Origin of the sequence: Thalassobaculum sp. (assembly GCF_040219615.1) — a bacterium.
In the GTDB taxonomy this organism is placed as follows: domain Bacteria; phylum Pseudomonadota; class Alphaproteobacteria; order Thalassobaculales; family Thalassobaculaceae; genus Thalassobaculum_A.
In genome coordinates, this window is sequence record NZ_JAVJSE010000047.1 from 1 (window position 1) to 43,985 (window position 43,985).

Here is a 43,985-nt window from a genome sequence, read left to right on the forward strand (position 1 = left end):
ATCTCGGTCGGCAACCTGTTCCTCGGCGCGATCCTGCCGGGCCTGCTGCTGTCGTGCCTGTACTTCGCCTACATCCTGGTGGTGTCGTCGCTGAAGCCGCACTGGGCGCCGTCGCTGTCCGACGACGTCGGCCCGGACTCCGCCGTCGGCCTGCTGCTCATGCTGCTGAAGGGCTTCCTGCCGCCGGTGTTCCTGATCATCATGGTGCTCGGCTCGATCTTCGCCGGCTGGGCGACCCCGACCGAGGCGGCGGGCGTCGGCGGCTTCGGCTCGATCGTCCTTGCCGTCATCAACCGCCGGCTCACCTGGGCGGTCATCAAGGACGTGTGCGAGCGCACCGCCCTGACCACCGGCATGATCTTCTTCATCTTCATGGGCGCGACGGCGTTCTCCTACGTGTTCCGGTCGCTCGGCGGCGAGGACATCATCATCGAGTTCATCGAGCACCTGGGCCTCGGTCCCTGGGGCCTGCTGATCGTCCTGATGACGGTGATCTTCTTCCTCGGGTTCTTCTTCGACTGGATCGAGATCACCCTGATCGTGCTGCCGGTGTTCACCCCGGTCGTCGAGCTGATGGACTTCGGCAGCCATGTGATGGGCCGCGACGTCATCTACTGGTTCGCGCTGCTGGTGGCGGTCAACCTGCAGACTTCGTTCCTCACACCGCCCTTCGGCTTCGCGCTGTTCTACCTGAAGGGGGTGTCGCCGAACTCGGTGAAGATCCAGAACATCTACCGGGGCATCGTACCGTTCGTTGTCCTGCAGGTGATGGGGCTGGTGGCCGTGATGATCTGGCCGCAGATCGCATTGTGGCTACCCAACCTGATCCTGGAATGAAGAGCGCAACCGCAGATGGGTGCGGCGCTTCCGACCGTTCCGGTCGGCGTCCTGGACGCCGATCGCCTGCGGTCTCACCCGGACGACCGGCGGTTCGATGCCGGATGCCTGGCGATCGGGCGGGACGAGGGTCGAACGATGCTTGATTCCGAGCGCTGGCGGATCTCGATTCGCCCGCTGCACGACGGTGTGCCGGCCTTCCCGGGATTCGAGTCGATCGTCGATCTCTGGAACCGCAAGCGTGGCGGCCGTCTGCTGCCGTCCAGGCGTGACTTCGAGCTGTGGGATCTCGGGCACTGGGCCGGCCACGTGAACTTTTCGATCCGGACCGACCGGGGGCCGCGCTTCTCCCTTTACGGTTCCGAGAACGCCAGGCTGTTCGGCAAGGACCTGACCGGCCAGTTCCTGTGCGACCACATTGTCGACGACTACCGGTCGGAGATCGTCTCGTTCTTCGAGGAACTGTCCCGACAGATCGCCGTCGGACACATCAGCGGGCAGTCGGTCATGCTCGACAGGCAGTGGCTGTCGGTCGAGACACTGGTGCTCCCGCTCGGCGACGACCACCTCATCGCCAACCGGTTCATGCATGTGATCAACGCGGCGATCGGGCCGTGGATGGGAACACCTCGGGGCTGGCTCGCCGACCCGCACTGAGCCGTCGCAGGCCTCGAGAGGCGGGTCGGCGCAAGGCCGCGTTCGGGGCCGGCGACACCGGTGTGTCGCAAGCCCTTTCGCGGTCGCACAAACCTCGTCATGCTGGCGCCGGCCGGGGAATCCGGCCCAGGGTCTTGCGGGGGATCGATGATTCGACGTTGTCTCGACGGCCTCTATCTGGGGGCCGGCATTCTGGCTGCGCTGTTCATGATGTCGATCGGCGTGCTGATCGTCAGCTCGGTGATCGCGCGGCTGATGGGGTCCTACGTGCCGGGTCTGAACCAGTATGCCGGCTATGCCATGGCGTCGTCGTCCTTCCTGGCGCTGGCCTACACCTTCCGGGCCGGCGGCCACATCCGGGTCAACATCCTGCTGACCCACCTGCAGGGCCGGAAGCGCTGGCTGGCCGAGCTGTGGTGCCTGGGCGTCGGTGCTTATCTCGCAGCCTATGTCGCCTGGTACTCGATCAGGATGGTGCGGGTCTCGCACATGCTCGGCGACGTCAGCGAGGGCGTGGACGCCACCCCGTTGTGGATCCCGCAGCTCGGCATGGCGATCGGCTCGACCCTGTTCGCGGTCTGCCTGGTCGACCGGCTGGTCGCGGTCGCCCGGGGGGCGGAAATCGAAAAGGCCGGCGGTGACGCCGCGGCCGTGGAGTAAGGGACGGCCATGGAAGACCTCCTGTTTACCGGGCTGTTCCTGGTCACCTTGTTCTTCCTGCTGGGCTCCGGCCTGTGGGTCGGGCTGTCGCTGGTCGGCGTGGCGCTGGTCGGCATGGAACTGTTCACCTCGCGGCCGGTCGGCGACGCCATGGCGACCACCATCTGGTCCGCCACCTCGTCCTGGACCCTGACCGCGCTGCCGCTGTTCATCTGGATGGGCGACATCCTGTTCCGCACCCGGCTGTCGGAGGACCTGTTCCGCGGCCTGGCGCCCTGGATGACCGCGCTGCCGGGCCGGCTGCTGCACACCAACATCGTCGGCTGCGCGGTGTTCGCCGCGGTGTCCGGCTCGTCGGCCGCGACCCTGGCGACGGTCGGCAAGATGTCGATCCCCGAGCTGCGCCGCCGCAAGTACCCCGAGAACATGATCATCGGCACGCTGGCCGGCGCCGGCACGCTGGGCCTGCTGATCCCGCCGTCGATCATCATGATCGTGTACGGCGTGACGGTGAACGAGAGCATCGCCCAGCTGTTCATGGCCGGCATCCTGCCGGGCATCATGCTGGCCGGGCTGTTCATGGGCTATATCGGCATCCGGGCCCTGCTGCAGCCCGACCTGATGCCGGACCAGGGCGACCCGATGAACTTCGTCGGCAAGATCAGGCGCTCGATCTACCTGCTGCCGGTGGTCGGGCTCGTCCTGACGGTCCTCGGCTCGATCTACTTCGGCATCGCGACCGCCACCGAGGCGGCGGTGCTGGGGGTGATCGGCGCGCTGCTGCTGTCGCTGCTGCAGGGCTCGCTGACCTGGGAGAACTTCAAGGAGAGCCTGCTGGGGGCAACCCGGACCTCCTGCATGATCGCGCTGATCCTGGCCGGCGCCCACTTCCTGACCCTGGCCATGGGCTTCACCGGGCTGCCGCGCCACCTCGCCGAGTTCATCGGCTCGCTCGGGCTGTCGCCGCTGATGCTGATCTTCGCGCTGACGATCTTCTACATCGTGCTCGGCTGCTTCCTAGACGGCATTTCCTCGGTGGTGCTGACCATGGCGGTGGTCGAGCCGATGATCCGGCAGGCCGGCATCGACATCGTGTGGTTCGGGATCTTCCTGGTGATCGTCGTCGAGATGGCCCAGATCACGCCGCCGGTCGGCTTCAACCTGTTCGTGCTGCAGGGCATGACCCATCACGACATGGGCTACATCGCGCGGGCCGCGATACCGATGTTCCTGGTCATGGTGGTGGCGGTCGGCCTGATCGTGGCGTTCCCGGAAATCGTCATGTACCTGCCGGAGACGATGCGCCAGGGGCCGGGGTGACCGGGCGGCGCCCGACCGTATAGCGGTATATCAGCAGCGGTCCGGCGTCGGCCTCCATCAGCGCCGCGTCGGGCACCCACCGGTCGAAGGCGAAGCTGTACGAGACCACCACGGTGCCGGGCCGTGCCTCGGCGTCGAGCTTCGGCGCCAGCCGTTGCATGATCGCGGGCATCAGGTAGCAGACGGCGGCGCCGGCATCGTTCAACGGGACTGCCATCAGGTCGGCCCGGCGGAACGACAGGTTCGGATACCGGAACACTGCCAGCATGACGCGCGAGAACAGCCATGGCAGCGGCGACAGTTCGATGCCGACCACGGGGTTCCCCGGATAGCGGCGGGCGGCTGCGAAGGCGAGCCCGCCCCACCCGGATCCGAGGTCGTAGATGGTGCCGTCGATCCGTTCCGGCAGCAGCCGGAGCATGGCGGCCCGCGTCCCTGGGCCGGTCGGCATCGGCGGAACGCCGGTCCGCAGGGCGTAGCCTACGATCAGCAGGCCACCGAGCAGCAGGGTGACCAGCGTGATGGCCTCGGCGCCGTCCAGGGCAAGATCGGACGGCGTCATCCGGGCGGCCGGCTCCGGCCCCGACACGGAGCGATCATGCTGTCCCGTCCTCGCCGCTGCTACCGTCGGCGGGACTATGCCACAGGCCGGCGGTCAGCGCTCGACGAAGGCCCGCTCGATCACGTAGCTGCCCGGCTTGCTGTTGCTGCCTTCGACGAAGCCGAGGTCCTCGAGGATGACCTTGAGGTCCTTCAGCATGGCCGGGCTGCCGCACAGCATGGCGCGGTCGTGCTCGGGGTCGAGCATCGGCAGGTCGAGGTCGTCGGTCAGCCGGTTCGACAGGATCAGGTCGGTGATCCGGCCGCGGTGGCGGAACGGCTCGCGGGTGACCGTCGGATAGTACAGCAGCTTCTCCCGGACGTACTCGCCGAGCAGTTCGTCCTGTGGGAACTCGTTGGCGATCCACTCGCCATAGGCCAGTTCGGCGACCTTGCGGCAGCCATGCACCAGAACGACCTTCTCGTATCGCTCGTAGCTCTCCGGGTCCTTGATCAGGCTGAGGAACGGCGCCAGCCCGGTGCCGGTGCCGATCAGAAACAGGTTGCGGCCGGGCAGCAGGTTGTCCTGGACCAGCGTGCCGGTCGGCTTGCGGCCGACCAGGATGCGGTCGCCTTCCTTCAGGTTCTGCAGGCGCGAGGTCAGCGGCCCGTCCGGCACCTTGATGCTGAAGAACTCCAGCCGGTCCTCATGGTTGGCGCTCGCCATCGAATAGGCGCGCAGCAGCGGACGGCCCTCGACCTCCAGCCCGATCATCGTGAACTGGCCGTTCTCGAACCGGAAGCCAGGGTCGCGGGTGGTCGTGAAGCTGAACAGCGTGTCGGTCCAGTGGTGGACGCTCAGCACGGTCTCGGTGTTCAGGTTGCTCATCTGCCGGCATCCCGTTGCGCAGTGGAGGTCAGATGGGTCGATCCTAGGAGTTGCAGGAATAATTGTTCGTATGCATATGAAGTTCAAGAGGCGAAATGTCGCTTCCGACGTCCGACGGACGAAGGCCTAGATACGCAGCCGATCCGCCTCTGCCAAGCGAATAATTCGATATAAAGAACCTTGTGCGGAAGATAGAACTGGCCGGATGACGCCATGGTCCGATGACACGTCCCAACCTTGGCTCCATACCCGTCGCAACTTCGCCCTTCAACACGGCGCCATTGTCGCCGATTGTGTAGCCGAAGGATTTGATCTGCATCAGGAACGACCGGCATGACCGCCCTCAGCGTCAATCTCAACAAGGTGGCGACCCTCCGGAACACGCGCCCGCATACCGAGCCGAGCGTGCTGCGGGCGGCGCGGACGGTGCTCGAGGCCGGCGCCGCCGGGGTGACCGTTCATCCGCGACCCGACGCCCGGCACATCCGCGAGCAGGACGTGCTGGATCTGGCCGAGCTGATGAGGGAGCCGGCCTGGGTCGGCCGCGAGTTCAACATCGAGGGCTATCCGGACGACCGGTTCCTGGCATTGATCGAGCGGGTCCGGCCGGATCAGGTGACCCTGGTACCGGACGCGCCGGAGCAGTCGACCTCCGATCACGGCTGGGACCTGCCGGGGGAGTCGGAATTCGTCGGCCCGATCGTCGCGCGACTGAGGGCGCTGGGCTGCCGGGTGTCGCTGTTCGCCGACCCGACGGCGGCGGTGATCGCCGGCGCCCGGGCGGTCGGGGCCGACCGGGTCGAGCTCTATACCGGGCCGTATCACGAGGCGTTCGGCTCATCGGGCCAGGCCGCGGTCCTCACCACCTTCGTGGCGGCGGCCGGGCAGGCCAGGCAACTCGGGCTCGGGCTCAATGCCGGCCACGACCTGACGCTCGACAACCTGCCGACCCTGTCGCGGGCGATCCCGTGGATCGACGAGGTCTCGATCGGGCATCACCTGATCGGCGACGCCCTGTTCATGGGGCTGGCGGCCGCCGTGAAGGCCTACAAGGGCTGCCTGTCGGGCGACTGAGCGTCGCCGCGGCTGGTCAGTCGGCGGGGCCCGGATACCAGGCCGGCGGGCGTTTCTCCAGGAAGCTGGCCAGCCCCTCGACCGCCTCGGCGGTCTGGCGCTTGGCGGAATGCTCGACGATCAGCGCCTCGAAGTGTTCGTCGCTCAGCATCAGGCCGGCCTCCAGCAGGGCCCGGCGCTTGGACTGGGCGGCGGCTTCCGGGGCCGACATCAGCAACGCGTCGACGACCGGCGCGACGGCAGCGTCCAGCCCGCCCTCCGGGCAGACCTGGTGCACCAGCCCCATGGCCTGGGCCTCGGCCGCGCCGAAGCGCTCGCAGGTGAGCGCGTAGCGCCGCACGTTGCGCACGCCCATGGCGGCGTTCAGCTGCGGCACGATGATCCCGGCCATGACGCCCCAGCGCGCCTCGGTGATCGAGAAGATCGCGTCCTCGCTGGCGATCACGATGTCGGCGGCGGCGACGATGCCGGTGCCGCCGCCGAAGCAGCCACCGTGGACCAGGGCCACGGTCGGCTTCGGGAACTCGGTCAGGCCGCGGATCGCCGAGGCGGTGCGCCGCGACACCACCACGTTCTCCTCCGGCGACAGCTTGCCGATCTCCTTCAGCCAGGAGAGGTCGGCGCCGGCCTGGAAATGCCGCCCGTTGCCGCGGATCAGCACGACGCGGACCCGGTCGTCGCCGCCGAGCCGCCCGAAGGCCTCGAGCAGGCCGCCGATGACCTCGCCGTTGTAGGCGTTGTTGCGCTCGGGGCGGTTCAGGGTGACGGTCGCCACCCCGCGGCGGTCGACCGCGCACAGCACGGTGCCGTCGCCGTAGGTCTCGCTCATGACGGCATCCCCCGCAGTGTCGCCGACAGCTTGGCGGCGAGGTCGTCGATCATTGCCTGGGCCTTCGGCAGCATCCGGGTCAGGGTCATGAAGCCGTGCACGACGCCCTCGTAGACCGTGAGGCTGCATGGAATGCCGGCATCGCGCAGGCGGGCGTCGAGGCGGATGGCGTCGTCGCGCAGCACGTCGAGGCCGGCGGCCGAGACGAAGGTCGGCGGCAGGCCGGTCAGATCGCCGCGCATCGGCACGACCCGGGGATCCCGGTAGTCCTCCGGTCCGCGGACGTAGTGCGCGAAGAACGCCTGCATCTCGGCCCTGGACAGTCCCCACTCGCCGCCGCCGAAGGCGCGGTACGAATCGGTCTCGAAATCGTTGTCGGTGACCGGATAGATCAGGCCCAGCGCGCCCACCGGCGACCGGCCGCGGCGCTGCAGTTCCAGTTCCGTGCCGAGCGCGATGTTGGCGCCGGCGCTGTCGCCGGCCAGCGCGATGCGGCGGGGGTCGACGCCCCAGCCGGCGCCGTTCGCGACGATGTGCTGGACCACCGCGACCGCCTCGTCCAGGGCGGCCGGGAACTTGTGCTCGGGGGCCAGCGCGTAGTCGACGGCGGCCACCACGCAGTTCGAAGCGTTGGCCAGGCAATGCATGCCGCGCGCATGGGTCTCGAGCGAGCCGACCACCCAGCCGCCGCCGTGCAGGTAGACGATCACCGGCAGGGCCGGATCGTCCGACGGGTACAGCAGGCGGACCGGAATCTCCCGGTCTGGCCCGGCCACCGTCACCTCCCGGATCCGGGCGAGCGGCGGCCGCTCCTGATTCCACCAGGCGCGGTCCATTTCCATGCGCTGACGCGCCTGGTCCGGCGTCAGCCCGGAGCGGTCGGCCGGCAGGTCGTACTCGCGCGCGATCTCGGCCATGCGCGCCAACGCGCGCTGCATGTCCGGATCGACCCAGATGTCGGGCTCGGTGGCCATGGGGTCCGTCCTGGTCCTCGTGGAGGCGTTCCGTCCGGGCGGACGGCCGCCCATGGTCGACGGATTCCCGTGTCACCGCAAGGCTCGGCCGGCGATCCGCAAGGCCGAGCCTTGCGGACGGTGGCGGTCAGTCGAACGAACTCGGGACGACCTGCAGCAGGTTGGTGCGGGTGGCGACCAGCAGGTGCGTGACCTCGTCGCGTTCGCCGGAGAGCGGCACGATGAACCGCCGGTAGACGAATTCCCGGCCCTGCCACAGCAACTCGATCTGGGCCAGGGTCACGGCGGCGTTCTTCTTGGCGTGCGCATAGTCGCGTTCGGCCATGTAGCGGACGATCGGCCACTCGGCGTCGCGCAACATCCGGCCGCTGTACTCCTTGCCGTCATGCACGCTGGTCTGCCGCGCGTATTGCAGGAAGCGGTAGTGCGACGGGTCCTCGTGGGTACAGTCGACCAGATGGGTCGTTCCGAGAATCCCGAGATCGATCAGCAGATTGGCGTCGATGTCGCGCACCTTCGGCGGGTGCGACCGGCCGCCCAGCCCGAGCGCGCTCGACAGCCGGATGAACGGGTTGTCGACGCCGACGATGAAGTCGTTCTGGAAGCCGAAGCGGGCGAGCGCCCGCCCGCCGGCATCCTGGGTCTCGACCTTGGCTGCGCCCCACATGATCCGTTACCAGCCGGCGACGCGCACGAGTTGCATCGTCCGGCCGTCGGCCTCGATCGGCAGGACGATGAACTGCAGGCCGCCGTCCATGTCCTCGAGCACGGAGAACCGCAGCGCCATCGGGCGGTCGACCTCGCCCAGGCTGGCGTGGATCTTCTTCGCGATCTCGATGTGGTAGTAGGCGTTCTCGAACGACTCGACCAGCGCCGCCTCGTTCAGCAGGTCGCCGGTCTCCTCGCAGAACAGGAAGCACCGGGCGCCGCAGATCGCCTCGTTCGACAGCAGGTCGGCGGATTCGTCCCTGGACAGCTCCAGCCACTCCAGCGTCGCGGTCTTCAGGGCGAGGTCCAGATCGAGGAAGGACACGTGCCGGATGATGAATCCCGGCGCGGGAACGATGTATGCGGCGCGTGCGATGCCCATAGCGTCTTCCCGATCTCTGCAATTACCAGACTACATCACCTGCCACCGGCGACCGTCAAGCGTGCGGCCGCATGGATCGGACGCAGTCTAGACCGGATCAGGTTTCCAAGAAGTTACCGGCGGGGCTCGCCACGACTGGCTGTGCCGGCAGCCTACCAGCCGGCGCGATTCGGTGCGACATGGGTCGGTCCGCCGGGCGTCACCAGGCTCCAGCCGGCCAGGGTGCGGTCGGCATGGGCCATCCGCCAGGACAGCATGCGGCCGGCGTAGTCGGCGCGGATCGCGGCATAGTCCGGATCGCCGGCGCGGTCCGTGAGCTCGCCCGGATCGCGGGCCAGGTCGAACAGCAGCGGCGGCAGGCCGGTGAAGTGCACGTATTTGAACGCCCGGTCGCGCAGCACCGCCAGCTGGGCGGTGTCGACGGTCAGGCCGAGCTGGTCCTCGACCGTTGTCGATCCGACTTCCCGGAAATCGTACTCCCAGTGGACCGCGTCCCGCCACACCGCCGGCGTTCCGCCCTCCAGGAACGCGGTCAGCGGGCGGCCGTCCATGGCCGGCGGGATCCCGGCGCCGATCGCGTCCAGGATGGTCGGGGCCAGGTCGACAGCCTCGGTGAAGGCCTCGACGATCCGGCCGGCCGCCGGCGTTCCACCGGCCGGCTTGACGATCAGCGGGACGTGGTAGGCGGCGTCGAAATAGCCGCACTTGCCGAGCAGGCGGTGGTCGCCCAGCATCTCGCCGTGGTCGCTGGTGACGACGATCAGGGTGTCGTCGTAGCGGCCGCTCTCCTTCAGGAAGGCGATGGTGCGGCCGAGCTGGGCGTCGACCTCGGCGATCATGCCGTAATAGGTCGCCCGCATGACGGCGACCGCCTCGTCGGTCAGGTCGGCGCCGAGCCCGGGCGCCTCGTAGACGTAGCCCGCCAGCCTGATGCGGTTCAGCTCCCAGGCGAGATAGCGGTGCTGGGCCGCCTCGGCGTCGCGGCTGGCGGCCCGCACCGGCGGCGGGGTCGACGCCGGGTCGATCAGGGTGTTGTACGGCTCCGGCACCACGAAGGGCGGGTGCGGGCGCAGCTGGCTGACATGCACGAAGCCCGGCCCGGTGTTGCGGCCGGCCGAGGACAGGTGCTCGATCAGCCGGCCGGTCAGGAACGCGGTCTCGGTCTGGTCGGCGTCGAACGCCGGCGGCTCGCGATGCGGGCCGGCCGGCGGCTTGCCGGTGCCGCGCGGCCGGAACACGTCGTGCACGCCGCTGCCGAGTTCGACGCCGCGCGCCGCCAGCCAGTCCCGCCAGACCGGGCTCGGCTCGGCCATGTCGGTATGCACGGCGAAACCCGGCGCGATGCCCTCGTAGGTGCGCAGCCGCGGGTCGCCGGCGGGCACGCCGCGCGGATCGATCGACTGGTCGGTGTAGCCCAGCAGCAGCGGGTCGTAGCCGGCGGCCCGGGCGACGGTGGCGACGGTGGCGTGGCGGGCGTCCAGCGGGGTGCCGTTGCGGCAAACCCGGTGGTTCATCTGGTACAGCCCGGTCAGCAGGCTGGCGCGCGCCGGCGAGCAGGGTGCGCAGGTGGCGAAGTGGTTGCGGAACAGCACGCCGTCGGCGGCCAGCGCGTCGATATGCGGGGTCCGCGCGCAGGGATGGCCGAGCGCCGACAGGCTGTCGCCGCGGAACTGGTCGAGCGTGATCAGCAGGACGTCGGGACGGCGGGGCATGGGGATCCGGGGGAAGCGGGCCGATACGCTGCGGGCCGGCCCGAAGGCCGGCCCGCAGGAGCCTAGCGTACCGGAGCGCCGGTTACATCTTCTTGAAGCGGGCGACGACCGCCTTGCCGGCATCGCCGGCCTTGGCCAGCCATTCCTCGGTCATGGTCGCGCCGATCGTCTTGAAGTCGGCGGCCAGCGGGGCGCTCGGCGGCTCGACGGTCATGCCGTTGGCCTTGAGCTGCTCCTTGTACCAGTTGGCCAGCTCCTCGGACTTCGCCCAGCCGGCCTTCTCGGCGTCGGCGGCGGCCTTCGTCACCACGTCCTGGGTCGCCTTGTCGAGGGCGTCCCAGGCGGCCTTGTTGACGATGATCATGTTCTTCGGCAGCCAGGCGTTGGTGTCGTACCAGTACTTGGTGAACTCCCAGAGCTTGCTGTCGTAGCCGGTCGAGCCGGACGAGATCATCGACTCGGCGACGCCGGTCGAGAACGCCTGGCTGATCTCGGCGGCCTCGATCTTGGTCGGGATCGCGCCCATCAGCTCGGCCAGGCGGGCGGTCGCCTGGTTGTAGGCCCGGAACTTCACGCCCTTCATGTCGGCGGCCGAGTTGATCGGCTTCTTGGTGTACAGGCCCTGCGGCGGCCAGGCGACGGCGTACAGCAGCTTCACGCCCTTCGACTCGAGCAGCGCGCCGAGTTCCGGCTTGCTGGCCTCGTACAGCTTCTTGGCCTCGTCGTAGGAGGTCGCCAGGAACGGCAGGCCGTCGAGCTCGAACAGCGCGTCCTCGTTGCCGAGCGCCGAGATCAGCCGCTCGCCGATCGGCGCCTGGCCGGTCCGCACTGCCCGGAAGATCTCGCCGCCCTTGAACAGGGAGCCGCCGGGGTGGGTGACGATCTCGAGCTTGCCGCCGGTCCCCTTCTTCACCGCCTCGGCGAACGCCGCCGCGGTCTCGGAATGGAAGTTGGTGGCGGGATAGGCCAGTGGCATGTCCCACTTCTCGGCGAGCGCCGAGGCCGCCCAGCCGAGGGCGAGGGCGCCGGCCGCCGCCGTCGTGATGATCCGCTTCATGAAGCTCCCCTTTCGCAGTCACGTCCGGAGCCGCCCGCGGCCCGGCGGCCGATAGCATGCGACGGAATCGGGGGATGGCAAGCGGCTTCGCGCGGGCGGTCGCAAGGGGTGACGGCGGCGCGTCCCGGCTCTAGGCTCGGCCGGAATCGTCAATGGAGGACCGACATGCCGAGCATCGATGCCGACCGCCTGATGGCCGACCTGAAGGAGTTGCGTTCGATCGGCGCGGTCGAGACCGGCGTGGTCCGCCCGGCGCTCAGCGACAAGGACATGGAGGCGCGGCGCTGGCTGGCGAGGAAGTTCGAGGCGGCCGGCCTGACCGCCAGCATCGACGGGGTCGGCAACGTCTACGGCCGCTCGCCGAAGCCGGGTCCGGCGCTGCTGATTGGCTCGCACTCCGACACCCAGCCGCGCGGCGGCTGGCTGGACGGCGCGCTGGGCGTGATCTACGGCCTGGAGATCGCCCGCGCCATGGCCGAGGACCCGGCGACGGCGGGCCTGGCGGTCGACGTGGTGTCCTGGCAGGACGAGGAGGGCACCTACATGTCCTGCTTCGGCAGCCGGTCCTGGTGCGGCACCCTCGACCCGGAGGCCGAGAAGGCGGCGCGCAACGGCTCGGCCGGGATGTCGCTGACCGAGGCGATCGCCAAGGCCGGCCTGACCGACGTGCCGCGCCAGACTATCGAGCCGGACCGCTATCTCGGCTATCTGGAGGCGCATATCGAGCAGGGCGCCTATCTGGAGGAGGGCGGGCTGACGATCGGCGTGGTCACCGGCATCGTCGCGATCCGCGCCATGCGCTTCCGGTTCCACGGCGAGCAGAATCACGCCGGCACGACCACCATGAAGCGCCGCAAGGACGCCGCCACCGCGCTGTTCGAGGTGGCGCACCGGATCAACCAGGAGTTCCCGAAGGTCGCCGGCGAGCGCACGGTCTGGACCATGGGCCGGCTGTCGGTGCAGCCGGGCGCGCCGTCGATCGTGCCGGGCTATGCCGAGCTCGACCTGCAGTTCCGCGACACCGACGAGACCATCCTGGACAGGTTCGAGGAACTGGCGGCCGGGATCGCAGCCGACGTCGGCCGCGGCAAGGTCCGGGTCGAGGTCGAGCGCTCGCGCACGCCGGTGAAGGCGTCGTTCATGGACGCCGGCTTCCAGAAGCACATCGCCGGCGCCGCCGAGACGCTGCTGCCGGGCAAGTGGCAGAGCATGCCGAGTGCGGCGGGTCACGACCCGATGGTGATCTGCGAGAAGATCCCCTGCGCCATGCTGTTCATCCCGTCGATCGGCGGCATCAGCCACGACTTCGCCGAGGACAGCCACGAGAGCGACATCGTGCAGGGCTGCCGGGTGCTGGCCGACGCCGCCGCCTCGATCCTGCAGGAGCGGAGAAACGCATGAACGAGGACCGGATCGGCGACGCCGCGCAGTTCCTGGCCCGCCCCCGGATGTCCGGTCCGCCGACGCCGGCGGCACCCGCCGACCTTGCGGCCGCGACCGTGGCCGAGGGCTACGCCATCCAGCGCGCCCTGCACGCGGTGCTCGAGGCCGCCGGACACGGTCTGTGCAGCGGCCACAAGATCGGCTGCACCACGCCGGTGATGCAGGCCTATCTGGGTATCGACCACCCCTGCGCCGGCGAGGTGTTCGAGGCCACCGTCTTCGGGTCCGGAGCCGAGGTGTCGCTGCAGCGGTTCCACAAGGTCGGGGTGGAGTGCGAGATCGCCGCCCGGCTCGGCGCCGACCTGCCGGCCAGGGCCCGGGGCCACGGCCGCGACAGCGTCGCCGATGCGATCGAGAGCCTGATGGCCGGGATCGAGCTGGTCGACGACCGCTACGCCGACTACCGCGCGCTTCCGGTCCCGCTGCTGATCGCCGACGATTTCTTCAACGCCGGGGTGGTGCTGGGGACGCCGGTGACCGACTGGCGCGGTCTCGATCTCGCCGCCATCGAAGGCGTCATGACCATCGACGGCGACGAGGCGGGGCGCGGCGTCGGTGCCGACATCCTCGGCCATCCGCTGAACGCACTGGCCTGGCTGGCCGATCATCGGGCCGCACTCGGCACGCCGCTCAGGGCCGGCGAGTTCGTGATGCTGGGCAGCGTGGTCAAGACCGTGTGGATCGACCGGCCGTCGACCGTCGCGGTGCGGTTCGAGGGCCTCGGCGAGGCCTCGGTCACGCTCGCATGACGAGCGGCGCCGGGCTCGCGGAACCCGAGGGACCGCCGTGACGCAGGCGCCGGGCGAGTACGGGGTCAGCAACCGGATCTTCTTCCGGCTGTTCCAGCTGGGGAACACGCTGCAGACCCGATCGGCGAGCTTCCTCGGGGTGACGGCGGTCCAGTGGGCCGTGCTGGGGGCACTGTCGGCCGAGCGTTCGGTATCCGGAATCGCGCTCGGCGATCTCGCGGAATACCTCATGGTCAGCCGCCAGAACCTGGACGGCGTGCTCAAGCGGCTGGAGCGCGAGGGCTATGTCGAGCGGGCGGTCGGCCCGACCGACCGTCGCGCCCGGATCGTCCGGATCACCCCCAAGGGCCGCTCGTTCTGGGGCAACCTGGAGCGCCGGATCGGCGAGTTCTACCGGTCGGCAACGCTGGATGTGAGCCAGGAGGAAAAGCAGTCGCTGTCGCGCCTGCTCGACCGGCTGCAGTCCAACCTGAAGGCGATGGGCGACAACGGTTCCGGGGACGCCGTCGGCTGAGGCCGGCGCCGCGGCCCCTCAGAGCCGGTTGCCGAGCCGCGCACCCTCGTCGATCGCCCGCTTGGCGTCGAGTTCGCCGGCGAGCCGGGCGCCGCCGATCACGTGGACCGGGCGGCCCCGCGCGGCCAGCTCCGTGGCGAGCGCGGCGTTCGACTCCTGCCCGGCGCATACCACGATGGTGTCGGCCGCCAGGATCTCGCGGCCGCCGTCGGTCTCGACATGCAGCCCGGCGGCGTCGATCTCCAGGTATCGGACCCCGGCGATCTGCCGCACGCCGAAATCCCGCAGCTCCTGGCGCAGGATCCAGCCGGTGCTCTTGCCGAGCGTCCGTCCGAAGCCACCGGGCGAGCGCTTCAGCATGGTGACCCGGCGCGCCGCCGGCCGGTGCCGGGCCGTTCCGGCGATCCCCCAATGCGCCTCGAACGCCGCCAGGGCCGGGAGGTCGCCCGGGTCCGGGTGCGCCAGGAACAGCGCCACGTCGTGGCCGATGCCGCCGCCGCCGATCACCAGCACGGCTTCTCCGGCGGTCGCCCGGCCGGTCAGGATCTCGGTGTAGCCGACCACCCGCGGATCGTCGCCGCCGGGAATGTCCAGCGCGCGCGGCAGCACGCCGGTCGACAGCACGATCTCGTCGTAGCCGGCGCCGGCCAGCGTCGCCGCGTCGACCGCCGTGCCGTACACCGTCTCGACGCCGGCCGCCGCGAGCTGGTTCTCGAAGTTGTCGATCGCCCGGCCGTAGTCCTCCTTGCCCGGAACCACCGCCGCCAGCCGCAGCTGCCCGCCGGGGCGCTCGGCGGCGTCGTACAGTGTGACCCGGTGGCTGCGGCGGGCCGCCTCCAGGGCGCAGGCGATCCCCGCGACGCCGGCGCCGACCACGGCGATCCGTTTCGGCCTCGCCGCCGGCGCCTCGTCGCGCTCGAGCTCCCGCACCGCCCAGGGGTTGACCAGGCAGGTCACCGTCTGGTCCAGGAAATAGTGGTCGAGGCAGGCCTGGTTGCAGGCGATGCAGAGGTTGATCTGCCCGGCCCGGCCGCCGAGCGCCTTGTCGACGATCTCGGCGTCGGCCAGGAACGGCCGCGCCATCGAGACCATGTCGGCCTGGCCGTCTCGCAGCACCCGTTCCGCGGTCTCCGGCAGGTTGATGCGGTTGCTGGCGATCACCGGGATCGAGACCGCCGCCTTGAGCCGGGCGGTGGCTCCGGCGAAGGCCGCGTGCGGCACCGCGCCGGCGATGGTCGGCACCTTGGACTCGTGCCAGCCGATGCCGGTCATCAGGCAGCCGGCGCCGGCCGCCTCGACCGCGCGCGCCAGCCACTGCGTCTCGTCGTTGTCGAGGCCGCCCTCGATGAGGTCGGCGGCCGAGATCCGGTAGCTGATGATCGGGTCGGGGCCGAGCGCCCGGCGCACCGCCGCGGTCACCTCGATCGCGAAGCGGGCGCGGCCCTGCAGGCTGCCGCCCCAGTCGTCGGTACGATGGTTGGTGCGGGTCGCCAGGAACTCGCTGATCAGATAGCCCTCGGAGCCCATAATCTCGACGCCGTCATAGCCGGCCTCCAGCGCCAGCGCGGCCGACGCGGCGTAGTCGCCGATGGTCTGCCGGATCTGTGCGTCGGTCATCTCGGCCGGCAGGTACCGGTTGATCGGGGCCTGGACCGGCGAGGGCGCGACGATCTCGTCGTGGTAGCCGTAGCGCCCGGCATGCAGCAGTTGGACGACGATCCGCCCGCCATGCCCATGCACCGCGTCGGTGATCCGGCGGTGCGGCGCGATCGCCGCCCTGCTGTCGAACAGGCTCGGGTGGTCTTTGACCCGGGCGGCCCGGTTCGGCGCGAAGCCGCCGGTGACGATCAGCCCCGCCCCGCCACGGGCGCGGTCGCCGTAGAACCGCGCCAGCGCGTCGAACCGCTCCGGCTCGGGCTCCAGGCCGGTATGCATCGACCCCATCACGATGCGGTTGCGCAGATCGACCCCGTCGACCCGGATGGGGCTGGCGATCAGCGGAAACGGCGACGGCATCGAAGGCACCCCGCATGGCTTGTCGGTCCGGCGACCATAGCTTCGGTTGCGATATTGCGCCAATATATTGACATAATTTTGGCCCGGTGGACGCGGCACCGTGACCCTTGCCTCGCCGTCGGGTTGCGCCTAAAGCCGACCGGCAAACCGTCGGAGCCGATCCCATGGACATCGCCGCCCGCATCCGGGCCATCCTGCATGCCGAAGCCGAGGCCATCCGCTCGATCCGGGTGGACGACACCTTCGAGAGGGCGCTGGTGGCGATGGAGGGCTGCCCCGGCAAGATCATCACCGTCGGCATGGGCAAGGCCGGCTTCGTCGCTCGCCGGTTCGCCGCGACCCTAGCCTCCACCGCGACCCCGGCTTTCTACATCCATCCGAGCGAGGCGGCCCATGGCGACCTCGGCCATATCGACACCGGCGACTGCCTGATCGCGTTCTCGACCTCCGGCAAGACCCGCGAGGTGCTGGAATGCATCGAGATGGCCAAGCACCTGAACCCGACGGGCCGGGTGATCGGCATCACCTCGCATCCCGACTCGGGCCTGCGCGACCTGGCCGACATCGTGCTCGACATGGGCGTGATCGAGGAGCCGTGCCCGCTCGGCCTGACCCCGACCGCCAGCATCGCCGCCATGAGCGCGATCGCCGACGCCCTGACCCTAACCCTGATGGAGCGCAAGGGCGTCACCCGCGAGGCCTACGGCGTGCGCCACCACGGCGGCTATCTCGGGCGGAAGGCGCGGCTCGACAACGTGTGAGGGCGGTTGCGAGGCCTGGACATGTCAGGGTGGTGAAACTACGGTCGCGAACATCGTACCTGTGGTAGTGACAGGCGCTGCTCGCGAGATTTCTGCCGATGCACGACGAGATTTTCCACCTGCCGGGCATCGACCGGGTCTGCATCTTCCACATCCCCAAGAATGCCGGCACCAGCCTCGTCACCGCGGTCCGGAACTGCTACCCGCACAACTACGTTCGCGCCAAGCGTGGGTTTTCGAGCCATGAAGCGCTGTTGGAGGACCTGACCGACCCGGGTTACGGCGACAAGCTCGGTCACATCCGCAACCCGGCCAGCGGCCTCACCGGCACCGAACTGGTAATCGGCCACTTGAATTACGGCATCCACAGGAGATTGGGCGGCAGAACCCTCTATGTGGCCTTCCTGCGGGAACCGGTGTCGCGCCTGCAGTCGCTGTACCAGAACTATCGGCGGTCCCGGCCCAACCGGCTGACGGTGAACGGCAAACTGCTCTCCTTTGTCGATTTCTACACCCACCTGTCCAACCAGGAACGGGTCGACGTCTATAACGAGCAGGCCAAGATCCTCACAGGCCGTTTCCTGCATGACGATCCGACCTGCATGGTCTCCAGCCCGCCGGGTCTGTCAGAGGAGGCAACGAGCAATCTCGAGTCCGGCATATTCTTCACCGGGCTCTACGAGCGTTTCGAGGAATCGATCGAGATCCTCAAGGCGTTGCTCGGCCTGCCGCGGCTGCAGGTCGGTCACCACAATCAGGGTGGGTACACGTTCGACCGTACCGGTCTGGCGAAAGCCGACCGCAAGATGCTGTTGCGGCTGAATGTCCCGGACCACCTGGCTTACCTGGCAGCCAAGTCGCGGTTCGATCGACTGTCGGAATATGTAGGGTCGCTCGCCGACCGCGACGCCTTGGCAGAGCAGGTCGGGGACTGGATTCGCGAGACCGCAGGCACGAACCCGGTGCCGCCGATGCCGATACCGGCATCTCGGCCGCTAGACCCGGCGGCTGCGGAAGTGTCGGGCGGGACGTTGGACCGAGGGCACCCGACCGCTGAACATTGACGCTCGGGCCCTGCCGCCCGACTGTTCCGCTCCATGACCGCCCCCCATCCCGAGACCTGGGTCGAGGTGCGGCCGCAGGGACTGTATGTCGTGCCCGGCGGCTTCTACGTCGACCCGCTGCGTGCCGTCGACCGGGCGGTGATCACCCACGGGCACTCGGACCATGCGCGGGCCGGCCACCGCGCCGTCATGGCCACAGTCGAGACCCTGGCGATCATGGCGCACCGCCTGGGCGACCAGCCGGACCAGGCGACCCGGGCGCTGGCCTATGGCGAGGTGGTGCGGGTCGGCGACGTCGCGGTGTCGCTGCACCCGGCCGGCCATGTGCTGGGCAGCGCCCAGGTCTGCGTCGAGTACGAGGGTTCGCGTATCGTGGTGTCCGGCGACTACAAGCGCCGGGCCGACCCGACCTGCGCCGCATTCGTGCCGGTGCCCTGCGACGTGTTCGTGACCGAGGCGACCTTCGGCCTGCCGGTGTTCCGCCACCCCGACGACCGCGCCGAGATCGCCAGGCTGCTGGACAGCGTGCGGCTGTTCCCGGAGCGCTGCCACGTGGTCGGAGTGTACTCCCTCGGCAAGGCGCAGCGGATCATCGGCCTGCTGCGCGAGGCCGGCTGGGACCGGCCGATCCATGCCCACGGTGCGCTGCTGCCGATGTGCGCGCTGTACGAGGCGCACGGGGTAAGTCTCGGCGACCTGCGCCCGGCCACCGCCGGCGCCAAGGGCACCCCCAGGGACGAGTTCAAGGGCGGCATCGTGCTGGCGCCGCCGTCGGCGATCATCGACCGCTGGGCGCGCCGGCTGCCGGACCCGGTGGTCTGCATGGCGTCCGGCTGGATGCGGGTCCGCCAGCGCGCAAGGCAGGGCGGCGTCGAGCTGCCGCTGGTGATCTCCGACCATGCCGACTGGGACGAACTCCTGCAGACCTTCGACGACGTCGGCGCCCCGGAGATCTGGATCACCCACGGCCGCGAGGAGGCGCTGATGCATGCGGCCTCGGCGCGCGGCTACCGGGCCCGGGCGCTGGCCCTGGTCGGCTACGAGGACGAGGGCGGGTCGTGACGCCGTTCTCCCAGCTCCTCGACCGGCTGATCTACACGCCGTCGCGCAACACCAAGCTGGCGCTGATCGTCGACTACTTCCGCCATGCACCCGACCCGGACCGCGGCTGGGCGCTGGCCGCGCTGACCGGCGGGCTGGCCTTTCCCGGCGTGAAGGCCGGCGCGATCCGCGACCTCGCCATGCGGCGGGTCGACCCGGTGCTGTTCCAGTGGTCCTACGACTATGTCGGCGATCTGGCCGAGACCACCGCGCTGATCTGGCCGGAGCGCCGCAGCAACCGGGCCTGGCCGACCCTGGGCGAGGTGGTGGAGCGACTGCGCACGACCGCCCGCGCCGACGCCCCGGATGTCATCGAGGAGTGGCTCGACCCGCTCGACGCCACCGGCCGCTGGGCGCTGCTGAAGCTGATCACCGGCGGCCTGCGGGTCGGGGTGTCGGCGCGGCTGGCAAAGGTGGCGCTGGCCGAATACGGCGGGGTCGAGGCGACCGCGATCGAGGAGGTCTGGCACGGCCTTGAGGCGCCCTACGGCGAGCTGTTCGCTTGGCTGGACGGCAAGGGCGTGCGCCCGGATCTGGAGGACAAGCCGGTGTTCCGGCCCCCGATGCTGGCGCATCCGCTGGAGGACGACGAGGTCGAGGCGCTGGATTTCGACACCTTCCTGGCCGAGTGGAAATGGGACGGCATCCGGGTGCAGGTGGTGTCGCGCGGCGGCGAGAGGCGGCTGTATTCGCGCACCGGCGACGACATCGGCGCGGCGTTCCCGGACGTCCTCGACCACGTCGGCTTCGAGGCTGTGCTGGATGGCGAACTGCTGGTGGTGGTCGACGGCGAGGTGCGGCCGTTCAACGAACTGCAGCAGCGCCTGAACCGCAAGACCGTCACCGCCGCGATGCTGCGCCGGCACCCGGCCTTCGTGCGGCTGTACGACATCCTGTTCGACGGTGCCGAGGACCTGCGGGCGCTGTCGATGCTGGAGCGCCGGGGCCGGCTGGAGGCGTTCTTCCGGCGCGAGCTGCCGAGCCGCATGGACCTGTCGCCGGTCGTCGACTTCGCCGGCCGCGACGAACTGGAACGCCTGCGCGCCGGCGCGCGCGACGGCGCGACCGAGGGCCTGATGCTGAAGCGCCGGGACGCGCCCTACGTCGCCGGCCGGCCCAAGGGGCTGTGGTACAAGTGGAAGCGCGGCCCGCTGACGGTCGACGCCGTGCTGATGTACGCCCAGCGCGGCCATGGCAGGCGCAGCTCGTTCTATTCCGACTACACCTTCGGCGCCTGGCGCGACCACCCGGAGACCGGCACGCCCGAGCTGGTGCCGGTCGGCAAGGCGTATTTCGGCTTCACCGACGACGAGCTGAAGCTGCTCGACAAATGGGTGCGCGACCACACCGTCAACCGCTTCGGCCCGGTGCGCGAGGTGACCCATGCGTTGGTGTTCGAGGTGGCGTTCGACAGCATCCACCGTTCGCCGCGCCACAAGTCCGGCGTCGCCATGCGGTTCCCGCGCATCGCCCGGATCCGCTGGGACAAGCCGGCCGCCGAGGCCGACCGGCTGGAGACGCTTGAGGGGATGATCCTTCGTGGCCGGCCTGCGGCCGACACCTCAGGATGATGAGGCAAAACTCTGTGATGCCGGATCATTATCCCTCATCCTGAGGCGCCCGCGGTGCGGGCCTCGAAGGGCCCCCATACCCGTTCCGCAGCGCCCCGGCGAAGGCCAGGGCGAGCGCCGGCAGCAGGGCGTAGTAGACCAGCCGCGCCGCCTCGGCGATCGCCGCCGGCGGCGGGGTGCCGACGAGGCCGGCGCGGTCGGCGACGATTCCGGCGGTCGCCGAGCCGAAGGCGATGCCGAGGGCCTGGGTGGTCGGGATCACGCTGGTGACCCGGTCGCGGTCGGCCTCGCCGGCGTCCTCGAAGATCCGTTGGGCGACATGGCTCCAGGCCATGCCGATGCCGAAGCCGATCAGCACGATCGCCCCGATTGCGGCCGGCAGCGGGCCCTGCGGTACGAACAGCGCGCATCCCAGAACCCCGGCGCCGCTCAGCACCGGGCCGCCGGCGGTCACCGCGCTGGCCCGGGCGCCGACATAGCCGGCGACCACCAGGGCGGCGATCGTCCAGGACATCGACTGGGCGGTGACCACGTAGCCGGTGGCCAGCGGCGGCACGCCGTGCAGCGCGGTCAGGAAATACGGCGCGTAGATCGCCGTGACCGAGGTGCCGAACGAAACGAAGAACACGAAGGTCACGCCGCCGCCGAGCACTGTGGTCGGACGGAACATGCCGTGCGGGAACAGCGGGTCGGCCGAGCGCCGCTCCCACAGGATCGCCGCCAGCAGCAGCAGGGCGGCCAGGGCCACCACCAGCGCCGTCCGGCCGTCGTCGCCGCTGCCGGAAGCGCCGATCGCCATGGCCGCCGCGCCGATCAGGGTGAGCCGCAGCACCGGGGCCAGGGTGCCGCCGGACCCGCCCCTGCCCTTGTCGGCCACGGTCCGGAGCGTGGCGGCGAACAGGACCGCGCTGAACGGCAGCATGGCGAGGAAGCCCCAGCGCCACTGGCCGAGCTCCGCGAAGATCCCGCCGATCAACGGCCCGGTCAGGGCGGCGATCCCCCACATGCCGGAGATCACCGCGAACATCCGCGCCCAGCTGGACGGCGGGTACAGGTCGCGCACCAGGCCGTGGGCGCCGGCCATCAGCAGCCCCGAGCCGAGGCCCTGGACGGTGCGCCCGACCAGCACGGTGGTCATGTCGGGGGCGACGCCGACCCCGGCGGCGCCGACGGCGAAGGCGATCACTGCCCCGCACATGGCGCGGCGGGCGCCGAACCGGCTGCGCAGCTGGCCGGCGGCGGCCGAGCTGACGATCGAGGCCACCACGTACAGCGTGGTCGCCCAGTGCAGTCGCTCGAGCTCGCCCAGGTCGGCCACCACCGAGGGGGCCAGGCTGGCGAACACGAAGAAGTTGATCGCATAGAGGATGATGCTGAGGCCGAGGGTGACGGTCGGCAGCAGGTATCCGGGTCCGAACAGCTGGCGCCAGTTCAATGGCGGCTGTCCGGCTCCGCCTTGCGCCTCGCCCGTCTCCGCGCCGGTCATCCCGACTTCCTCCCGAGTTTCCAGGTGCGTTCTGGTTCGGGGGATCGTGGTCGCGACGCTCTGGTTCCACAAGACTTTTCTTGGTATAAGAAGCGGGCGATCAGGAGGTGCCGTTGGCCGATACGACTGCCGACCGGATTCTGTTCCGGCTGAAGACCCGGGGACCGCAGGCCATCGCCGAGCTCGGCGCCGCCTTCGGCGTGACGTCCGAGGCGGTGCGCCAGCTGCTGGTCAAGGCCGAGGCGGATGGTCTCGTCACCTACGAGGACCGGCGCGAGGGCAGGGGCCGGCCGAAGCGGCTGTGGCGCCTGACCGAGACCGGGCACGCCCGGTTCCCGGACCGGCATGCCGAGCTGACCGTCGGGCTGCTGGAGGCGGTCAGGGCCGAATTCGGCGACGCCGGGCTGGACCGGCTGATCGCCCGGCGCGAGGCGGCGCAGCGCGACGCCTATCGGGCCGAGACCGGGCGGGCCGGCACGGTCGAGGGCAAGGTCAGGGCGCTCGCCGAGCTGCGCGACCGCGAGGGCTACATGGCCGAGTGGTGGCGCGAGGACGACGGCAGCCTGACCCTGGTCGAGAACCACTGCCCGATCTGCGCCGCCGCCGCCACCTGCCAGAAGCTCTGCCGCTCGGAGCTGGCGATCTTCCGGGACGTGCTGGGCGGCGCGGCCGAGGTCGAGCGCACCGATCACGTGTTGGCCGGCGCCCGCCGCTGCGCCTATCGTGTCGTCCCGATCCGGGGTTGAGCGGGACCGGGTACCGAACGGCGACACGGGGAACACCATGCGGGCGATGAACTGCCGGGCCTTCGGGCCGGTCGACGATCTCGTGCTGGAGGAGGTGGCGACACCGGTTCCCGGCCCCGGCGAGGTGCTGCTGCGGGTCGCGGCCTGCGGCGTGAACTTCCCGGACGTGCTGATCGTCCAGGGCAAGTACCAGTTCAAGCCGGAGCCGCCCTTCGCGCCCGGCGGCGAGGTGTCGGGCACGATCGCCGCCCTCGGTCCGGACGTCACCGGCTGGACGGTCGGCGACCCGGTGATCGCCACCACGCTCTGGGGCGGATTCTCCGAGGAGCTCGTGATCGCCGCGGACCGGCTGCTGCGCCGGCCCGACAGCATGGACGAGGTGACCGCCGCCGGCTTCGCGCTGACCTACGGAACCTCCTACCACGCGCTGGTGCAGCGCGCCGCGATCCGGCCGGGCGAGACCCTGCTGGTGCTGGGCGCGGCCGGCGGCGTCGGCATCGCCGCGATCCAGATCGCCAAGGCCCTGGGCGCCCGCGTGATCGCCGCCGCCAGCACGCCGGAGAAGCTGGCGGTCGCCAAGGCCGAGGGTGCCGACGACCTGGTGAACTACAGCGAGGACGGCTACCGCGACCGGCTCAAGGAACTGACCGGCGGCCGCGGCATCGACGTGGTCTACGACCCGGTCGGCGGCGCGCTGTTCGAGCCGTCGCTGCGCTCGATGGCCTGGAACGGCCGCTACCTGGTGGTCGGCTTCGCCAGCGGCGAGATCCCGAAGGTGCCGGCCAACCTGACCCTGCTGAAGGGCTGCGCGGTGGTCGGCGTGTTCTGGGGGCAGTTCCGCCGCACCGAGCCCGAGCTGGACGCCGAGAACTTCCGGGCGCTGTTCGAGCTGCACGCCGCCGGCAGGATCAAGCCGCTGATCAGCGCCACCTACCCGCTGGAGCGGGCCAAGGAGGCGCTGCACGCCCTGGCCGAGCGGCGGGTGACCGGCAAGATCGTGCTGACGGTGTGACGGCCTACAGCGCCTTGCGGTAGAACCGGCGGCAGCCGCCCTTCGGGAAGTCCGGCAACTCGCCGAACATCTCCCAGCCCAGGCGCGGGTAGTAGTCCGGCCCCTGGTGATCGTAGGTGTCGAGCCAGGCGCCGTGGCAGCCGCGCCCGCGGGCCAGGTCCTCGGCCGCCGCCAGCAGCGCGCGGCCGACGCCGGCGCGCCGGGCCTCGGGTGCGACCGCCAGCAGGTTGACATGCAGCCAGCCCAGGTTGGTCGAGCCGATCAGCCCGCCGGCCGGCCGGTCGCCCAGGCTGGCCGTGATGGCGAGCGGCCGGGCCTCGAAGACGACGCCGGCGGCGCGACCGTGATCGTCGAGCCAGTCCAGGACCCGCTCGCGGGCCGCCGCGAACGCCGGATCGGCCTCCTCGGCGAGGGTGGTGAGGACGAGCTCCACCGTCATGGGCGTCGTGTCACTCCCGGCCGTTCAGCCCGAAATTCGCCTCGACATAGCCCAGCAGCCGCTCGACCGACTCGGCCAGCGACAGGCTGCCGGTGTCGACCTCCAGCTCGGCCGAGACCGGCGCCTCATAGGGTGCCGAGATGCCCGTGAACTCGGAGATCTCGCCCTTGCGCGCCTTCTTGTACAGGCCCTTCGGGTCGCGGGTCTCGCAGACTTCCAGGTCGGCCTTGACGTAGACCTCGTGGAACAGCTCCGGGGCCACCGACCGTGCCCGGTCGCGGTCCTCGCGGTAGGGCGAGATGAAGGCCGTGATCACCAGGGTGCCGGCGCGCGCGAACAGCGCCGCCACCTCGCCGACCCGGCGGATATTCTCGGCCCGATCCTCGGGCGCGAAGCCCAAGTCGGCCGACAGGCCGAAGCGGATGTTGTCGCCGTCCAGCACGTAGGCCTGCCAGCCCTTGCGGAACAGCGCCTGCTCCAGCTCGACCGCCAGGGTCGACTTGCCGGCACCCGACAGGCCGGTCAGCCACAGCACGCCGCTCTTGTGGCCGTTGGCCTGCCAGCGCGCGTTGGTGGTGACCCGGTGTTCGACCGCGGTGATGTTCTGCGAGGTCGGCTCGTTGCGGGCGCGCTGGTCCGGGAAGCCGTCCATCGACACCAGGCCGCCGCCGGCCATGTCGTAGCCGTCGATCAGCACGAACCGGCCGAGCCGCGGGTTGTCGACGAACGGGTCGACCGCCAGCTTGGCGCGGGCCCGCAGGATGATCTCGCCGACCTCGTTGCGCTCGATCCGGTCGGCCGGCCGCTGCGACAGGTCGGCGACGTCGATCACCCGCTCGATCGCCTGCACCTCGACCGTGTGCTCCATGGTCGCGAGCTTCAGCTTGTAGCGCCGGCCGGTCTCCAGCGGCGCCCGGCCAAGCCAGAAGATCCGGGCCCGGAACACGTTGGTCTCGACCGGCGGCTCGGCCCGGTGCGAGGCGACGTGGCCGCGTTCCACGAACAACTGGTCGTCGAGCGTAATGCCGATCGACTGGCCGGCCGAGGCCGACATCACCGGACCGTCGACCGCCCAGGCCTCGATCGACCTGACGCGGGCGGTGGTGTTGGTCGGGTTGAACAGCAGGGTGTCGCCGACCGCGATCCGGCCGCTCTCGATGCGCCCGGCCAGGATCCGGCGCTCGTCGAACTTGTAGACGTCCTGGATCGGGAAGCGCAGCGGCAGCTCCACCGGCAGCGGCTTGGCCTGCAGTTCGTCGAGCGCCTGCAGCAGGCTCGGGCCCTCGAACCACGGCATGCGGTCGGACAGCGTCGCCAGCCCGTCGCCGTGGCGGGCCGAGACCGGCAGGATGTGGGCCGGGACGATGCCCATACCGGCCAGATAGTGCCGGACGTCCTCGGCCACCTGACGGAAGCGGGCCTCGTCGTGGTCGACCAGGTCCATCTTGTTGACCGCGACCACCACCCGGTCGAGGCCGAGCAGGTGCAGGATGTAGCCGTGCCGGCGGGTCTGTTCCTGCACGCCGTCCTTGGCGTCGACCACCAGAATCGCGGCGTCGGCCGAGGCCGCGCCCGACACCATGTTCTTCAGGAATTCCTTGTGGCCCGGCGCGTCGATGATGACGTAGGGCCGGCGCTCGGTCTTGAAGAAGATCTGGGTGGTGTCGATGGTGATGCCCTGGTCGCGCTCGGCCTGCAGGGCGTCCAGCACGAACGCCCATTCCATCGGCATGCCGCGGCGCTCGGACATCGCCCGAACCGCCTCGACCTTGCCCTCGGGCAGGGAGCCGGTGTCGTGCAGCAGGCGGCCGATCAGGGTCGACTTGCCGTGGTCGACATGGCCGACGATGACCAGCTTCATCGGCGCGATGTCGACGTGGGGGCGCGCGTCCGGCGCCGACGAGAGGGCTGTGCTCACTGCGGGAATCCTCTCACATGTATCCGGCGGAGCGCAGCCGCTCGAAGGCGTCCTCGCTCTCGTGATCCATCGCCCGGCCGCTGCGCTCGGCCACCTTGGTGACCCTCAGCTCGGCGATGATCTTCTCGACGGTGTCGGCGTCGCTCTTGATCGGGTTGGTGATGTCCATGTCGCCGAGCGAGCGGTAGCGCTTGCCGTCCCGGGAGAAATAAAGCGGCACCAGGGGGATCCCCTCACGCTGGATGTAGAGCCAGATGTCGAGCTCGGTCCAGTGCAGCAACGGATGCACGCGGATGTGGGTTCCCGGCGCGAAGTCGGTCTTGAACTGGTCCCAGAATTCCGGCGGCTGGTCGCGGAAGTCCCATTCGGCGTTCTCGCCGCGCGGGCTGAACACCCGCTCCTTGGCGCGGGTCGCCTCCTCGTCCCGGCGGATGCCGGCGATCACGGCCTGCAGGTCGAGCTCGGCGATCAGCCGCTTCAGGGCCTCGGTCTTGCGCGCCGCCGAGCGCGCCGCCGGCGGCAGGGTCGGGTCGATCTCCTCGATCGGCGGGCAGTCGCGCCGGACGAAGTTGAGCCCCCATTCGACCGCGTAGCGCTCCTGGAAGGCGTACATCTCCGGGAACTTCTTGCCGGTGTCGCAGAACATCGCCGGAAACGGGATGTGGCCGAAGAACGCCTTCTTGGCCAGCCACAGCATGACGTTGGAGTCCTTGCCGAGCGACCACAGCATGCCGAGCCGGTCGAACTTGTTGAACGCCTCGCGCAGGATGTAGACGCTCTGCGCCTCCAGGGCGTCGAGATGGTTCATGGCGGCGTCCGATACGAAGTGGTTGCTTCGCGCCGCTAGATAAGGGTCAGCTGCGGCGCTGTCAAAGCGCGGCTTCGCAATGCTGCCCGCCGCGTGGGGCTCGGCGCCGGCGGGGCGGATCGGCGTCGGTTCGGCCATCTGAGCGTGCCCTCGTTGTTCGAAATACAGAACATGCGTTCTATAGTACGAACGTGACTCTGCTTCCAGTCATTTCAGAGCACGCAGGGCACCGACTTATTTCGCCTGCTTTCCGGTCGTCAGGGCCGGACGGTCCGGTGCCAGGTCGGCGGCGGTGAGGCCGAGCGCGGTCATGTCGTCCGGGACTCCCCGGCCCGTCGCCATCGCCGCGCTGAGCCGGCCCATGCCGGCCGAGGTCTGGATGCCGTAGCCGCCCTGGCCGGCCAGCCACAGGAAGCCGTCGGTCGAGGGGTCGAAGCCGACCACCGGCGACTTGTCGGCGACGAAGCTGCGCAGCCCGGCCCAGCGCGAGGCCAGCCGGCGGATCTCGAAGGTGGTGTCGGTCATGATGCGGTCGACGGCAACGGCCACGTCGTACTCGTCCGGCTGGGCGTCGCACGGCTCCGACGGGGTCTCGTCGGCCGGGCTGCCGAGCACGCGGCCACCGCTCGCGATCACGTACCAGCTCTCGTCGACCAGATCGACGCCCGGCCAGCGCGCGACGTCGGCGCCGGCCGGCGGGTCGAAGGTGAAGGCGGTGCGCCGCTTCGGGACCAGGCCGACCGGCGGGACGCCGGCCATGTCGGCCAGCGCGTCGCACCAGGCGCCGGCGGCGTTGATCACCACCGGGGCCTCGAAGCGGCCGGCCCGGGTCTCGGCCCGCCACACCCCGCCGGCGCGGGTAAGCGACGACACCTCGGCGTCGGTCACGACGCTTCCGCCCCTGGCCCGCAGGCCGCGCAGGAAGCCCTGCAGTAGGGCATTGACGTCGATGTCCATGGCGTCGGGCTCGTACACGCCCTTGACGATGCGGTCGCGGCGCAGGAACGGCGCCAGCGCGAACAGCGCCTCGCCCTCGACCGGCTCGGTGCGCGGACCGGCCTCCTGGGCCGCCTGGGCGTCGAGCCGCCCGACCAGCTCCTCGGTGGCGATCGTCAGCATGCCGCGCGGGCTCAGGATCGGGCCGGCCGCGAAGCCGTCCGGCGGGGTTTCGAGGAACGGCCGGGTGGCGCGGGTGATCCGGCGGATCGTCGCGTTGCCGTAGCTCTCGTAGAACAGCGCCGCCGACCGGCCGGTGGTGTGGTAACCCGGCTGCTCCTCGCGCTCCAGCAGCACCACCCGGGCGTCGTCGGCCAGGAAGTATCCGCAGGAGGCGCCGGCCATGCCGCCGCCGACGATCAGCACGTCGCAGGTCGTGGTGGTCACGTCACTCTCTCCGTTCAGGGCGCGAACTGTTCCATGAGGACCCGTTCCTCGAGGTTGTGCTCGGGATCGTACAGGACGGTCAGCTTGACCGAGCGGTCCTCCCAGACCTCGACCGCGACCACGTCCTTGACCTCCATCACGTCGGCGACCGCGTTCACCGGCCGCTTCTCCGGGCGGATGGTCTCGAACAGGATGCGCGCGGAATGCGGCAGCAGGGCGCCGCGCCAGCGCCGCGGCCGGAACGCGCTGATCGGCGTCAGCGCCAGGATGTCGGCGCCGAGCGGGATGATCGGGCCGTGGGCCGACAGGTTGTAGGCGGTCGACCCGGCCGGGGTGGAGACCAGCACGCCGTCGCACACCAGCTCCTCCATCCGAATCACGCCGTCGACATGGACCCGGATCTTGGCGGCCTGCGCCGACGACCGGAACAGCGACACCTCGTTGATCGCCAGGCCCTCGGTCACGCTGCCGTCGCGGCAGGTGGCCCGCATCCGCAACGGGTACAGGGTCACCGGCTGGGCGCCGCGGATGCGCGCCGGCAGGTCGTCCGGCTCGAAGGCGTTCATCAGGAAGCCGACGGTACCGCGGTTCATGCCGTAGATCGGCTTGCCGCTGCCGATCGCGCCGCGCAGGGTCTCCAGCATGTGGCCGTCGCCGCCGAGCGCCACCACCACCTCGGCCTGGTCGGCCGGCACCTCGCCGTAGCGCGCCACCAGGGTGTCGCGGGCCTCGGAGGCTTCGTCCGTGGAGGCCGACACGAAGGCGAGTCTCATCTCGGTCACGCGTGTTCCTCCGCGGCAACAGCCGTCCCGGTAGCGGCGCCGCATCGCGCCGGCCGGCAAGATAGGCGATGATGCCGCCGGCGCCAAAGCGCCCGATGACGAAGGGAGACGAGTTCATGCGCGGAGAATGCGGGCAGGGGATAGGCGGTCGGGGGCGGATCCGGGGATTCCTGGCGGTGCTGGCGGCGGTTCTGCTGCTGCCGATACTGCTGGCGGCGCCCGCGCGGGCCCAGGACCGGCACGAGGGCTACTACTATCCCGAGGTGACCTCGAACGAGATGTACCACTCGCGGATCAACACCCTGCCGGATTCCGACCGGACCCGCCGGATCGGCTTCGTCACCGGCGTGACCGCCGGGCAGACCGAGCGGCCCTACGCCCCGATCACCGCGATGTTCGCCAAGGGCACCGACGCCGAGAAGCTGATCCTGGTCGGCCTGCAGAACGGCCCGCTCGATACCCTGTACCGGGCCCGCGCGGTGCTGGCCATGCTGACCGCCACGGCCCGCACCACGGCGGTGTTCCGCGACCTCGACCCGCAGTCACAATACACCTTCCTCGACCTGCTGAAGCTGCTGGGCTTCACCCAGATCACCGTCAGCGACGGCAAGACCTGGGCGCACCGCATCGACATCCACTAGCGATTTCAGCGACCTGTGGGTTCCGGATCGGCCGCGCCGGTGCGGCTCGTCCGTCCGGAGTGACGATGCGGGGGAAGGTCCCCTCCGATTCGTCCTTCCGGACCGGACCGCTCGCGGCGGGACGGAGCCGGAACCCACCCGCGCCCTGAGCGGCCGGTCAGCCGCCGGTGACGCTCATGTGGCGGGCGACGGCCGGGCCGGAGTGGCGGCGGTCGATGATGAAGTCGTGGCCCTTGGGCTTGCGGCCGATGGGCTTGCGTCCGTCCACGCATAAATACAAAGCGTAAAGTGAGTGTCACGAGACACATTGCTGAAATAACGTATGGCTGATCACCGAACTCTACTAATAAAATTATGCAATATGTAGAGGCCGGCCATCAGGAAAACTGCCGTGAGGGTGATGCCTAATGGAATGTAGGTGGGGCCGCTAGAGGGGTATGTCTTGAAGATAATTCGTCCAGTGTCTGCCTGCGCCTCAATCATTGGGAGGCTAAATATATCTGCTCCAGTGCAGCTTCCGCCCAGAAGCAGGGAGAAACGCCAGCTGATTGCTAGCATTCTTTCGACAGTAGGCACGTAGTAAAATATAAATATTAATGCAAAGAGATTTGCCAACAATCCAATAACAAAAAGAAAAAGAAAGAATTTAATCGGAAAAAAATCAATAAATCCAATCACATATTCAGGTATCAGATAATAAATTCCTAGAGCGATAAGCAGCGCTGCTGCGAAGGCCCACATAGAAATATTAGCGATTGATAGCGGCAAAATGACCACCTTTTGACACCGAAAAACGCTTCAGTTTTCCTAATCCTGGGGAATGCAATATTTTCGCACTAGTTAAATTTAATACAATGCTAAACACTATTAGCAAAAGTGCCGGCATATAAAATTCAATCTGGCGACTCTCTAGTGCGCCATAAAGCCAAAACCCACCCCAGACGGTTCCAACATAGCTCAAGCCATGAATTATGCTGACAGCGACGCGGGCAATAAAAAGTACAAGCTGATACCGTGGAGGACGATTCTCAAGGACTATATCCGTGTCCCTATGCAAGTGCGAAAGGCGGGACCAGTATATTTCTTGCTGAAGGCGTGCTCTAACCGTCAGGTCAGAAATATACTCAACATCGCTGATGTGCCAAGCGCTGCCTGGTCTATAGCCATCCTGTAGAAATATCTTCTCGTACCCAATATTTGGCAAGTTTCTGGCATCGCTATCTGTGAATAACAAGCCGTCCCGTTCTTCCTCGGGAATTTCTGAAAGTTCCGATAGACCTCCATGAACGGCAAGGGTGCTAGTCATTTTTCTCAAGCTCCTCGCCTATGACAAACGAATTGAGGTTGCACGAGTCAGTCAGAAACCCATGCGCGCGATCTGCCTTCCGCAGAGCAACCTCACATGCATCTTTTAGCTGAATAATGTCCCCTCTGTCCATCGCCATGCTAAGCGTGTGGTTAACGGCACCACTAGTGTAGTCTAATCGAAGTAAGAGCGAGACTATTCCGCCAACCAAATTATCTCGCTCGTCGTCAAACACCGGTCTTATGTCGACCAAAACTCTAGAATTTCTGTAAAGATTTTGGTGATCAAAAGATAAATCTAGTGCTTTTGTTGAGATTGAGACATAATTTATCGTCAAAAGTTCACGCGTACGCTGAAGGCCCATTCTTATTGCGTCAGAATCATTGTCATTCTTTTGTATCGACTCTTCGGCTAGTGCTGTGAACTCGTCTGGGGTTAAGCGAAGGTACCGTGATGCCGTTGCCATCCCTGCGATAGTCCGAAATATTAGAATTGCCCTCTCTTTTGAGGCAAATTCCTCAAGAACGTCCTGTAATTTTGTCGCAACTATCGACGTTTGATCGATCTCTCGAATTTTTGTTTGCAAACCCTCATAAGAGGGTGTCGAAAACTCGGCGAGATATAGTAGGCCTAAGCGCTGATTCTTGGACAAAACATACTGACTGATAGCCATTGTGGCTCTACCCCAGTGTCCACGGTGACTCACAACGTCCTATTAACCTTTTGAAGAATCATGACGGTAACAGCTTAGATGATTCTTCGGTTCCGTCCATCAATGAGTATTCCTTCCAAGTTTTGCTTCGGTTACCCCCCTGTGACGCTCATATGGCGGGCGACGGCCGGGCCGGAGTGGCGGCGGTCGATGATGAAGTCGTGGCCCTTGGGCTTGCGGCCGATGGCCTCGCGCACGGCGGACTCGACCACCGCGTCGTCGTCGGAGGCGCGCAGCGGGGCCCGCAGGTCGGCGGCGTCGTCCTGCCCCAGGCACATGTACAGGGTGCCGGTGCAGGTCAGCCGCACCCGGTTGCAGCTCTCGCAGAAGTTATGGGTCAGCGGCGTGATGAAGCCGAGGCGGCCGCCGGTCTCCGCGACCTCGACATAGCGGGCCGGGCCGCCGGTCTTGTACGGGATGTCGGTCAGCGTGAAGCGCTCGGCCAGGCGGCTGCGCACCAGCGACAGCGGCAGGTACTGGTCGACCCGGTTCTCGCCGCCGATGTCGCCCATCGGCATGACCTCGATGACGGTCATGTCGTAGCCGCGGTCGCCGCACCACTGCAGCATGTCGCCGAGCTCGCCGTCGTTCACGCCCTTCAGCGCGACGGCGTTGATCTTCACGGCGAGGCCGGCGCGGTCGGCCGCCTCCAGCCCCTCGATCACCTTGTCCAGCTTGCCCCAGCGGGTGATCGCCTGGAACTTCTCGGGATCCAGGGTGTCGATCGAGACGTTGATCCGGCGCACCCCGGCGTCGACCAGCTCGTCCGCCAGCTTCGCGAGCTGCGAGCCGTTGGTGGTGACGGTCAGCTCGTCCAGGCCGCCGCCGCCCAGGCGCTTCCCGAGCTCGCGCACCAGCCACATGATGTTGCGACGGACCAGCGGCTCGCCGCCGGTCAGCCGCAGCTTGCGGACGCCGAGGTCGACGAACACGTTGCACAGCCGCGCCAGTTCCTCCAGCGACAGCACGTCGGCCTTCGGCAGGAAGGTCATGTTCTCCGACATGCAGTAGACGCAGCGGAAGTCGCAGCGGTCGGTGACGGAGACCCGGAGATAGCTGATCGCCCGCTGGTACGGATCGATCAGCGGTGCCGGGCCGGCGGTCGGACGGGGAAGGGTCGTCGCATCGGTCATGACCGTTATATACGACGGGAGATAACGAGACGAAAGGGGCGGCATTCCAGTCGCCGTTGATCCGAGGTCCGGGCGGCGATGGCGATCCCGAGGTCGTGAACGGCGGCGCCGCCGGATTCCGAGACAAACGTGCGATTCGGGGTCAGACTTCGATCCGGAGGTTTCGGAAGGCGGGGCGTGGCTTTTCTACCGGAGGTGGATCGCATGGCCAGGATCAACGTCAACGGAAACACGGTCGAGGTCGACGCCGACGGCGCGACGCCGCTGCTCTGGGTACTGCGCGAGCACCTCGAGATCACCGGTGCCAAATACGGTTGTGGCGTGGCCCAGTGCGGGGCGTGCACGGTGCATGTCAACGGCGAGGCCCAGCGCTCCTGCGTGCTGCCGCTGGACGCGGTCGCGGAGAGCGACCGGATCGTCACCATCGAGGGCCTGTCGCCGGACGGCACGCACCCGGTCCAGAAGGCGTGGGTCGAGCTGGACGTGCCGCAGTGCGGCTACTGCCAGACCGGCATGATCATGGCGGCGGCCGCCCTGCTCGCCCGCAACCCGACCCCGACCGATGCCGACATCGACGCCGAGATCACCAACATCTGCCGCTGCGGGACCTACCGGCGCGTGCGCGCCGGAATCCATCTCGCCGCGAGCCAGAAGGCGTGAGGAGGACCGGACGATGACGACGACGTTCGACGTTTCGCGCCGCGGCTTCGTGGTCGGCGCCGCCACCGCGGGCCTGGCACTCGGATTCCGCCTGCCGTTCGACGACGGTGCGGCCCACGCCCAGGCCGGCTACCCCGACGAGATCAACGCCTGGGTCGTGGTGCAGCCGGACGAGAAGGTGATCATCCGGATCGCCCGGTCCGAGATGGGGCAGGGGACCCTGACCGGCCTCGCCCAGCTGGTCGCCGAGGAGCTGGAGTGCGACTGGGCCGACGTGACCACCGAGTATCCGACGCCGGCCACCAACCTGCAGCGCGGCCGCGTCTGGCAGAGCTTCTCGACCGGCGGCAGCCGCGGCATCCGGGAGTCGCACGACTATGTGCGCCAGGGTGGTGCGGCGGCGCGGGAGATGCTGATCGCGGCCGCGGCGAAGGATTGGGGCGTGGCGCCGGGAGACTGCCGGGCCGAGAAGGGCGTGATCACCCATGCCGGGTCCGGCCGCAGCACCACCTACGGCAAGGTCGCCAAGGCGGCGGCGCTGCTGGAGGTCCCGGCGAACGTGCCGCTGAAGGACCCGAAGGACTGGAAGCTCGCCGGCAAGCCGGTGAAGCGGTTGGACACCGCGGCCAAGGTGGTCGGAAGGCAGGTCTACGGGGCCGACCTGCGGCTGCCCGGCATGCTCAACGCGGCGATCCGACAGTGCCCGGTGTTCGGCGGCAAGCTCGCCTCCTTCGATGCGGCGGCGGTCCAGTCAATGCCTGGCGTGCGCAAGGTCGTGACGGTCGACGACAATGCGGTGGCGGTGATCGCCGAGCGCTGGTGGCAGGCCAAGACCGCGCTCGACGAACTGCCGGTCAAGTGGGACGAGGGAGCGAACGCCCAGGTGTCGAGCGCGTCGATCGCCGCCTTCGTCGAGGAGGGGCTGACGGCCGACCAGGCCTTCGTCGGCAACCAGAACGGCGACGCCGAAGCGGTGATCGCCAAGGCCGTGCGAAAGGTCGAGGCGGTCTACGCCTATCCGTACCAGAACCACGCCACCATGGAGCCGATGAACGCCACGGCGAAGTGGACCGAGGACCGGTGCGAGGTCTGGTGCCCGACCCAGAACGGCGAAGCGGCGCTCGCGGCCGCTGCCGCGGCGGCCGGACTGCAGCCGCAGCAGTGCGACGTCCACAAGCTGCATCTCGGGGGCGGCTTCGGCCGGCGCGGCGCCTTCCACGACTACGTGCGCCAGGCCGTGCTGATCGCGCGCCACTTCCCCGGGACCCCGGTCAAGCTGCTGTGGACCCGCGAGGAGGACATGACCCACGGCGCCTATCACCCGATCACCCAATGCAAGCTGACCGCGGCGCTGGACGAGAACGGCGACGTCACGGCGTTCCGGGTGCGGATCGCCGGCCAGTCGATCCTCGCGGGGGTGATGCCGCAGCGCCTGAACGGCGGCGCCGACCCGGTCACCTTCCAGTGCTACGCACCGAAGGGCGACCACGCGATCAGTTACAGCTTCCCGAACCTGCTGGTCGACCACGCCATGCGCAATCCGCATGTTCCGCCGGGCTTCTGGCGGGGCGTGAACGCCAACCAGAACACCGTCTACACCGAGTGCTTCATCGACGAGGTGGCGCACGCCGCCGGCAAGGATCCGCTGGCGTTCCGGCTGAAGCTGATGGCGAACCACCCGAAGAACGCCGCGGTCCTGAAGGCGGCGGCGGAGCGGGCCGGGTGGGGCGGGCCGGCACCGGCGGGGGTGTTCCGCGGGCTCGCCCAGTGCACGGCCTTCGGCAGCCACATCGCCGCCTGCGCCGAGGTGTCGGTGACCGGCGGCAAGCTGAAGATCCACCGGATCGTCGCGGCCACCGACTGCGGCCACGCGGTCAACCCGCAGCAGATCGAGGCCCAGGTCGAGGGCTCGTTCGTCTACGGACTGTCGGCGATGCTGTACGGCGAATGCACGGTCAAGGACGGTCGCGTCGAGCAGCAGAATTTCGACACCTACCAGGTGATGCGGATCGACGAGATGCCGGAGGTCGAGACCATCGTCATGCCGTCCGGCGGGTTCTGGGGCGGTGTCGGCGAGCCGACGATCGCGGTCGCCGCCCCGGCGGTCCTGAACGCGATCTTCGCGGCGACCGGCAAGCGCATCCGCCGGCTGCCGCTGATGCACCACGACCTGGGGACGGCATGAGGCAGGTGCCGGCGGTGCTGGCATTGGTGTTGGCCTGGGCGGCCGCCGAGGCGGTGGCCCGGGACGCCGCGGCGGCGGATCTGCTGCCCTACGCGGTCCGGGGCGACGCCGTCCCGGACCCGCTGGGCGGCCTGGCCGGCGACCCGGAACGCGGCCGCGCCGTGGTGCTCGACCGCGGCAGGGGGAACTGCCTGATCTGCCATGCCGTCCCGATCGACGGCGAGCCGTTCCAGGGCGTCCTCGGACCGGGTTTGGCAGGGGTCGGCGACCGGTTGCGGCCCGGGCAGATCCGCCTGCGGCTGATCGACCAGGCCCGCCTCGACCCGGATACCGTCATGCCGCCCTACTACCGGGTCGAGGGGCTGGTCGACGTGGCGCCGGAGTACCGCGGGCGCCCGGCCCTGCAGGCCCAGGAGATCGAGGATGTCGTCGCCTACCTGTCGAGCCTGAGGGACTGACCATGCCGACCCGTCGACAGCTGATCACCACGGCGCTCCTGGCCGGGGGGCTGGCCGGATTGCCGGGGGCCGGCCGCTCCACGCCGGCAATGCGCGATGCCGCCGTCGACAGGCTCACGGGCGGTGCGCCGGTGCGCGACGGTCGAGTGGTCCTGAGCGTTCCGGGGGTGGCCGAGAACGGCTTGTCGGTCTTCACCACCGTCGCGGTCGACAGCCCGATGACGGCGGAGGACCACGTCCGGGCGATCCACATCCTGTCGGAGCAGAACCCGATCGCGCATCTGCTGACCTTCCACATCGGGCCACGGGCCGGGGCCGCGCGGGTCTCGACCAATATCCGGCTTGCCGCCTCGCAGGAGGTGACGGCGCTGGCCGAGATGAGCGACGGCACGTTCTGGCGCGACCGCAGGCTGGTGGTCGTGACGATCGCCGCCTGCATCGACGGCGGTTGAGAGGGCGGGGCGATGACACTGGTCGCAGCCCGGGTCTCGCTGCCCTCCGAGGCGCGGCGGGGCGAGGTCGTCGAGATCAAGGCGCTGATCCGGCACCCGATGGAGACCGGCTACCGGGTCGACGCGCGCGGTCAGCGCATACCCCGGCACATCATCCGGCGCTTCGAGGTCGCCTATGACGGCGAGCCGGTGTTCGCCATGGACCTGACCCAGGGAGTCGCGGCCAACCCGTTCGTCGCGTTCACGACGGTGGCGACGGCGAGCGGCGAACTGGTATTCACCTGGGAGGACGACCGCGGTGAGGTGGTGACCGTCACCAAGACCCTGACGGTAACCGGATGATCGCCGGGCGCATCGCCGCCGTCGCGCTGATGATCGCCGGAGCGGCGGCCGGGGCGACGGCGGCCGAGCCGTTGCCCTCGGGCACCTCGTATCTGAGCGAAGGCCTGCGCACACAGCAACTCGACGAGGCCGCCAACCCCGGCATGCTGTGGGTGGGCGAGGGTGCTCGGCTGTGGGAACTGCCGCAGGGGCCGGCCGGACGCTCCTGCACGTCCTGCCACGGCGCGGCGGCCGACGCCATGCGGGGCGTGGCGACCCGCTATCCGGCGGTCGACGCGCCGAGCGGGGACCTGCTGAACCTGGAAGGCCGGATCAACCGCTGTCGCACCCGGCACCAGGAGGCGGAGGCCTTCGCCTACGAGTCCGACGAATTGCTCGGCCTGACCGCCTTCGTCGCCCGCCAGTCGCTGGGGATGCCGGTGCGGGTCGAGACCGGCGGCGCCGCGGCGCCGCACTACGACGCCGGCCGCGCGTTCTTCCACCGCCGCCAGGGCCAACTCAACCTGTCCTGTGCGCATTGCCATGTCGACAATGCCGGCAGGCCGCTGCGCGGCGACACCATCAGCCACGGCCTGGCGAACGGCTATCCGGCCTACCGGCTGGAGTGGCAGGCGCTCGGCTCTCTGCACCGCCGGCTGCGCTCGTGCTCGTTCGGGGTGCGTGCCGTGCAACATGGCTACGGCTCCCCGCAGTATCTTGCACTCGAGCTGTACCTCGCCGCACGGGCCGAAGGGGTGCCGGTCGAGACGCCGGCGATCCGGCGGTAGCGCCGGGTCCGGTTCCGGCCGCGCGCATTGCCAACCCCGCCCAGCCGCGCCATGTTTCCGTCCATGAACGCCGACACCTCGCCCGATCTCGCCGCGCCCTATCTCGTCGCCCCCGAGCCGACCGACGGCCGCCTGACCACCCGGGTGTCCGGCCTGGACCACGACGGCCGGCAGGTCGACCTCTCGGTGGTCAACGAGCGGCCGCTGACGATCTACCTGAACCGCCAGGAGATCGTGACGGTCATGACCATCGGCGACCGGCCCGAGGAACTGGCGGTCGGCTACCTGCTGAACCAGAACATGCTGCACGCCGACGACCGGCTGACCGGCATCGACTACGACGACGACCTGGAGGTGGTGGTGGTCCGCACCGAGCGGGCGACCGACTACGAGGCCAAGCTGAAGAAGAAGATCCGCACCTCCGGCTGTGCCGTCGGCACCGTGTTCGGCGACCTGATGGAGAAGATCGAGGGCGTCGTCCTGCCGGAGACCGAGGTGCACACGTCCTGGCTGTACGCCCTGTCGAAGCGCATCAACACAACCCCGAGCCTGTATCTGGAGGCCGGCGCAATCCATGGCTGCGTGTTGTGCGAGCGCGACCGGCCGCTGGTCTACATGGAGGACGTCGGGCGCCACAATGCGGTCGACAAGATCGCCGGCTGGATGTTCCTGAACAAGGTGCCGGCCGACGACAAGCTGTTCTACACCACCGGCCGGCTGACCTCGGAGATGGTCATCAAGACCGTGCAGATGGGCATCCCGGCGCTGGTCTCGCGCTCCGGCTTCACCGCCTGGGGCGTCGACCTTGCCCGCCAGGCCGGGCTGACCCTGATCGGCCGCATGAAGGGCAAGCGCTTCATCGTGCTGGCCGGCGAGCGGCGGCTGGTCTGGGACGCCGACCTGAGCCGGGTCGAGGACGAGGACGGCCGCAGCCGACGCAAGGCCAGCGTCACGGAAGACGCCTGAGATGCCGATTCCGACCGACCGTATCGCCGGCGTGCTGCTGGCGGGCGGCCAGGCCCGGCGCATGGGCGGCGGCGACAAGTGCCTGCGCAGCCTCGGCGGCGAGACCCTGCTGGCGCGGGCCATCCGCCGGCTGCAGGACCAGGTCGGGCCGATGGTGCTGAACGCCAACGGTGATCCGGCACGGTTCGCCGGCTACGGCCTGCCGGTGGCGGCCGACCCGGTGGAGGGGTTCGCCGGGCCGCTCGCCGGGGTGCTGGCCGGGCTCGACTGGGCGGCCGGGCAAGCCGGGGTCGACTGGATCGTGACCGTGCCGACCGATGCGCCGGCCTTCCCGGAGGATCTGGTGGCCCGCCTGTTCGCGGCCCTGGAAGGCGGGGGCGCGGAGATCGCCTGCGCCGCGTCCGGCGGGCGGCATCACCCGGTGTTCGGGCTGTGGCCGGTCGCCCTTCGCGCGGCGTTGCGCGAGGCGCTGATCGGCCGGGACGTGCGCAAGGTCGACGTGTTCACCGCCGACTACCGGCTGGCGGTCGCCGACTGGCCGGCCGAGCCGATCGACCCGTTCCTGAACGTCAACCGGCCGGAGGAACTGGCCGAGGCGGAGCGGTTGCTGGCCGGCTGACGTTGTCGACAGAATGCTGCGGCATCGACCGGTATTATAAATAATTGTATGATGAGTCTTGCACATGCGGCGGGCTTCGCGCACGATTCGGTCATGAGACTTGCCCGCGTTCTCCTCCTCTCCTCGCTTCCTTTCACCCTGCTCGCCTGCGGCGAGGAGGAACCGGAAGGCCCGCCGATGTCGAAGATCTACGTGCGGAACGAGAGTTCGACCGAGGCCAACGTCCGGGTCAAGTTCTGGACCAAGGACTACGTCAAGGTGTCGTCCGGCGAGAACGGCACGGTGGCGTTCGTGAACACCGAGGGGGCCAACGCCGTTCAGGTGGAGGCGAAATCGCGCAAGCAGTGGGACGATTGCTGGGTGACGATGAACGTCGGCCAGACGCTGGTGGTGTTCAACGCCACCGAGCGGATCGGCTGCCGCGCCGAATAGCGCCGGTGCCGTTCGTCCGGCAACGCCTGCGGGTGGCGGCGGACGCCCTGAGACGCGGCTCGGGCAACGAGGCAGGCCGGAAGATTCGGCCCGCCCTGCTTCAGGAACCCCGCAATCCCGACGCGACCATTCTGGCGGCACTGGCGGCCCGGAACGTGAACCGGCCGGAACTGGCGGCGCGGCTGTTCCGATGGGCGCTGGTGCTGCGGCCGGGCGATCCGCACGCGCTCGGCGGCCTCGCCGAGTTCGGGGCCCGCGTCCCGCCTGCCGGCGACAGGGCGGTCGTGGCGCGGATCGATGCGAGCCGGGACCCCGGCAACCCGGGCACCTGGGCCGCCGCCGGATGGTCGGCCTTGTCGGCGGGACGGCCGGCGGATGCCTGGATGGCGCTGCGGCGCGCCTGCGTCCTGGCTCCCGGCGACAGATCGGGGCTGGCCATGACCATATTGGCCGAGCGGCGTCATGCGCGGCGGGTCGACTGGTCGACCCTCGCCAGGCGGGCGCTGGTGGCCGGTCCGGCACATCCGCCGATCCTGGTGGCCGTGCTGGTCGCCCTGCGCGAGGCGCGCGACGGGCCCGGTATGGTTCGGATCGGGCGGCGAATGGCGATGCTCGCGCCCGACAGCGACGGTGCGTACCAGGGGTTGTGCGCGATGGCCGAGGCCGCGGTCCGCAGCCGCGACCGGCGCGCCGCGTTGCGCCTGGTGACCTGGGCGGAGGCCATGAGGCCCTACGGGCCGGCACACGCCGGTGTGCGGGCCCGGCTCTTGCGCGCCACCGGCCGGATCGACGAGGCGATCGACGATCTGCGCGACCGGCTGCGACGGCATCCGGAGGGCGATGCATCGATCGGCTTGGCCTTCGACCTTGCGGCAATGCTCGATCAGACCGGCGACACCGATGGAGCGGTGCAGGCCCTGACCACGGCGAACCGTGCAGCCCGCGCCCGCGCCCGGGCGGACGGTGCCGACCGGCGGCGGTTCCTGGCACTGCTCGAGCGTTTCGAGCCCGCCTCGATCCCCGCAATACAGCCGCCGGCCGGCCGGTGCGGTACTGCGCCGCCCGCCTTCGTGTTCGGGATGCCGCGCTCCGGCACGACCCTGGTCGGCGACATCCTGCACCGCCACCCGCTGGTCGAGGTGTTCGACGAGCCCGAGCTGTTGCCGGAGACCGTCAGGACCGAGGCCGGGCGGCTTGGCGCAGCCGGGGTGGATCTCGCCGGAATCGCTGCCGGCCGGGCGCTCGACCCGGCCTGCGTGTCGGCGATGCGCGACACCTTCGGGCGCCTGCTCCGGCGCCGGGAACAGCACCCGGGCAAGCCGCTGAAAATCGACAAGAGCCCGCTTGGTATCGTCTATGCGTGGCTGGTCGCCCAGTTGTTTCCAGGCGCCCCGACGGTCTTCGTGCTGCGTCACCCGGCGGATGTCTGCCTGAGCTGCCTGATGCAGGAGTTCGCCTCGACCGATGCCCTGGCGAGCTTCAACGCGGTCGAGGAAGTGGCGGAACTGTACGACCGGGTCATGTCGTTCTGGTCGCAGGCTAGCGAGAGCCTGGCGCTGCGGGTCCATACGGTCCGCTACGAGGCGCTGATCGCCGATCCGGAGGCGGAGAGCCGGCGGCTGACGGATTTCCTCGGGCTCGACTGGACGCCCGACCTGCTGGATCCGGCGCGCGCTGCCGGCCGGTACATCGCGACCCCGAGCTACCACCAGGTGGAACAGTCGATCCATTCCCGGGCGCTCGGTCGCTGGACCCGGTACCGCGACTACCTGGCACCTGCCATGCCCCGGCTGGAGTCGTGGATCCGCCGGCTCGGCTATTCCGATCCTTGAGGTGCCGCCCCGGCGTCCGCCCGGCGCTCAGCCGGCGGCCCGTCGCCGAGCCAGCCGTACCAGCCGGCGGAGCCCCGGGATCCCGGCGGCGCGCTGCCGCCACCCGGTCGGCGACGGTCCGGCCGGCTCGGGCGCGGTCGGGGTTTCCGGCGCCGGAACCATCCAGGATGGCCGGACCGACCGGATGAAGTCCGGTGCGATATCGCGGCCGATGTAGCGGTTGCCGACCGGCCGCCCGGTCAGTACGTCGACCGGTTCCCGGAACGCGATGCGGCCGTAGAACACGTCGCTCTCCACCGGGGTCCAGTATGCGCAGTCCTCGAAGTAGTAGTGCGTCACCTGACTCCAGCGCGTGCGTTCGGTGTCGAGGTGCCGCGAGCCGCCATGAAGAAGGTTGGACAACCAGATCAGCGCCTGGCCCTTGCGGGCATGGAATCGCTGCTCGCGGAATCCGCCGGCGCGGACCTCGGCCTGCCAGACCCGTGTCAGATGGGTCTGGATCTCGGCGTTGTCCTCCTCGTCGGCCAGCCAGCCCATCATGTCGTTGGTGACGATCGGGAGCTTGTGGCTGCCCGGGTAGTACAGCAGGGGCCCGTTGTCGTCGTCGATGTCCTCGAGCGCGACCCACACGCCGCACATGAAGCGCTCCGGCACGCTGGAGAAGAACACCGCGTCGGAATGGAAATGCTGCTGGGTGCCGACCGGGAAGTTCAGGGTCTGGAACGGAAACGGCTTGCGGCCGTACAGGGCCTCGAGGATCTCCAGGATGCGGGCGTTGCAGGCGATCCGCCGGACCGCCTCGACCTCGCTCCAGGCGTCCTGCAGCCGCAGGCCGTCGGCCTTCGGCCACAACTCACGGCGCCAGCGCTCGAAGTCGAAGCGCGGAAGCAGGCTGGCCTTGATCTCCTCGGCCAGCGTCTCGATCTCCGGATCGGGGAAGTCCAGGACGGCAAAGCCGTTTTCGCCCAGGTCCCGGGCGATCCGCGCGATCTCCGGGTCGGCGGCTTCGCGTCCGGCGTCGTCGTCAAACCACGACGCTTCGATGGCCGGTACGCCCGGCATCAGCTTTCTGTGTGGCATAGGCAGCTTTGCGTGCGGAATATGGTCAGGGGACAAGGATACCGTGCCAGAACGCCGGCGCTCGATCAATCCCGGGACTGGCGTACCACGGCCCGCCCGAAGCGTCGGAAGGCGCGCGCGCCGGCGCCCTCCATGATCGCCTTCAGGCAGCCCTCGCGGTCGGTCGCGACGAAGCCGGCCAGCCGGCGGATGCTGAGCCGGAACAGTCCCGGACACAGCGGCACGCCCGGCCCGACCAGGGTCGTCTCGGTCTCCGGCCCGGCGAGTGCCAGCAGGTCGTCGACGGTGCGGTTGACCAGGGTCGAGGCGGTGATCACCAGCCGCGCGCAGCCGGGGATCACCTCGGCGGCCCGGTCCGCCGGCAGGTCGCCGGGGCCGGGATGGCGCTCCAGCACGACCGCGCCGGGCAGCTTGGCGTCCAGCCCGGGGAACCGCCCGATCACGACCGTACGGCCACCGGCCGGCCCGCCGCCCGGGCCGCGGCCCAGACCGTCGCCGTCCACCAGGTCGGGCGCGTCGGCATTCCAGTGGGCATTGCAGGCGGCGATGCCGATGGCGCGCTCGTAGGGATTGGCCGAGCCGGTGAGGCCGGCCAGCGCCGACAAAGGACGGCCGCCATAGCTGCCGGTGTCGGCCGTGGTGGCGGCGCCGTCGGCCCGGCCGGGCGTGGCGGCGAAGCCGATCGCCGCCGGCCCCTCGACCGCGGTCCAGTTGAATCCGACGACGACCCGGCCGGATAGACTGTCCGGCACGCCGGCGGCGATGATGTCGAGCACGCGGTCCGTGGTCGGCCCTCCGCTACTGCGCGGCGTCGGCGATTGGCTCCGCGTCGGCGCGCTCCAGCCTGGCTGCGGCGAACTTCAGCTCGGGGATCTTGCCGAAGGGATCGAGCGCCGGGTTGGTCAGGAAGTTGACCGCCGCCTCGGTGTAGCAGAACGGCACGAACACCACGCCCTGCGGGATGTTCG

Annotated in this window: 46 protein-coding genes; 25 read left to right on the forward strand and 21 right to left on the reverse strand. The window is 69.3% G+C overall.

All coding sequences use genetic code 11. The features are described 5' to 3' along the window. The 4 genes from RIC31_RS27575 to RIC31_RS27590 form a co-directional block, all read left to right on the forward strand. A partial coding sequence (locus RIC31_RS27575; protein ID WP_350116207.1) for a TRAP transporter large permease occupies positions 1-837 on the forward strand: 837 nt, incomplete at its 5' end. Positions 838-975: 138 nt separating this feature from the next. After that, on the forward strand, positions 976-1,494 hold the full coding sequence (locus RIC31_RS27580; RefSeq protein ID WP_350116210.1) for a PAS domain-containing protein: 519 nt from the start codon (positions 976-978) through the stop codon (positions 1,492-1,494). 147 nt (positions 1,495-1,641) lie between these two features. Continuing rightward, positions 1,642-2,154 carry a TRAP transporter small permease gene (locus tag RIC31_RS27585; protein ID WP_350116213.1) on the forward strand — a complete coding sequence of 171 codons (513 nt, stop codon included), beginning with the start codon at positions 1,642-1,644 and terminating at the stop codon, positions 2,152-2,154. Between the two features lie 9 nt (positions 2,155-2,163). After that, positions 2,164-3,474 (forward strand): TRAP transporter large permease, encoded by a 1,311-nt coding sequence (locus RIC31_RS27590; protein ID WP_350116216.1) that lies wholly within the window; start codon positions 2,164-2,166, stop codon positions 3,472-3,474. On the opposite strand, the gene RIC31_RS27595 is transcribed toward RIC31_RS27590, so the two are convergent. After that, entirely contained in the window at positions 3,434-4,036 is a 603-nt protein-coding gene (locus tag RIC31_RS27595; protein WP_350116218.1) for a class I SAM-dependent methyltransferase, read from the reverse strand. The two genes, RIC31_RS27590 and RIC31_RS27595, sit on opposite strands and share 41 nt — an antisense overlap. Positions 4,037-4,129: 93 nt before the next feature. Beyond that, positions 4,130-4,903 (reverse strand): ferredoxin--NADP reductase, encoded by a 774-nt coding sequence (locus RIC31_RS27600; RefSeq protein ID WP_350116221.1) that lies wholly within the window; start codon positions 4,901-4,903, stop codon positions 4,130-4,132. A 333-nt stretch (positions 4,904-5,236) separates the two neighbouring features. On the opposite strand from RIC31_RS27600, the gene RIC31_RS27605 reads away from it, so the two are divergent. After that, positions 5,237-5,977, forward strand: coding sequence for a pyridoxine 5'-phosphate synthase (locus RIC31_RS27605; RefSeq protein ID WP_350116224.1), 741 nt, complete (start codon positions 5,237-5,239; stop codon positions 5,975-5,977). 16 nt (positions 5,978-5,993) lie between these two features. On the opposite strand, the gene RIC31_RS27610 is transcribed toward RIC31_RS27605, so the two are convergent. From RIC31_RS27610 to RIC31_RS27635, 6 genes are all read right to left on the reverse strand, one after another. Continuing rightward, positions 5,994-6,806 (reverse strand): enoyl-CoA hydratase-related protein, encoded by an 813-nt coding sequence (locus RIC31_RS27610; RefSeq protein WP_350116227.1) that lies wholly within the window; start codon positions 6,804-6,806, stop codon positions 5,994-5,996. Then, positions 6,803-7,780: an alpha/beta hydrolase gene (locus RIC31_RS27615; RefSeq protein WP_350116230.1), complete on the reverse strand. Its 978-nt coding sequence runs from the start codon at positions 7,778-7,780 to the stop codon at positions 6,803-6,805. Before RIC31_RS27615 ends, RIC31_RS27610 begins: the two co-directional genes overlap by 4 nt. Positions 7,781-7,907: 127 nt before the next feature. Then, entirely contained in the window at positions 7,908-8,447 is a 540-nt protein-coding gene (locus RIC31_RS27620) for a hypothetical protein (RefSeq protein ID WP_350116233.1), read from the reverse strand. A 6-nt stretch (positions 8,448-8,453) separates the two neighbouring features. Next, positions 8,454-8,870 (reverse strand): hypothetical protein, encoded by a 417-nt coding sequence (locus RIC31_RS27625; RefSeq protein ID WP_350116236.1) that lies wholly within the window; start codon positions 8,868-8,870, stop codon positions 8,454-8,456. Between the two features lie 152 nt (positions 8,871-9,022). Further along, positions 9,023-10,582, reverse strand: a complete 1,560-nt coding sequence (locus tag RIC31_RS27630) for an alkaline phosphatase family protein (protein WP_350116239.1) — start codon at positions 10,580-10,582, stop codon at positions 9,023-9,025. A gap of 82 nt (positions 10,583-10,664) precedes the next feature. Continuing rightward, entirely contained in the window at positions 10,665-11,639 is a 975-nt protein-coding gene (locus RIC31_RS27635) for a TRAP transporter substrate-binding protein (protein ID WP_350116242.1), read from the reverse strand. A gap of 165 nt (positions 11,640-11,804) precedes the next feature. On the opposite strand from RIC31_RS27635, the gene RIC31_RS27640 reads away from it, so the two are divergent. From RIC31_RS27640 to RIC31_RS27650, 3 genes are read left to right on the forward strand one after another with little or no spacing between them, the layout of a single operon-like run. Then, entirely contained in the window at positions 11,805-13,040 is a 1,236-nt protein-coding gene (locus RIC31_RS27640) for a M20 family metallo-hydrolase (RefSeq protein ID WP_350116245.1), read from the forward strand. Continuing rightward, complete coding sequence (locus RIC31_RS27645; RefSeq protein ID WP_350116247.1) at positions 13,037-13,831, forward strand: 2-keto-4-pentenoate hydratase; 795 nt, start codon at positions 13,037-13,039, stop codon at positions 13,829-13,831. The genes RIC31_RS27640 and RIC31_RS27645 overlap by 4 nt, the downstream gene beginning before the upstream one ends. A 37-nt stretch (positions 13,832-13,868) precedes the next feature. Then, positions 13,869-14,345: a MarR family winged helix-turn-helix transcriptional regulator gene (locus RIC31_RS27650; RefSeq protein ID WP_350116250.1), complete on the forward strand. Its 477-nt coding sequence runs from the start codon at positions 13,869-13,871 to the stop codon at positions 14,343-14,345. A gap of 18 nt (positions 14,346-14,363) precedes the next feature. On the opposite strand, the gene RIC31_RS27655 is transcribed toward RIC31_RS27650, so the two are convergent. Further along, positions 14,364-16,361: an FAD-dependent oxidoreductase gene (locus tag RIC31_RS27655; RefSeq protein ID WP_350116253.1), complete on the reverse strand. Its 1,998-nt coding sequence runs from the start codon at positions 16,359-16,361 to the stop codon at positions 14,364-14,366. Positions 16,362-16,525: 164 nt separating this feature from the next. Between RIC31_RS27655 and RIC31_RS27660 the strand changes: the two genes are divergently transcribed. The 4 genes from RIC31_RS27660 to RIC31_RS27675 all read left to right on the forward strand — a co-directional run bounded on the left by RIC31_RS27660 (position 16,526) and on the right by RIC31_RS27675 (position 20,858). Beyond that, positions 16,526-17,122, forward strand: coding sequence for an SIS domain-containing protein (locus RIC31_RS27660; RefSeq protein WP_350116256.1), 597 nt, complete (start codon positions 16,526-16,528; stop codon positions 17,120-17,122). A gap of 98 nt (positions 17,123-17,220) precedes the next feature. Beyond that, complete coding sequence (locus RIC31_RS27665; protein WP_350116259.1) at positions 17,221-18,186, forward strand: sulfotransferase family protein; 966 nt, start codon at positions 17,221-17,223, stop codon at positions 18,184-18,186. Positions 18,187-18,219: 33 nt separating this feature from the next. Further along, on the forward strand, positions 18,220-19,248 hold the full coding sequence (locus RIC31_RS27670; RefSeq protein WP_350116262.1) for a ligase-associated DNA damage response exonuclease: 1,029 nt from the start codon (positions 18,220-18,222) through the stop codon (positions 19,246-19,248). Continuing rightward, positions 19,245-20,858: a cisplatin damage response ATP-dependent DNA ligase gene (locus RIC31_RS27675; protein WP_350116265.1), complete on the forward strand. Its 1,614-nt coding sequence runs from the start codon at positions 19,245-19,247 to the stop codon at positions 20,856-20,858. The genes RIC31_RS27670 and RIC31_RS27675 overlap by 4 nt, the downstream gene beginning before the upstream one ends. A 28-nt stretch (positions 20,859-20,886) precedes the next feature. Here RIC31_RS27675 and RIC31_RS27680 read toward each other — a convergent pair whose 3' ends face one another. Continuing rightward, on the reverse strand, positions 20,887-22,293 hold the full coding sequence (locus RIC31_RS27680) for an MFS transporter (protein WP_350116268.1): 1,407 nt from the start codon (positions 22,291-22,293) through the stop codon (positions 20,887-20,889). Between the two features lie 164 nt (positions 22,294-22,457). On the opposite strand from RIC31_RS27680, the gene RIC31_RS27685 reads away from it, so the two are divergent. Together RIC31_RS27685 and RIC31_RS27690 are read left to right on the forward strand one after the other, a co-directional pair. Beyond that, the gene (locus tag RIC31_RS27685) at positions 22,458-23,090 is read left to right on the forward strand and encodes a helix-turn-helix transcriptional regulator (RefSeq protein ID WP_350116271.1); all 633 of its coding nucleotides are present in this window, start codon (positions 22,458-22,460) and stop codon (positions 23,088-23,090) included. Positions 23,091-23,127: 37 nt separating this feature from the next. Continuing rightward, positions 23,128-24,102, forward strand: coding sequence for an NADPH:quinone oxidoreductase family protein (locus RIC31_RS27690; protein WP_350116274.1), 975 nt, complete (start codon positions 23,128-23,130; stop codon positions 24,100-24,102). A gap of 4 nt (positions 24,103-24,106) precedes the next feature. Here RIC31_RS27690 and RIC31_RS27695 read toward each other — a convergent pair whose 3' ends face one another. The 5 genes from RIC31_RS27695 to RIC31_RS27715 form a co-directional block, all read right to left on the reverse strand. After that, positions 24,107-24,541 carry a GNAT family N-acetyltransferase gene (locus RIC31_RS27695; protein ID WP_350116277.1) on the reverse strand — a complete coding sequence of 145 codons (435 nt, stop codon included), beginning with the start codon at positions 24,539-24,541 and terminating at the stop codon, positions 24,107-24,109. Between the two features lie 10 nt (positions 24,542-24,551). Then, positions 24,552-26,459, reverse strand: a complete 1,908-nt coding sequence (gene cysC / locus RIC31_RS27700; RefSeq protein ID WP_502990157.1) for an adenylyl-sulfate kinase — start codon at positions 26,457-26,459, stop codon at positions 24,552-24,554. Between the two features lie 13 nt (positions 26,460-26,472). Then, a complete protein-coding gene (gene cysD, locus RIC31_RS27705; RefSeq protein ID WP_350116280.1) occupies positions 26,473-27,267 on the reverse strand; it encodes a sulfate adenylyltransferase subunit CysD in 795 nt (264 codons plus the stop codon). Between the two features lie 234 nt (positions 27,268-27,501). Then, positions 27,502-28,650, reverse strand: a complete 1,149-nt coding sequence (locus tag RIC31_RS27710) for an NAD(P)/FAD-dependent oxidoreductase (protein ID WP_350116283.1) — start codon at positions 28,648-28,650, stop codon at positions 27,502-27,504. A gap of 14 nt (positions 28,651-28,664) precedes the next feature. Continuing rightward, on the reverse strand, positions 28,665-29,423 hold the full coding sequence (locus RIC31_RS27715; RefSeq protein ID WP_350116341.1) for an NAD kinase: 759 nt from the start codon (positions 29,421-29,423) through the stop codon (positions 28,665-28,667). 125 nt (positions 29,424-29,548) lie between these two features. On the opposite strand from RIC31_RS27715, the gene RIC31_RS27720 reads away from it, so the two are divergent. After that, positions 29,549-30,073 (forward strand): molybdopterin-guanine dinucleotide biosynthesis protein A, encoded by a 525-nt coding sequence (locus RIC31_RS27720; protein WP_350116286.1) that lies wholly within the window; start codon positions 29,549-29,551, stop codon positions 30,071-30,073. A gap of 330 nt (positions 30,074-30,403) precedes the next feature. Here the strand turns inward: RIC31_RS27720 and RIC31_RS27725 are convergent, their stop codons facing one another. The 4 genes from RIC31_RS27725 to moaA all read right to left on the reverse strand — a co-directional run bounded on the left by RIC31_RS27725 (position 30,404) and on the right by moaA (position 33,224). Beyond that, positions 30,404-30,850 carry a hypothetical protein gene (locus RIC31_RS27725; RefSeq protein WP_350116289.1) on the reverse strand — a complete coding sequence of 149 codons (447 nt, stop codon included), beginning with the start codon at positions 30,848-30,850 and terminating at the stop codon, positions 30,404-30,406. Further along, on the reverse strand, positions 30,822-31,379 hold the full coding sequence (locus tag RIC31_RS27730) for a hypothetical protein (RefSeq protein ID WP_350116292.1): 558 nt from the start codon (positions 31,377-31,379) through the stop codon (positions 30,822-30,824). The genes RIC31_RS27725 and RIC31_RS27730 overlap by 29 nt, the downstream gene beginning before the upstream one ends. After that, complete coding sequence (locus RIC31_RS27735) at positions 31,372-32,052, reverse strand: hypothetical protein (protein ID WP_350116295.1); 681 nt, start codon at positions 32,050-32,052, stop codon at positions 31,372-31,374. The genes RIC31_RS27730 and RIC31_RS27735 overlap by 8 nt, the downstream gene beginning before the upstream one ends. Before the next feature lie 131 nt (positions 32,053-32,183). Then, positions 32,184-33,224, reverse strand: coding sequence for a GTP 3',8-cyclase MoaA (gene moaA, locus RIC31_RS27740; RefSeq protein WP_350116298.1), 1,041 nt, complete (start codon positions 33,222-33,224; stop codon positions 32,184-32,186). A gap of 204 nt (positions 33,225-33,428) precedes the next feature. Here moaA and RIC31_RS27745 point away from each other — a divergent pair, with 204 nt between their 5' ends. The 10 genes from RIC31_RS27745 (at position 33,429) to RIC31_RS27790 (ending at position 41,937) form a co-directional block, all read left to right on the forward strand. Further along, positions 33,429-33,884, forward strand: a complete 456-nt coding sequence (locus RIC31_RS27745) for a (2Fe-2S)-binding protein (RefSeq protein ID WP_350116302.1) — start codon at positions 33,429-33,431, stop codon at positions 33,882-33,884. Positions 33,885-33,897: 13 nt separating this feature from the next. Beyond that, entirely contained in the window at positions 33,898-36,069 is a 2,172-nt protein-coding gene (locus RIC31_RS27750) for a xanthine dehydrogenase family protein molybdopterin-binding subunit (RefSeq protein ID WP_350116305.1), read from the forward strand. Then, positions 36,066-36,527 carry a sulfur oxidation c-type cytochrome SoxX gene (gene soxX / locus RIC31_RS27755; RefSeq protein WP_350116308.1) on the forward strand — a complete coding sequence of 154 codons (462 nt, stop codon included), beginning with the start codon at positions 36,066-36,068 and terminating at the stop codon, positions 36,525-36,527. The genes RIC31_RS27750 and soxX overlap by 4 nt, the downstream gene beginning before the upstream one ends. A 2-nt stretch (positions 36,528-36,529) precedes the next feature. Then, positions 36,530-36,979: a thiosulfate oxidation carrier protein SoxY gene (locus tag RIC31_RS27760; RefSeq protein ID WP_350116311.1), complete on the forward strand. Its 450-nt coding sequence runs from the start codon at positions 36,530-36,532 to the stop codon at positions 36,977-36,979. A 12-nt stretch (positions 36,980-36,991) separates the two neighbouring features. Then, positions 36,992-37,321 (forward strand): thiosulfate oxidation carrier complex protein SoxZ, encoded by a 330-nt coding sequence (soxZ, locus tag RIC31_RS27765; RefSeq protein WP_350116314.1) that lies wholly within the window; start codon positions 36,992-36,994, stop codon positions 37,319-37,321. Beyond that, a complete protein-coding gene (soxA, locus tag RIC31_RS27770) occupies positions 37,318-38,088 on the forward strand; it encodes a sulfur oxidation c-type cytochrome SoxA (protein ID WP_350116317.1) in 771 nt (256 codons plus the stop codon). Before soxZ ends, soxA begins: the two co-directional genes overlap by 4 nt. A 63-nt stretch (positions 38,089-38,151) precedes the next feature. After that, positions 38,152-39,054 carry a formate dehydrogenase accessory sulfurtransferase FdhD gene (locus RIC31_RS27775; protein WP_350116320.1) on the forward strand — a complete coding sequence of 301 codons (903 nt, stop codon included), beginning with the start codon at positions 38,152-38,154 and terminating at the stop codon, positions 39,052-39,054. A 1-nt stretch (position 39,055) separates the two neighbouring features. Continuing rightward, a complete protein-coding gene (gene mobA / locus RIC31_RS27780; RefSeq protein WP_350116323.1) occupies positions 39,056-39,673 on the forward strand; it encodes a molybdenum cofactor guanylyltransferase MobA in 618 nt (205 codons plus the stop codon). A gap of 177 nt (positions 39,674-39,850) precedes the next feature. Then, positions 39,851-40,105: a hypothetical protein gene (locus tag RIC31_RS27785; protein ID WP_350116326.1), complete on the forward strand. Its 255-nt coding sequence runs from the start codon at positions 39,851-39,853 to the stop codon at positions 40,103-40,105. 5 nt (positions 40,106-40,110) lie between these two features. Next, a complete protein-coding gene (locus RIC31_RS27790) occupies positions 40,111-41,937 on the forward strand; it encodes a sulfotransferase (protein ID WP_350116329.1) in 1,827 nt (608 codons plus the stop codon). 27 nt (positions 41,938-41,964) lie between these two features. On the opposite strand, the gene RIC31_RS27795 is transcribed toward RIC31_RS27790, so the two are convergent. Together RIC31_RS27795 and RIC31_RS27800 are read right to left on the reverse strand one after the other, a co-directional pair. Further along, positions 41,965-42,999 (reverse strand): phytanoyl-CoA dioxygenase family protein, encoded by a 1,035-nt coding sequence (locus RIC31_RS27795; RefSeq protein WP_350116332.1) that lies wholly within the window; start codon positions 42,997-42,999, stop codon positions 41,965-41,967. A gap of 83 nt (positions 43,000-43,082) precedes the next feature. After that, positions 43,083-43,793, reverse strand: a complete 711-nt coding sequence (locus tag RIC31_RS27800; RefSeq protein ID WP_350116335.1) for a Rossmann-like domain-containing protein — start codon at positions 43,791-43,793, stop codon at positions 43,083-43,085. Between the last annotated feature and the right edge of the window lie 192 nt (positions 43,794-43,985).

Bases quoted from the DNA above. Each gene is read 5' to 3' on its own strand.
- cysD (WP_350116280.1), bottom strand. From the start codon at position 27,267: ATGAACCATCTCGACGCCCTGGAGGCGCAGAGCGTCTACATCCTGCGC.
- RIC31_RS27760 (WP_350116311.1), top strand. From the start codon at position 36,530: ATGCCGACCCGTCGACAGCTGATCACCACGGCGCTCCTGGCCGGGGGG.
- RIC31_RS27670 (WP_350116262.1), top strand. From the start codon at position 18,220: ATGACCGCCCCCCATCCCGAGACCTGGGTCGAGGTGCGGCCGCAGGGA.
- soxX (WP_350116308.1), top strand. From the start codon at position 36,066: ATGAGGCAGGTGCCGGCGGTGCTGGCATTGGTGTTGGCCTGGGCGGCC.
- RIC31_RS27610 (WP_350116227.1), bottom strand. From the start codon at position 6,806: ATGAGCGAGACCTACGGCGACGGCACCGTGCTGTGCGCGGTCGACCGC.
- RIC31_RS27620 (WP_350116233.1), bottom strand. From the start codon at position 8,447: ATGTGGGGCGCAGCCAAGGTCGAGACCCAGGATGCCGGCGGGCGGGCG.
- RIC31_RS27600 (WP_350116221.1), bottom strand. From the start codon at position 4,903: ATGAGCAACCTGAACACCGAGACCGTGCTGAGCGTCCACCACTGGACC.
- RIC31_RS27625 (WP_350116236.1), bottom strand. From the start codon at position 8,870: ATGGGCATCGCACGCGCCGCATACATCGTTCCCGCGCCGGGATTCATC.
- RIC31_RS27785 (WP_350116326.1), top strand. From the start codon at position 39,851: ATGTCGAAGATCTACGTGCGGAACGAGAGTTCGACCGAGGCCAACGTC.
- RIC31_RS27655 (WP_350116253.1), bottom strand. From the start codon at position 16,361: ATGCCGTCGCCGTTTCCGCTGATCGCCAGCCCCATCCGGGTCGACGGG.
- RIC31_RS27795 (WP_350116332.1), bottom strand. From the start codon at position 42,999: ATGCCGGGCGTACCGGCCATCGAAGCGTCGTGGTTTGACGACGACGCC.
- RIC31_RS27605 (WP_350116224.1), top strand. From the start codon at position 5,237: ATGACCGCCCTCAGCGTCAATCTCAACAAGGTGGCGACCCTCCGGAAC.
- RIC31_RS27615 (WP_350116230.1), bottom strand. From the start codon at position 7,780: ATGGCCACCGAGCCCGACATCTGGGTCGATCCGGACATGCAGCGCGCG.
- RIC31_RS27585 (WP_350116213.1), top strand. From the start codon at position 1,642: ATGATTCGACGTTGTCTCGACGGCCTCTATCTGGGGGCCGGCATTCTG.
- RIC31_RS27630 (WP_350116239.1), bottom strand. From the start codon at position 10,582: ATGCCCCGCCGTCCCGACGTCCTGCTGATCACGCTCGACCAGTTCCGC.
- RIC31_RS27660 (WP_350116256.1), top strand. From the start codon at position 16,526: ATGGACATCGCCGCCCGCATCCGGGCCATCCTGCATGCCGAAGCCGAG.
- RIC31_RS27715 (WP_350116341.1), bottom strand. From the start codon at position 29,423: ATGAGACTCGCCTTCGTGTCGGCCTCCACGGACGAAGCCTCCGAGGCC.
- RIC31_RS27690 (WP_350116274.1), top strand. From the start codon at position 23,128: ATGCGGGCGATGAACTGCCGGGCCTTCGGGCCGGTCGACGATCTCGTG.
- soxZ (WP_350116314.1), top strand. From the start codon at position 36,992: ATGACACTGGTCGCAGCCCGGGTCTCGCTGCCCTCCGAGGCGCGGCGG.
- RIC31_RS27635 (WP_350116242.1), bottom strand. From the start codon at position 11,639: ATGAAGCGGATCATCACGACGGCGGCGGCCGGCGCCCTCGCCCTCGGC.
- RIC31_RS27640 (WP_350116245.1), top strand. From the start codon at position 11,805: ATGCCGAGCATCGATGCCGACCGCCTGATGGCCGACCTGAAGGAGTTG.
- RIC31_RS27665 (WP_350116259.1), top strand. From the start codon at position 17,221: ATGCACGACGAGATTTTCCACCTGCCGGGCATCGACCGGGTCTGCATC.
- RIC31_RS27595 (WP_350116218.1), bottom strand. From the start codon at position 4,036: ATGACGCCGTCCGATCTTGCCCTGGACGGCGCCGAGGCCATCACGCTG.
- RIC31_RS27590 (WP_350116216.1), top strand. From the start codon at position 2,164: ATGGAAGACCTCCTGTTTACCGGGCTGTTCCTGGTCACCTTGTTCTTC.
- mobA (WP_350116323.1), top strand. From the start codon at position 39,056: ATGCCGATTCCGACCGACCGTATCGCCGGCGTGCTGCTGGCGGGCGGC.
- RIC31_RS27745 (WP_350116302.1), top strand. From the start codon at position 33,429: ATGGCCAGGATCAACGTCAACGGAAACACGGTCGAGGTCGACGCCGAC.
- RIC31_RS27720 (WP_350116286.1), top strand. From the start codon at position 29,549: ATGCGCGGAGAATGCGGGCAGGGGATAGGCGGTCGGGGGCGGATCCGG.
- RIC31_RS27645 (WP_350116247.1), top strand. From the start codon at position 13,037: ATGAACGAGGACCGGATCGGCGACGCCGCGCAGTTCCTGGCCCGCCCC.
- moaA (WP_350116298.1), bottom strand. From the start codon at position 33,224: ATGACCGATGCGACGACCCTTCCCCGTCCGACCGCCGGCCCGGCACCG.
- RIC31_RS27735 (WP_350116295.1), bottom strand. From the start codon at position 32,052: ATGGCTATCAGTCAGTATGTTTTGTCCAAGAATCAGCGCTTAGGCCTA.
- soxA (WP_350116317.1), top strand. From the start codon at position 37,318: ATGATCGCCGGGCGCATCGCCGCCGTCGCGCTGATGATCGCCGGAGCG.
- RIC31_RS27775 (WP_350116320.1), top strand. From the start codon at position 38,152: ATGAACGCCGACACCTCGCCCGATCTCGCCGCGCCCTATCTCGTCGCC.
- RIC31_RS27580 (WP_350116210.1), top strand. From the start codon at position 976: ATGCTTGATTCCGAGCGCTGGCGGATCTCGATTCGCCCGCTGCACGAC.
- RIC31_RS27750 (WP_350116305.1), top strand. From the start codon at position 33,898: ATGACGACGACGTTCGACGTTTCGCGCCGCGGCTTCGTGGTCGGCGCC.
- RIC31_RS27695 (WP_350116277.1), bottom strand. From the start codon at position 24,541: ATGACGGTGGAGCTCGTCCTCACCACCCTCGCCGAGGAGGCCGATCCG.
- RIC31_RS27730 (WP_350116292.1), bottom strand. From the start codon at position 31,379: ATGACTAGCACCCTTGCCGTTCATGGAGGTCTATCGGAACTTTCAGAA.